The following is a 49,134-nucleotide window of genomic DNA, read 5'->3' as shown; positions in this document are numbered from 1 at the left end:
GCCCGACCCGGCATCGTCGCGCCGGGGCGGGTGGCGCCGCCGGGCGGTGTGGCCGTGCTGCCCCCGGGGCCGGGAGTCCGGGCCGTTCCGGCGCCGGGGACTGAGTCGGAAGACGATGTGCCGGGGCCGGATTGGGCTCCTGCGGCCGGCGCGGAATCGGTGGCGCCACCCGCGGGAGCCGACGTACCGGGCGTCGCGTGGTCCCCCGCGTTCGCCGTACCGTTCGGATTCGTGCCGTCGCCGGTCGTTCCCGCACCGGGGTTCGTTCCGGTGTCTGAGTTCGTGGCGTCATCGGAGTGTGCCGCGCCCGAGTTCGCGGCTCCCGAGCTCCGTGTATCGGAGTTGTCCGTACCCGAGCTCTCGGTACCCGAGTTCTCTGCCCCCGGATTCTGCGTACCACCGGAGTGCGCGGAGTCACCGTGCGGCCCATGCGATTCGGCGCTGGTCGAGCCCGAGCCGTTCGACGGCGTACCGGAATTTCCGGCCGGCTTCGAGTCGGCGTCCGATGTCGCGCCGGAGCCCGCACCGCTGTCGGTGGTGCCGCTCGAGTGTCCCGATCCCGGAGTGGATGCGGTATCGCCGGAATGCGAATCTCCGGACGTCGCACCGGTGGTCGCGGTCGTGTCGCCGATGGGCGCGGGGTTCGCACCGGGCGCGGGCGTGATCGAACCGTCCGCTGTGCCGGCGGGTTTCGGCGCCGGGTTCCCGGGCTTCGACGAGTCTCCGGGTGTCGAGCCGCCGCCGGGTGGGGTGCCCTGGTCACCGGATCCCGGCTGACCGGGGTGTCCCGTGCCGGGCAGGTTACGGGCCGCGGCGCCGGCGGCCAGGAGCGCCGCCGCACCCGAGTTCACGAACGGCATGGGGTTGGTGAAACGCGCCGGGTCGGAATAGGTCCTCGCGCGGGGCGGCACGCAGGGTGTCACGGCACCGTAGTCACGCAGCGCGTTCTCCACCCGATCGGTCATGCTGCGCGAAAAGTCGTGCGCCGCACCGGTGTAGCCGCGCAAATCGGACAGCGAGGTTCCCATCAGGGTGTCGGCGCGGGCCGCCAGCGCCGAGAATCCGGCGCCGAATCCCGGCGGCTGCGGCAGCTCCCCGACCTGCTCCCGCAACGCGTCCGCCGGACCGGCCAGCGCGGGGGCGAATTCCATGATCGGCCCGTCGGTACCGACCGGGCCACCGCCGATCATGGTCGCCGCCGACATCGCGAGTGCGGAGACGACCGCGGCGGACGACACGACCGCGGCACCCCGGGCGTACCGCCCGACAGTGCTGTTGCTCGCGGCGAATCGGGCCGAGGCGATGGCGGCACCGGTCGCGACCGTATGCGCCGGATCCGGCGGAACGATCACCGGGGGGCCCAATTCGGCCAGCACCTCCGCGACCTCGACCGGCCGCGCGGCGCCCCCGACCAGCAACACGCGGTCGATGTCGTCGATGCTCACCCGCGCACTCTTCAGGCAATCGCGCACCACCCGAAGGGAATTGCGCACATGCCACGTACGCAGGCGACGGGTGTCCTCGGCAGGCACCACCTTCGACACCGGGGCCGGCACGTCCGGAGCCAGGGTCCGTGCGTAGCGTGCCAGGACGGCGCCCAGCGGCCGGCCGCCGTAGGCATCGGATCGCAGCGCCGAGCCGAGCACCCCGCGCTGATTCCATTCGACCTCGGTCCGGACCACCGCGACGTCCAGACTGTTGGCGCCCAGATCGTAGACGAGCGTGGAACCGCTTGTGGTGACACCGTATTCGTCGTCGAGCCATTCCACGGCGGCCACCGGTTCGGGCATCAGAATCACATCGAAGGCGCCGCGGCGATGCAGCGCGTACTGCAGCGACGCGATCTGCCGGTCGGTGTAGCAGGCGGGATAGGTAAGGACCGGCCCGGCCTCCGGAGCGCCGGCGTCGATCAGGCAGGTCGCCACCGCCGCGACCAGATCGGCCGAGGATCGGATCCGCCCGCCCAGCGACACGGGCTCGCGCGGCTGGGTGAGATCGGCGAAATCCGTGACGACCGGCGCGAATCGAGGCATTCCCCCGACGCGCACCGCGCCGGATCGGTCGACGGTGACCGCCGTGCGGCGCACGCGGACCGCCGGACGGTCGCGATCACCGGCAGTTGCCGCCCACACGGAATTCACTGTGCCGATGCTCATGCCGAAGCCAACCGTCATTGCCATCCCGTCAACGCACCGAGACCACGGCCCCAGTGGTTCAACCATGTGGTCGCGGTCGTTTACCAAATAGCGAACACAGGTTAGCTGGTCGGTCTCGATCACGGAAACCGAATGGGCGGAAAAGGTTTCACACTCACCGATCGAACACGCAAAAGACCTGCTAGGACACAGCGGAGGACAAGATCGGAAGGCCGAATTCACTTACCGCAGGAGAATAGCTGGCAAAACTGGCCATTTCACAGTTGATCCCACGGAATACCAACCGGTTTTCTATGGAATTGCGACAATGACATTCACGAGACCGAATTCGAGGCGGTCATGCCGAATGACTGGATGGTTGCCGAAACGACAACCGCCCCGATCCGGACGGATCGGGGCGGTCGGTCGAGATATCCGGCTCAGGAGCGAGCGAGCAGCTTGCGCTTCCACCACGGCTGGGCCGTGGCACCGCCGCGCACCGCGTCGGGGCGGCGGCGCTGGACCAGCCGATCGAAATCGGTGGCGTCGGCGGTGGGCCGGCGCAGACGGCCGGCGTTGAAGTCGTCGACCAGCTGCCGCACCGTCTGCTGTGCGCAGGACTTGTTGGTGCCGATGAAGCCCGTCGGGCCGCGCTTGATCCAGCCGGTCACGTAGGTTCCCGGAACCACCGCGCCGTCGGCGGATTCGAGCACCCGGCCGTCGGCGTTCGGGATGACGCCGGCGCGCTCGTCGAACGGCACCCCGGGCACGGCCACGCCGCGGTAACCCACCGAGGCGAGAACCAGTGCGGTATCCAGGGTCTCGGTCTCCTCCGTCGCGACGGCCCGGGTGACACCGGCCTCGTCGGTGACGAGTTCGTTGCGCACCAGCTCGATTCCGGTCACCCGGTCGGTGCCGACCAGCGCCACCGGCGAGGACAGATAGCGGAAGACGATGCGCTTGCGCGCGCCCACCGGGCGGTCGGCCACACTGCGCAGCAACTTCAGCTTCTGCTCGACCTTCTGCGGCATGTCCGGAGTCGGTTCCGGCACATCACCTTCCACGACGATGTCGAGATCGGAGCCGAGCAGCCCCACGAATTCGGGGACGGTGAAGGCGGATTCGGCCGGGCCGCGGCGACCCACGATCACCACTTCCTCGATCTTGCTGTGCCGCAGTGCGTCCAGCGCCGCCGGCGACACCTCGGTGGCATCGAGCAGTTCGGGATCCATGGTGAGAATCCGGGCCACGTCGAGCGCGACATTGCCGTTGCCGACGATCACCGCGCGCCGCTGCGTCAGATCGAAACTGCGCTGCGCGTAGTCGGGATGGCCGTTGTACCAGGCCACAAACTCGGTCGCGGACAGGCTGCCGGGCAACCCCTCGCCGGGAATACCGAGTTTGCGGTCGGAGGAGGCGCCCACGGCGTAGATCACCGCGTCGAAGTGGTCGAGCAGTTCGGCGTGCGAGATATCCTCGCCCACGGCCACATTCAGGTACGACCCGAATCCGGGCTGCGCGGAGATCACATCGAACAGCCGGCTCACCTGCCGGGTCCGGGTGTGGTCGGGTGCGACACCGTGGCGGGCCAGGCCGTAGGGCACCGGCAGCCGGTCGAACACCGTCACCGTCACGTCCGGCTGGGTGAGCAGCTCGTCGGCGGCATACATCGCCGAGGGGCCCGAACCCACGATCGCGACGCGCATCGCGCCCCGATCGGTGTCGACCTCGGCGGCGGGCACCGGCTTGGCCAACAGGGGACGCGGACGCGCCTGACGATAGAAATCGGCGTTGATCTCGATGAACGGCTTCTGCTCCGCGGTGAGCTTCTTCGAGGAGGTGATGGCGTCCACCGGGCAGGCCGTGGCACACGCCCCGCAATCCACGCATGCCGCGGGGTCGACGTACAACATCTCCGCCGTCAGAAAGTCCGGTTCGTCGGGCGTGGGATGAATGCAGTTGACCGGGCATGCGTAGACGCAGGAGGCGTCGCTGCAGCACGACTGGGTGACTACATACGGCACTGTATGGCTACCCTTCAGGCGGCTTTGGTCTTGGCGCGCTGCGGCTCGGAGCGGTACCGGCTGGCCGGACCGTCGATCTTCAGCAGCTTCCAGACGTTCTTCGAGATCGGGTTCATCAGGCCCAGTTCCTTGGCCAGCGCCCGCACGTCGATGAAGTAGTCGGCGAAGGTCTGCTGCGCCTCCGCGGAGCCGTAGAACAGTTCCTTACGGACGTCCTCCGGGATGTCGAACTCCTTGAAGAAGGACTTCGGCGGGGTGGCGATGGACCGGCCGAGGATCCACATCACGATCGGCATGGCCAGCGACAGCACGAACTTCGCGGCCGGATTCGACTCCGGCACATGCTTCTTCAGGAATTCGTGCGCGAAGGAGATGTGGCGCGCCTCCTCGGCGACGTGGATCGCCATGACTCCGCGCATGATCGGATGCACTTCCTCGCCGGAGCGCAGGATCTGCTTCTGGATGTGGTCGATCGGCTCCTCACCGGCGAGGACCGCCATGAAGAACAGGTTCGGGAACCGGGCGGCGACCGGCGCGGCGAAGTAGCGGAGCTTGCGGACCAGCGGGCCCATCCCCGGCACGTCGATGCCGATCCGGTTGACCATCTCCTGGAACATCAGGGTGTGGTTGTGCTCCTCGATCATCTCGTGGGAGCAGTACCGGAACTCGGGCGAGCCGTTGGGCAGGCTGAAGTTGTGCGTGGCCATGCCGCTGATCAGGATCGACTCGAACTGCAGGCCGACCTTGGCGACATTGGCCTGGCGGTACTTGCCGAGGGCGATCTTCTGCTCGTCCGACAGCGCCTTGTACCAGGGGTGACGCCCCAGCGGGTCGGCGGATTCCGGAAGGATCCACCGCTTCTCGCCGGCGGTCGCGGCGAAGTCGGGGTTGTCCCAGTCGATGTCGGTGAACGGATCGAAGTGCTTGTTGACCGACCCCTCGGACAGCAGGAGCAGCTTCTGGGCGTATTCCATGGCCTCGGCGACCACAGGGTCTACTTCCGGCGTCGCGGCAACGGACATCGTCGTCACAGCCTCTCCATCTCGCATGGGTAACTGTTTCCCATAGTTACACCTATAGCGGCGGAGGTCAACACCGGCGACCGGCCCTGCCGGACACGATCGCGCAACCCCGCCGATAATCGGCCGTATTCCCAGCTCAGCGGCAGCCCAAACAGCATTACCGAGCAGTACTGTGCGGGGCGTCACATCGCCTGCGATGCCGCCACAACGCACCACGAGGGCAGACCGGACGTGTCCGCACCCACATGGCAAATCATCCCATGTCCCGACTAAGCTACAACTTGTGTCTAAGACGTATTCAGCCGCTGAGCGCGCCTATCGCGAGATCAAGGAGCGCATTCTGACCGGCGCGCTGCCCGGCGGAGAGCTGATCAGCGAGGGTGAGATCGCGAACGATCTGGGTACCTCCCGCACTCCGGTGCGGGAGGCATTCCTGCGGTTGGAGACCGAGGGCTGGATGCGGCTGTATCCCAAGCGCGGCGCGCTGGTGGTCCCGATTCCCTCGCACGAGGCCGAACACGTCGCGCATGCCCGCTATGTCGTGGAGACCGCGGCGGTGCGCGCCCTCACCGCCGACGACCGCCCGCCACTGCTCGACACACTGCGCGAATCGCTCACCCGCCAGCGCGAACTCGTCGCGAACCTCGATGCCTCCGACGGGCAGACGTTGTCGCGCTTCGCCACCGAGGACACCGACTTTCATCGCGGCTATGTGGTCGCCGCGGGCAACCCGCTGCTCACCGGGTTCTACGACTCGCTGCGCGAACGCCAGCGGCGGATGAACAGCGTCGCCCTGCACCGCGCGCCGATGAATACCGCCCGCATCGTGGAACAGCATGCGCGGCTGACGGATCTGATCGCCGCCGGAGATACCGCGGCCTTCGATACCGCACTCGCCGACCATCTGTCGGGTGTGCACCAGCTCGAACTGAGAGGACTGTGATGACCGCACCGGCCGCCGTCGACCTCCGTCCGGCCCGCGTCGCCACCGCCCCTCGCGTCTGGTGGAGCGTGGCCGCGGCGATCTTCGCGATCGCCTGGGGCGGAAACGAATTCACCCCGCTGCTGGTGATGTACAAGAACGACGGCCTGCCGGTCACCACCGTGAATCTGTTGCTGTTCGAGTACGTCCTGGGCATCGTGCCGGCGCTGCTGATCGGTGGACCGCTGTCGGATCGCTACGGCAGGCGGCGGTTGATGCGGCCCGCACCGCTGATCACCGCGGCGGGATCGACGCTGCTGGCCTTCGGTTCCGGCGTCGTGCCGATGCTGTCGATCGGGCGCGTCCTGTGCGGAGTCGGTCTCGGGCTGGCGATGGCCGTGGGCAGCAGCTGGTTGAAGGAACTCTCGCAACCGCCGTTCGGGCCCGCCTCGGCCCCCGGCACCGGAGCTCGGCGCTCGGCGATGAGTCTCACCGGCGGTTTCGCCATCGGAGCCGGAGTGGCCGGCGTGCTGGCACAGTGGGCGCCCTGGCCCGCGACCCTGGCCTATCTGATCAATGTGGCGCTGTGCCTGATCACTGCCGTCCGGGTGCTGCGCGCACCGGAAACCGTGGCGCCGCAACCGGTTCGCAAGCCACTGCGCGACGATCTGCGGGTTCCGGCGGCCGGCCATCGGCGTTTCCGCCGCATCACACTACCGCTGGCGCTGTGGCTGTTCACCTCCGCCGCGGCCGCGTACGCGATCCTGCCGACGCTGGCGGCCGATCGCATCGCCGGAATGCCGATCGCGTTCTCCGCGCTGATCACGGTGATCACGCTCGGATGCGGTTTCGCGATCCAGTCGGTGGCGCGGCGGATCGACCTGCCGGGTACCGCGTTCATCGCGGCGCTGTCGCTGGCGCTGACCACCGCGGGCATGGCCGCGTCGGTGTACGCGGCCGCGACCCTGCAGTTGTGGGCGGTCATCGCGACCGCGGCCGTACTCGGATTCGGATTCGGCATCGGCATGGTCGCCGGACTGCAGGAGATCGAGCGGATCGCCCGGCCGGACGATCTCGCCGGGCTGACCGCGGTGTTCTACTCGGTGAGCTACCTCGGATTCGGTTCGCCGGCGCTGCTGTCGCTGCTGCACAACGCGCTGCGTATCGGCTATCCGGCGATGTTCGCGGCCGGCGCGGTCATCGCCCTCGGATGTCTCGCGGTGGTGCTCAACAACTATCGCGACCCGGACCGCGCGAGCGCTGTCGAGCAACAGATCAGCCGATAGGCCGGGTCGAGCAGAGCGTTGCCGACCCGGCGAAACCCGGTCTGCGACCGCGCGGGTTCCGCCCGCGCGGCACGCCGTCAGCGCTGCACGTGCACGATCCCGGCGCCCATGGATTGCGCCCCCGCTTCGTCTCCCACCACAGCCGTCGCCGCGAACAGCGCGCCGCCGGCTGCGACCGCGACGGTGACCGCGACCCGGGTCAGGCGGCGGCGCAGCATGCGCGGCGGCTCGGGCCGTTCGGGCGCCCCGGCGACCTCGCTCTCCCGGGCCGATTCGGCGGCGCGGCGCGCGAGAACGGCCGCGCCCTCGGCGATCGTGCGTTCCGGATCCGGGGCGACGATCACCGGCCGCGCCAGCGCCGAGGCCAGGACCGCGGCGACTTCGGGCGGGCGGGCGGCGCCGCCGACGACCAGTACACAGTCGACATCGGCCATCGTCACGCGGGCTCGTCCGAGGCATTCGTAGACCACATCGAGCGACTCGCGGACGTGTGCGGTACGCAGTGCCGTGATCGCGGAGTCGGCCGCCGACGATTCGCCGGCGCGCCAGTTGTCCTGGGTTGCCATCTTCGCGCCGAAGGCGCGGCCACCGAAGGCGTTGGAGCGCAACGGTTCCCCGATCACCGGCCGGGCCGGAGTGCCGGCGCCGATGCGCACCAGGGTCACGGTCAGCCCGGATCCGCCGAGGTCGTAGACCAGCGCCAAGCCCGGCATCAGGGGCCCGTGCGCCGCCGACAACCAGGCCGCGGCCGCCACCGGTTCGGCGACCAGGGCGGCGTGGGACAACCCGATCGCGTCGAGGGCCTCGCGCAGTTCCAGCACCCGGTCCTCGCCGTAACTCACCGGATGTGTCACGGCGACAGCGGTTTCCGGACTGCGAGTGTCGGCGGTGGCCGCCACGTGGGCGGATACGTCCGCGACAACGGTGCGCGCCACGGTCGCCACCAGATCGGCGGCGGACAGCGAACGATGACGCACGCGCGCGGTGCGTCCACGCTCGGTCAGATCGGCGAAATCGGTCACGGCACGGCCGTGGCGCGGGATCCGGCCGACTCGTGCGGCGCCGCTGCTGTCGAAAGTGAGTGTCGTGCGCCAGGTTCCCGGCGCCGTGCGCTGCTGCGGCAGCGCGGATCTCGGGCCGGAGGCCCGTATGCGCCCACCGGACGCGCCGCGCTTGCGGCCGCGCGCGTTCTTGCCGCTCTCAGCAGTATCGATGGCGCACACCGTGTTGACCGTGCCGATACTCACTCCGAGCCCAACCGTCATCACAATTCCCCTCGATCGACGAGCGTACGTTCGCTGACATGTCCCGAGCAGGCATCAGGCAATCACTGTGCTGAGAACTTGCCAAGCACCGGACAATCAGTTGTCCGCTCAACCGCCGCACTTCGCGGTGAACCCCTCGATCCCGCAGATATACCCATTCACCTGCGGTAACAAATCAGGCAATTCATACGCGCAGTGGACATTTCGCGACACCGACCGACCGGTACGGGTTTGCCAGCAAACGTCCGAATACCCTCGGACACCGTATACCGGCGTTCCCGCAACCGTGGGCGCATCCGGCGAAACGCTCACTCCCGCAGCGCCGCACGGACGCGGATGCGCATCGGCGAACCGGGGAGAGCGGCTCCGCTCGACGGCGAGCCGGCGGGCGAGATCAGGCCGCCGGCAGTTCCGGAATGCGGGTGGCGCGGGCGAAGACGGTCTCCCCCTCGGCCAGTCGCAACGCCTCCGCATCACCGCGCGTGACCTGCGCGGTGAACAGATCGCCGGTGGCCGCGTTGCGCAGTTCGAGACGAACCTCGAAACCGAGGCGGACGACCCGCTCGACCGTCGCGCGGGTGACCCCCGCCGATTCCGCGGTGCCCTCGTGTTCGGCCAACGCCATACCCGGGTCGCGGCCGATGCGAATATCGTGCGGGCGCACGAGATGTCCGTTCAGCTTGGCCACCGCGCCGAGGAAGGACATGACGAATTCGTTGGCGGGACGGTCGTATACGTCCTCGGGCGTTCCGACCTGTTCGATGCGACCGGCGTTCATCACCGCGATCCGGTCGGCGACGTCGAGCGCCTCCTCCTGATCGTGGGTGACAAGCACGGTGGTCACGTGCACTTCCTCGTGCAGGCGGCGCAACCACGTGCGCAGATCATGGCGCACCTTGGCGTCGAGGGCGCCGAACGGTTCGTCGAGCAGCAGCACCTGCGGATCGACGGCCAGTGCCCGGGCCAGCGCCATCCGCTGCCGCTGACCACCCGACAGCTGCGCCGGATAGCGATGCTGAAAGCCGTCCAAGCCCACGATGCCGAGCAGTTCGTCGACGCGCTTGCGTATTTCGTTCTTCGGCCGCTTGCGGATCTTCAGCCCGAATGCCACGTTGTCGCGCACGGTCATATGTTTGAACGCCGCGTAGTGCTGGAACACGAAGCCGATATCGCGCTTCTGCGGCGAGACCCGGGTGACGTCGCGGTCGGCGATGGTCACGATGCCCGAATCCAGCGATTCCAGGCCGGCGATCGAGCGCAGCAGCGTCGACTTCCCGGAACCGGAGGGCCCCAGCAGTGCGGTCAGTTCACCGGAGGGGATGTCCAGGCTGACGTTGTCGAGGGCGGCGAACGAACCGTAACGCTTGTTCGCGTCGGTGACGGTAATCATTTGGCAGTGCCCCGCTTGCGTTCGAGAAGAGTCATCAGGATGAGCGTGACGAGCGCCATGGCCATGAGCAGGGTCGCCGCGCAGTAGGCGCCGAAGGTGTTGTGGTCGTTGATGTAGCGACCGTGCACCAGCAGCGTCAGGGTCTGGGAAATGCCGGGCAGTCCGGACGACACCATGATCACCGCGCCGAATTCGCCGAGGGCGCGAGCGACGGTGAGCACGATGCCGTAGGTCAGGCCCCACCGGATGGCCGGCAGGGTGATGCGCCAGAAGGTCTGCCAGCGGTTGGCGCCCAAAGTCGCCGCCGCCTGTTCCTGGTCGTCGCCGATCTCGTGCAGGACCGGGACGACCTCGCTGACCACGAAGGGCAGCGTGACGAAGAGGGTGGCGATCACCATGCCCGGCAGGCCGAAGATCACCCGGAAACCGAAACTGTCGAGGCCGCCGAACCAGCCGCCGACACCCCACAGCATGATCAGCGATACGCCGACCACCACCGGCGACACCGCGAACGGCAGATCGACCACACCCTGAATCAGCGTGCGCCCCCGGAAGTTTCCGCGCACGAGCGCGATGGCGGTGATGACTCCGAAGACCACATTGAGCGGCACCACGATCGCGACGATCAACAGCGAGAGATTGAACGCCGAGATCGCGGCAGGTGTGGTGATGGAATCGAGGAAGGCGCCGATTCCGTGCTCGAAGCTGCGCCAGAGAATGATCACCAGCGGAGCCACCAGCAGCACGATCAGATACGCGAGCGCGATCACGCGCAGCGAAATCCGGGACGGGGCGGACAGTTTCATCGGCTGGCCTGTTCCTTGCGGGCGGTGCGTTCGGAGAAGACGCGCAGGATCAGCAGGGTGGCGAAGGAAATCGCCAGCAGCGCTACCGAAACAGCCGCCGCGTTCACCGGACGGTCCACCTCGATCTGCTGCTGAATGTACTGCGACGCCACCTGAGTACGGCGCGGAATATTGCCGCCGATCAGCACCACCGACCCGTATTCGCCGATGGCGCGCGCGAAGGCGAGGCCACCGCCGGAGATGATGGCCGGCGCGAGCGACGGCAACACCACGCGCCGGAAGATGGTCAGGTTGTTCGCGCCCAGCGAGGCCGCGGCCTGCTCCACTTCCTTGTCCGCTTCGATCAGCACCGGCTGCACCGAGCGCACGACGAACGGCAAGGTCACGAACGCCAGCGCCACCACCAGTCCCGGCTGGGTGGCGTTCAGGTGGATACCGACCGGGCTCTGCGGCCCGTACAGCGACAGCAGCACGATGCTCGCCACGATCGTCGGCAGCGCGAACGGCAGATCGATCAGGGCATTGACGAAGCTCTTACCCGGGAAATCGTCGCGCACCAGCACCCACGCCACCACCGTGCCCATGACGACGTTGATCACGGCGACGACCACCGACACGAGGACGGTCACCCGCAGCGCGTCCAGTGCCGCGGGCGCGGTGACCGCGTCCCAGAAGCCGGACCACCCGTCGTCGAAGGAATGGACCGTCAGTGCGGCCAGCGGCAACAAGACGATGAGGCTCAGCCACAGCACCGTGATCGCGAGGCCGAGCGAGCCGGCCGATCCGGTGAGCCGCGACCGCCAGGCCGGACCGGCGGACCGCTTCTGCTGCTGCCCGGAAACGCCGGGACCAGGGGTCCCGGCGTCGGTACTACTGCCGATCTCGGCCTTCGTACTGCTGTCAGTCACAGTTATCCAGTATTCCGTGCGCTCCGGGCCACCGATTTACTTGGTGGCTTTGTCGTAGAGCACCGCGACACTGCCGGTGTTGGGGGTGAACAGATCCTTGTCGATCTGCTTCCACCCGCCCAGATCGGCGACCGTCCACAGTTTCTGCGGCGCCGGGAAATCCTTGCTGTACTGCGCGGCGACCTTCGGATCGACGGGACGGAAACCGGCCTCCGCCCATGCCTTCTGACCGGCCTGCGAGTACAGGAAGTCCTTGAACGCCACGGCCGTCGTCGGGTTCTTGGCGTTCTTCGTCACGGCCACCGGATTCTCGATCTTGAAGGTGGTCGGCGGGATGACGTGTTCGATCGGATCCCCGCTGCGCTCGGAGAAGATCGCCTCGTTCTCGTAGCTGAGCAGCACGTCACCGGTGCCCTGCAGGAAGGTCTCGGTCGCCTCCCGCCCGGACTTCGGCTGCACCTTGATGTGGTCCTTGGAGATCAGCTTGCCCAGGTAGTCCAGGCCCGCCTGCGGATTCTTACCGCCGTCGCTCTCCGCGGCATAGGGCGCCAGCAGGTTCCACTTGGCCGAGCCGGAGCTGAACGGGTTCGGAGTCACCACCTCGACGCCGGGCTTGAGCAGATCGTTCCAGTCGTGGATGCCCTTGGGATTGCCCTTGCGGACGGCGATCACGACGACCGAACCGAACGGCACGCCCTTGTTGGCGTCGGCATTCCAGTTCGAGTCGACCAGTCCGGCGTCCACCAACCGGGTGATGTCGGGCTCGACCGAGAAGCTGACGACGTCGGCCTGCGCCCCGTCCTTCACCTTGCGGGACTGGTCACCGGAGGCTCCGTAGGACTGCTGGATCTGCGCGCCCTTGCCGGCCTCGGTCTTGTTGAATTCGCCGATCACCTTGTCGTAGCCCGGCTTGGCGACCGAGTAGGCGAACAGCGTCAGCTGCCCGCCACCGCTGCTGGCGTTGCCACCCGCGGTGTCGCTCGAACCACCACTGCAGGCGGCGGTCAGTCCCACGGCCGCCAGCGCGGTGAGCGCGACGGCGATGCGCCCTCGGCGCACCGAGAACCAGGATCTGCTGGACGATCTGCGAGACATGGAAGCGACCTTTCCTGCCGCCCGCCACCGGCGCACACTGCTGCCGGAGCGGATGTAACTGTGATTGAGCGGTAGACCTGCCCCGGTGGATACCGGGCAGTGGCGCGTGCGGCAGAGCCGCGGGAAGCGGAGACGCTGCGGAAGAGATGTGCGCCGGACCGATGGAGAAGGCGCAGCGTGTCCGATCAGCTATCGACGACAGTGAATGTCCGCGACGACGAGACAGCCGACCGCGATCAACGCCAATTCATGGCGGACCTGCGGAACAACGCTCGATGACACGGGCAGACTCTAACAGAGCGCCCGGAACCGCGCGAATCGGTCGAAGAGGAAATCGGCCCGGCCCGGCGAGTCCGCGAAACCCGCCGATGACCGGCGGGAAGTATTCATGTTTCGGATTCCCGGCGGCCACCCGGCGGCCCCGGAAACGAGACCCGGGGCCCGCGCCGACGGTGGTGAAGACCACAGTCACGCGAACCCCGGGGTGGGCACGTCCGGCACGAGCCGATCGGGCCGGCCTATTCCTCGTCGGCGGACTCGGGCGGGCTCTCGTAGAGGTCGAGCACCCACTCCTCGACGGCGATCTCCTCACCATCCTCGTCGGGCTCGTCGGCGCGGAGCCGGTTCTGCAGCCGCACGCCCAGACCGAGCAGTTGCGCGGCGCGCACCATCTCGATCGCCTCGTCGGCGGTGGTGTAGTGGGTCGCGATCAGTCGGGGGCCGTCCTCGATCTCCAGGAGCTGCTCGAGGTCGACGAATTCCTCATCGGTTGGCATGGGCTGCACAGTACCTGCAACCTCCGACAGCGGGGGATTATCGCGTCAGCAACCAGGCGACGACGATCAGCACGAGCAGCGCGATCAGCGCCAGCTGGACCCGTGAGCGTGGCATCAGATCGCTTCCTTCGGCATCGGACCCGGAGCGTGCATCGTGGCGCCGGCCAGCACCGGCTCGGGCGGCGCGAGGGTCGCCGCATCGGGCTCGATCTCGGATGCGGCGCCGACGGCCGCGAGGTCGGTCTCGGCGGCGGCCGACCGGTCCCGGCCGAGCAGTCGCAGCACGATCCGCAGTCCACGATCGAGCAGGTAGGCGATCAGGAAACTGACCGGCACCGCCCCGACCAGAACCACGACGAACTGCGGGAGGAACGGCAATCCGGCCACCCACAACTCGAAGCCGTCCCACCAGCCCGCGACATGATGCACGTCCACCAGCCTAGTAGGTCACGGGTGCGTCGGCCGCGGGGCATGCCGACCGGCCGATATCGAGCGCCGACAGTCCCGGCGAACGCGACCGGAATCCACCATGATGGCTGTATGGCGTCCTACGACGAACCGATCACCGAACAACCCCTCATCGAGACGCTCGACGACATGTCTCCGCCGCGCGATGCCCTGGCCGATGTCTCCGATGCGGAGATAGGGGCGAACTACCTGCCCATCTCGGCGGGTGTCGTGCACAAGTCGTCGTATCCGCCGATCGACGACTACGCCTTCCTCTCCGATTGCGAAACCTGCTGCCTCATCGCACGCAACGGCGCGGTCGAGTGGATGTGCCTGCCGCGCCCGGATTCGCCCAGCGTGTTCGGCGCCATGCTCGATCGCAGCGCCGGGCATTTCCGGCTGGGTCCATACGGTGTGAACGTGCCGACGGCGCGGCGCTACCTGCCCGGCGGCATGATCGTGGAGACGACGTGGCAGACCGACACCGGCTGGATCATCGTGCGCGACGCGCTGGTGCTGGGACCTTGGCACAACAACGACAAGCGCAGCCGCAGCTACCGCCGCACGCCGGAGGACTGGGACGCCGAGCACATCCTGCTGCGCACCGTGAAATGTGTCAGCGGCGTGGTCGAACTGGAGATGAGCTGCGAGCCGGCCTTCGACTATCACCGGGCGCCCGCGAACTGGGAATACACCGGTGAGGTCTACGAGCGCGCCACCGCCACCGCCACCTGCTCCCACGACGAATTGCCCTGCGGGGAACTGGTTCTCACCACGGATATGCGGCTGGGCCTGGAGGGGCGCGAGGCACGCGCCCGCACCCGCATGCACGAGGGCGATCAGTTGTTCGTGGCGCTGTCCTGGTCGCCGCTGCCGGCCCCCCGTACCTTCGCCGAGGCCGCGCAGAAGATGTGGCAGACCACCGAATGCTGGCGGCAGTGGATCACTCTCGGCAAGTTCCCGGATCATCCGTGGCGCGGCTATCTGCAGCGCAGCGCGCTCACACTCAAGGGCCTGATCTACTCCCCGACCGGCGCCCTGATGGCCGCCGCCACCACCTCTCTTCCGGAAACGCCGGGCGGCGAACGCAACTGGGACTACCGCTACAGCTGGGTGCGCGACTCCACCTTCGCGCTGTGGGGCCTCTATACGCTGGGGCTCAACCGGGAGGCCGACGACTTCTTCGCCTTCCTGCACGATGTCGCGACCGCGAAAGACGGTGCGGCGCAACCACTTCAGGTGATGTACGGCATCGGCGGGGAACGCGACCTGGACGAGTCCGAAATCCCGCATCTGCACGGTTACGACGGCGCCAAACCGGTTCGCATCGGCAACGGCGCGTTTCAGCAACAGCAGCACGACATCTGGGGCACCATTCTGGATTCGGTCTACCTGCACGTGAAATCGCGGCAGCAGGTGCCCGAGACGTTGTGGCCGATGCTGAAGCGTCAGGTCGAGGCGGCCATCGAGAACTGGCGCAAACCCGACCGCGGCATCTGGGAGGTGCGCGGCGAACCGCAGCACTTCACCTCCTCGAAGGTGATGTGCTGGGTCGCGCTGGATCGCGGCGCGAAACTCGCCGAACTGCACGGCGAGGCCGACTACGCCGAGAAGTGGGCCGCACTCGCCGAAGAGATCAAGGCCGATGTCCTCACCCATGGTGTGAACGACAACGGCATCTTCACCCAAACCTACGGCGGCGACACCCTCGACGCGTCACTGTTGCTGGTCGTCCTCCTGCGCTTCCTGCCGCCCACCGATCCGCGGGTGCGCGCCACGGTCCTGGCGATCGCCTCCGATCTGACCCAGCACGGTCTGGTGCTGCGCTACCGCACCGACACCACCGACGACGGATTGTCCGGCGCGGAGGGCACCTTCACCATCTGCTCGTTCTGGCTGGTGTCGGCGCTGGTGGAGATCGGCGAGGTGCGCCGGGCGCGGCATCTGCTGGAACGGCTGCTCGGCTACGCCAGCCCGCTCAAGCTCTACGCCGAGGAGATCGACCCCTATACCGGACGGCATCTGGGCAATTTCCCGCAGGCGTTCACCCACCTGGCATTGATCAACGCGGTCATGCACGTGATCCGGGCGGAGCAGGCCACCGGTGCGGGAAAATTCCGCCCGGCCCATCCGGCGGGCTGACGAGTACGGGTGGTCCGGACGGCTCCGGACCACCCGGAAACATCAAGGCACGTCGGCGTTTTCGCGGATCTCCCTCAACCGCACCATCGACCGCTCGATTTCGGTGAGGCGCCGTTCGCGGCTCTCCGGCGAATTGATCGCCGCCGCCTCCTCGGCCGCGCGCAGCGATTCGTCCACCGACCGCAGCGTCTGGTCCGCCAGGTCGGTGAAGTGGTCGCGCAACATGCGCTGCATGGCGCGCAGCCGGTGCCGCGATTCCTTGCCGACCTGGAAGATCACATCGTCCATCAGGCGGGCGACCGCTACCTTGGCCTCGGACTGGCGCCGATCCCGGCGCAGCTTGCGGTCCTCCCACAGCGCGTTGATACCCAGGAGGGCGGCGGCCACACCCGAATACCAGTTCACCAGTGGCATTTTCAGCAAGCTGGTGAGCAGACCGACCATGAGCAGGCCACCATAGGAACCGCGCATCACGTTCAGCAGTGACGAGGTGAAACTCACCTTGGCGGTGTCGAGCGGCTCGAGCGAGGCCACGGGTTCGAGCACGTCGCCCGGATCCTCGAGCCGCAGATCGGGCAGCGGCACATCGCGCGAGTCGGCGGGGAATTTCGCGGTCACCTGCTCGGCCAGTTCCACCGCGCGGTAGTGGGCGACGACGAAATTCTCCTCGACCGCCTCACAGATCCGGGAGTCCAGATCGGCGCCGAATTCGTCCCAGCTGCGGGCCGGATCGCGCTTGGTGATCTCCGATTCGGCGTGACGGACCAGACTGCGCAACCGGTGCCGCAGATCGTGTTCGATATCGGCCATCAGTTCCGAACAGCCGTCGGCGAGGGTGACCTGCCAGTTGGCGCTGCGGTGACGCAGATCGGCGGCCTCGGCGCGCGCGGTGCGCAACTGATCGGTGATCGCGGTGTAGCGCCGCGGATCACGCAGGGTTTCGGCCTCACTGCGCAACGCCAGCCCCAGATGGTCGGTGATGGTGCGGATATCGCGCAGCGCCGCCTCCCGGGCGACCGCGTCGGCGCGGGCGAGGACGTATCCGCGCAGATGGTCGATCAGTTGCGGCACACCGGATTCGATATCGCGGCGATGATCGTTACCGGCACGCAGATGCAGGTCGGCGGAGATCGGGGCGACCGCGAAACCCAGGCCGGCGGCGTCGAGCAGATCGCGGTTGCGCTGTTGCACCTGGCTCCAGTGGCCGTAGCGATCGATCTTGTTGAGCACGCACACCACGGTCGGGCACACCTGCCGGATCCGCTGCAGCAGCGCGATCTGCTCGGCCGTGTATTCCGCGGCCGCGTCGCTGACGTAGAGCACGGCGTCGGCCGCGGCGATCAGCGACCAGGTGGTCGGCGCGTCGGCGGGGGCGCCGGGCGCGTCCATCACCACGAACCCCTCGGCCAGCAGCGGGCTCGGGTCGGTGAACTCGGCCCGGATCACGCCGGCCGCGCTCAGGGCCGGGCCGGGATTCAGCGGGTCGACGGGCTGGCGTTCGGTGCGGCCACCGGGCAACGAGCGCACCAGTGTGGCAGTTGCCTCCGGACCGTATTCGGCGATCACCGGAACGCTGACCTGACTGCCGGTCGCGCTGACCGCGCTGCCCACCAGACCGTTGACCAGCGTGCTCATCCCGTTCTTGGGTTCGCCGACGACCACCAGCCGCACGCGCGGGTCGGCCACCCGGGCCCGTGACATCCCCAGTCGCGCGGTGAGATCGGCCCGGCCCGCGGCACGGGTCAGGTCGAGCAGCTCGTCGAGCTGCGCGAGCAGCGGCGCCATCTCGTCGGGATGTTTGGCACCCGGCGACTCCACCGCCGTCACAGCGGAAGCACGTGGAAATCGACGGGATGGTCCACCGGGTGGTGCGTCTCGGCGAAGGTGGTCTCGTGCAGACCGCCGGACAGTCCGGCGGCGGACACGGTCGCCAGGCCGTGGCCGGAATCGGACCACAGCGACGTGTCGTACGAATCCGTCACGGCCGCAACCGGTTTCACCGGAATGTGCGCATTCGGCGCGGGATCGATGGTGGTCGGTGGTTTGATCACGGTCGGCGGCTCCACGGGTGCGGTGTGCTGCGCGGTCGGCACGGTCGGTTCGTGTGTCGGAATGGTCTGACTCGGCGGCATCGACTGCTGCGTCGGAACCTGCTGCGTCGGAACCGAATCCGGATCATGGGTGGGCAGCTGGGAACCGTGGGTCGGTAGGGTCGAACCGTCGGCGTTGCCGGATGCGGAGGTGTCCGCGCCCGAGGAGGTGCCCGGCGCATGCGTCGCGGTATGTCCCGGCGTCGACGCGTCCGCACCGGCGGAGGTCGACGGCCCGGAATCGCTGCCGGTATCGGACGGCGTCGTACCGGGGGTGCGGGTGGGGTGACCGGAATCGGTGTCGCGGGGCACCGTCACGGTCGGCGTGGGCCGATCGACGGAATCGTGATCGGCCGAATCCCTGCCGGTCGAGGTGCCCGGACGGGTGGTGGTGTGCTCACCGCCGGGCGTGGTCCCGGGCACATGCGACGTGCTCGGCACGGCGGGCGTCTTCGTCGCATCGGTGCCGTGGGTCGTGGTGGTGCCGTGCGACGTGGTGGTCGGCGTGTGGGTGGTGGTCCGCCCGGCGCCGTCCGAGGGATCGTTCGCACCGCCGCCCGGCAGTCCGGCATCGGTATGGCGGGGCCGGTCGTCGAAGAGCGCCGGAACGGCCACCGCGGGGGCGGTCAGCGGAGACGGTCCCGCATGCGTGGTGATCACGTTCGCGATCGGGTGGGTGGCGGCCTCGGGCTGAATCGTGGTCTGCAGCGGCGTCGCCGAGACCGGTTGGACGAATGCCGGCGCCGGAGCGGGCGCGACCGGAGCCGGTGCCGCGACGACCGGTGCGGTCGAAACCGGTTGCGGTGCCGCGACATTCGTCACCGGCGCGGACGCCTGAGCGGTGGAGAACGACGTCGGGCCGGGAGCGGCCGATGCCGCCATCGGTCCGGATTGCGGCGCGAACGCCGGCGAGCCGGATGCCGCGGCGCCGGCAGGGCCCGCCGCGGAAGCGGGATGCGCGGCCCCCGACTGTGCGGCCGATGCGGTCGCCCCGGGTGCGGGGACAGTCATGCCGTCGGCGGAGGTACCCGCCGCGCGGGTGACATCGGCGGCCGGGCCGACGCTCTGCCCTGCCGCAGCCGTGGCGTCGGGTTGCGTGGTGAACCCGGGGAATTGGTGCGCGCTGTTGCCCAGCCAGTTGCCGTAGTCGTCGAGTTGATGTCCGACGTCGCCCACGGCGAAGTCCACCTTCGTCTCGGTCGTGACCCAGATGCCGTCGAAGCCGACGTGGGCGTCCACCTTCATCTCGGTGCCCAGGAAGATCCCCGGACCACCACCGTCCCCGACCCCGTCGAAGGCGCCGTGTCCGTCCTGAAGTCCGTTGTCGGAGCCGAAACCGCCCGCGCCGAGACCGTTCATACCGGGCAGGTGCAGACCGTTGGTACCGGGAAGCCCGAGGCCGTGGCCGAGCAACGGCGTAGTGGGGTGCGGGTCGGCACCCGACAGGTCGGAGTCGTCGCGCTGCTCGTCGGTCGTGCGGGCGGCACCGGGCAGGTCGAGTCCGCTCGAACTCGACGCCGGACCCGGATCCTCGGCGCCGAAGCCGAACGGAGCACTCGAGGTGTGCAAACCGGGCATCGAAAGCCCGTGTCCGCCACCGAATTCCGGTGAATCGAAGACACCGTTGCCGCCGAACCCGTGGTTCGACTCGGGGAACGGGAAATGGGAGTCGGGAGATTCTCCGCCGGTCGTCCCGGGGAACTCGCCGAACGTCAGCGGCGACTGGCTGCCCTGCGGGAACTGCAGGCCGGGAAACGCATCCGTGCCGTGGTGTTCGGGCAGCGCGAGCCCCGGTGCCGGTGCGGCCGGGGTGTGCCGCGGCGCGGAGGTCCCGAGGTCCGGCGGGACGGAGTCCGGCGACGGATCCGGATAAGTCACCACCGGGCTCGGCACATCGGGATGCGGATCGGCGGTGGACCAGCCGGTGATGTGGCTGTTGTGCGATTCGTTCTCCGGCGCGGGCGACCCGTTGGAGGCGATCAGCGCACCGCCGGTGACGTACGCGCCGGCCCGAGCCACCCGCGCGACACCGGTCGCCACGCGATATGCGGCATCGTTCGCATGATCGCCCGCGTCCGCATCATCGTCGAAGGGCAGCTCATGCGTCATACAAACTCCGCTCTCAGCGTTCGGCTGGCGAAACCGAACGGGGTGTTACCGAATCCGGGTCTTTTTACACCTTATTTCCGGAAAACTTGACTGTCACATCCTTCAGGTTTCTTTCAGGTGGACAGATGACAGCTCACAGCGGCATCTTCCGAGCTTGCCACCGGAGGGCGTCTCCGGAAAGCCCCAAGATCAACCGGCCGCCGACTCGGTCAACGGTCCAACTAATCTCGCGGAACCTCGGAGACTACCTCTTCGGCTTGTCCGATGACGAATCGGTCGAGAGCGCGGCCACGAAGGCCTCCTGCGGAACATCGACCCGGCCGATGGTCTTCATCCGCTTCTTGCCTTCCTTCTGCTTCTCGAGCAGCTTGCGCTTGCGCGAAATGTCACCGCCGTAGCACTTGGCCAGCACGTCCTTGCGGATCGCGCGGATGTTCTCGCGCGCGATGACCTTCGAGCCGATCGCCGCCTGGATCGGCACCTCGAACTGCTGCCGCGGAATGAGCTCGCGCAGTTTGGTGGTCATCTTGTGGCCGTAGGCCTGGGCCGCGTCCTTGTGCACGATGGCCGAGAACGCGTCGACAGCCTCGCCCTGCAGCAGGATGTCGACCTTGACCAGCGCGGCCTCCTGCTCGCCCGCCTCCTCGTAATCCAGCGAGGCGTAACCGCGGGTGCGCGACTTCAGCGAGTCGAAGAAGTCGAAGATGATCTCCGCCATCGGCAGCGTGTACCGCATCTCGACGCGGGTCTCGGACAGATAGTCCATGCCGAGCAGTTCACCGCGGCGCGACTGGCACAGCTCCATGATGGTGCCGACGAATTCGCTCGGCGCGATGATCGTGCACTTGGTCACCGGTTCGAAGATCTGGCGCACCTTGCCCTCGGGCCAGAACGACGGGTTGGTGACGACCTGTTCGGTGCCGTCCTCCATGATCACGCGATAGATCACGTTGGGCGCGGTCGAGATCAGGTCGAGGTTGAATTCGCGCTGCAAACGCTCCCTGGTGATCTCCATGTGCAGCAGTCCGAGGAAGCCACAGCGGAAACCGAAGCCCAGCGCGACCGAGGTCTCCGGGACGTAGGTGAGCGCGGCATCGTTGAGCTGCAGTTTGTCCAGCGCGTCCCGCAGATCCGGATAGTCGGAACCGTCGACCGGATACAGGCCGGAGTAGACCATCGGTCGCGGCTCGCGATAGCCGGTCAGCGCCTCGGTGGCGCCGTCGCGGGCGGTGGTGACGGTGTCACCGACCTTCGATTGACGGACGTCCTTCACGCCGGTGATGAGATAACCCACCTCCCCCACGCCGAGGCCCTGGGTGGGCTTGGGCTCGGGCGAGACGATGCCGATCTCCAGCAGTTCGTGGGTGGCGCCGGTGGACATCATCTTGATCTTCTGACGCGGGGTGAGCTTGCCGTCCACCACACGCACGTAGGTGACGACACCGCGATAGGTGTCGTAGACCGAGTCGAAGATCAGCGCGCGGGCCGGGGCGTCGCCCTCGCCGACGGGCGGCGGGACCGTCTCGATCACCTTGTTGAGCAGTTCGGGCACGCCGACGCCGGTCTTGCCGGATACGCGCAGCACGTCCTCGGGCTCGCAGCCGACGATATGGGCGAGTTCGGCGGCATAGCGGTCCGGATCGGCCGCCGGCAGGTCGATCTTGTTCAGCACCGGGATGACCTCGAGATCCTTGTCCAGTGCCAGATACAGATTGGCCAGCGTCTGCGCCTCGATGCCCTGGGCGGCGTCGACCAGCAGGATCGCGCCCTCACACGCCTCGAGCGCCCGCGAGACCTCGTAGGTGAAGTCGACGTGACCAGGCGTGTCGATCAGATGCAGGACGTAGTCCGTGCCGTCGACGTTCCAGGGCAGCCGCACATTCTGGGCCTTGATGGTGATACCGCGCTCGCGCTCGATATCCATCCGGTCCAGATACTGCGCACGCATCTGCCGTTCCTCGACCACCCCGGTCAACTGCAGCATGCGGTCGGCCAGCGTGGACTTGCCGTGGTCGATATGCGCGATGATGCAGAAGTTCCGGATCCGCGAGGGATCGGTGAACGTCGTGTCGGCAAACGTGCTGATGGGACACTCCTACCCGTGAACAAGTCGATAAGTCGCCATGCGGCAGTCTACGTGCGCATACCGCGTGGTCGTGCACGCACCGGCGGGCCGGCATCGGCGGCAACGACGCAGTTCCGGGGGCCGACGGCCCCGGTGTGAGCGGCGGCACACCCGATTCACCGCCCGGCGCAAGCGAATCCGACGCCGGATGAGCCGGGCGCAGTTCGCCGTTAAGCTCTGCCGATATGGCCAGCACATGGAGCTCTCTGGGCAAGCAGTTGGGGACCATTGCCAAGGAGCAGGGGCCCAGGATCGTCAAGAAGCAGGCGCCGAAACTCGTCGACCGGATGCAGCGCTCCTCGATGTGGGATCGCGCTCTCGGCGGCCGCCGCAAGGACACGGTCGCGGTGCGGCCGGCGGCCTCGACTCCGGTGCCGACCCGCGAACGTGCCCGCCAGATCGTCTACTGCCCACAGCTCGACGGCCGCGCCGATCCGGGCGAGATCGTGTGGACCTGGGTGCCGTTCGAGGAGGATCCGGCCAACGGCAAGGATCGCCCGGTGCTGGTCGTGGGCCGCGAGCGCAAGACTCTGCTGGGTCTGATGCTCTCATCGAATCCGGCGCGCGGCGCCGAGCACAACTGGGTCGGAATCGGTTCGGGTCCTTGGGATTACGAGGGACGCGACAGCTGGGTCCGGCTGGATCGCGTTCTCGATGTGCCTGAGGCCGGCATCCGGCGCGAGGGGGCCATTCTCCCGCGCAAGACCTTCGATCTCGTCGCGCACCGACTGTGCGCGGAGTACCACTGGGGCTGAATTCCCACCGCCGAGGACGCCCGGACACTACCGCTAATCCCCGGCGGCGGCGGATCAGTCGGTGAGATGCCGGGTGCGACCGAACAGGGAGCTGTAGATCAGCGCGCCCAGCAGACCGCCGACCAGCGGGAACACCACGAAGACCCAGACCTGCGCGAGGGCGCCGTCCTGATAGGGCGCGACCGCGAGGCTGCGGGCCGGGTTCACGGAGGTGTTGTCGATCGGTATCGAGATCAAGTGGATCACCGCGAGGGTGATACCGATGCCGAGTCCCGACATCGGCACGTGCGAGATCCGGTCGGTCGAGGCCAGGACCACGAAGACCAGCAGCGCGGTGAGAACCACCTCGACAGTGATGGCAGCCGCCAGGCCGTACCCCTCGCGCGTGATCGTCGCCATCGGTCCGCGCATCTGCACGCTCGACGGGCTGTGCGCACCCCAGCCGTTGGCGGCCAGACCGTCGGAGGCGCGGTTGTAGGACGGCAGACCCTTGGCGATGGCAAAGATCACCGCACCGGCGACGAACCCGCCCACCAGTTGCGCGATCCAGTAGCAGCCGGCGGTCAGCCAGCTGATTCTGCCCATCGCCAACTGACCGATGGTCACCGCCGGATTGACATGCGCTCCCGAGATGGGTCCGATCGCGTACACCAGGAACAAAAGACTGAAGCCGAAGGCGAGCGCGATACCCAGGGCCCCTACCCGGCTTCCGGCGAAGACAGCGGTACCGACGCCGCCGAAGACCAAGACGAATGTGCCGATCATCTCGGCCGCCAATTTTCGAGCCAGCGGCACTTTCCGCTGCTCGACCACATCTTCCAGCACTTCCTGAGCAGTCGGAGACATCTGCCACCTTCCCTTTGTCGAGCTGTGCTTCGAGCCTGGTACTACGCGGAGATTCAGGAATAACGCCGAACAACCGGTACGGTCGTCCAGTTCGGACGCTACGGCAGCGGCCGATGGATCACAACGGCACCTCTTCGCATGCCGTCGGCGGTCCGCGCAGACTCGGACCGGCCTCCGGACCACCGGGCGCAGTAGAGCGATTTCACTTCGCGGCACCCCAGCTGGTAACCTCGATCGTCGGCGCGGCGCTACCCGTTTCGGTGTAGTGCGCCCAGAGACTTTTCACGAGCATCTAGTGCATATCAACTGACGAGAAGGAATCAGAGGAACAGGCGTGGCCAACATCAAGTCCCAGATGAAGCGGATCCGCACCAACGAGGCGGCGCGGGTGCGCAACCAGTCGGTGAAGTCCTCGCTGCGCACCTCGATCCGCAAGTTCCGCGAGGCCGCCGCGGCGGGCGAGAAGGACAAGGCGCTCGAGCTGCTGCGTTCGGCGAGCCGCAGCCTGGACAAGGCCGCCTCGAAGGGCGTCATCCACGCCAACCAGGCCGCCAACAAGAAGTCCGCCCTCTCGCTGGCTCTCAACAAGCTGGGCTGATCTCCCGGGTTCCGGCCGGGGCCGGAACCGACGCGGCATGTTCTGCCGCACAACAGCATTCGCAACGCCGCCGTGGCAGAGGATCTGCATCGCAGATGACCACGGCGGCTTTTGTCGTTGATTCACGTCGGCTACCGTTGTCCGGGTGTGGGGTGGGGAGATTCGCCGAAGTACGGGCCTTGTTCTTGCGGTAGCGGCGGTGTCGTGCGCGCTGTCGTCCGGATGCAGGCAGTCGGTCCCGGCCGCGCGACCGGTCGCCGCGGCGCAGTCGGCGCCGGCATCCGCCGCATCCGGCACCGACTCGGCCGGCATACCCAAGGCCGCCGCCGTCGGCGCGATCGATCACCTCGATTCCGCGAGCAATCCGGACTGGATGGGCGCGCTGCCCGACAGCACCCCGCTCGGCGCGATGTCCATCCCCGGCACTCACGACACCCTGTCGATCCACGGTGGTAAGGCAGGGCCGGCCGTGGTCAACCAGGAGAAGTTCGATACCGGTTGCACCGAGCCCACCTGTGCGTCGGAACGCACCGCGAGCACCCAGCTCGAGGCCGGTATCCGGGCGCTCGACATCCGTGTCCGGCGCGACGAGGCCGGCAATCTCGGCGTACAGCACGGCAGCTTCTATCAGCAGGCCGGCCTCGAGGACGTGCTGCGGGTCACCGGACAATTCCTGGACCGGCACCCGCGCGAGACGATCCTGATGCGGGTGAAGGCCGAATGCACGAACGAGGACAAGACGTTCCAGTGCGAGGACGCGGACGGGCTACCGCCGGACCCACCACTGCTGGACCGATACCTGAACGCGCATCCGCGGGTGTGGCGACCGGCGGCGAGCGGCCCCGGCGCGATTCCCCGGCTGGGTGACGTGCGCGGCACCATCGTCGTCATCCGCGCCGACGGGATCGACGACCGGGGCGTGCCGATCGACGCGCAGGATCTGTGGGACAAACCCACTCGCGAGGACAAGTGGGCGGCCGCCGCCACCCACCTCGCGCAGGCACCGGCCATCGGCACCCGGGCATTGTCGATGGACTTCCTGTCGGCCTCCGGCGTGCCCGACCCGGCGAAATTTCCCCACCGCTACGCCGAATACGAGAACCAGCACGCACTCGACTACCTCCGCTCCCGTCCGGGGGCAGCGACCGGCGTCGTGATGGCCGACTTCCCGGGCCCCGCGCTCGTCGGCGAGATCATCGCGCACAACCACCGCTGACTCCGGCCGCAACCTCGGTTTCGGTCGATGCGGCGCGGCGAGCAACCGCCGCGCAGGGCCGGTCGACGACTCGCCCGCTCGGTTCGGTGCCCTGTCGGCCCGTGTCTCAGTGCGCGGCGGCGTGCAGGTCCAGGATGCTGGCCAGGGCGTGTTCGAGCGCGAAATCCGTATCGGCCGCACCGCCTTTGACGTCGGCGTTGAGCGCGGCCACCACCTGCAGGGCGCTGCCGATGGTGGCGGCGGTCCAGCCGCGAGCCTGGGTCTGCGCCTTCTTCACCTTCCAGGGCGGCATACCGAGCTGGGAGGCCAGCGCGAACGGGTCACCGCGACCGGCGGATCCGACCCTCGCGATCGTGTGCACGGAGTCGGCGAGCGCGTCGGCGAGCAGAACGGCCGGGACGCCGCGGTCGGTCGCCCAGCGCAATGCCTCCATGGCCGCGGGCCGGTCACCGGCGACAGCCAGATCGGCGACCTCGAATCCGGTGACCTCGGCGCGACCGGAGTAGTACCGGCGCACCGCGTCGACATCGACCTTGCCGCCGGTATCTGCGGCCAGCTGGGAACAGGCCGCGGCCAGCTCGCGCAGATCGGATCCGATGGCCTCTACCACCGCCTGCACCACATCCCCCGAGACGCGGACGCCGGCTGTGCGGAATTCGTTGCGTACGAATTCGTTTCGCTCGTTCGCCTTGCTGATCTTGGCGCAGGTGTGCACCTCGGCGCCCTGCTTCTGCAGTGCCGGCGCCAGCGCCTTGGCCCGGCCGCCGCCCGAGTGCAGGACCACGAGCACGACTCCCTCGGGCAGATCACCGGCGGCCGCGGTGACCAGCGCCACCGCATCCTTACCGGCCTCCGCGGCGGCCTCGAGGACGATCACCCGATCCTCCGCGAACAGCGAGGGGCTCAGCAGTTCGGCCAGTTCGGCGGAGCTCGCATCGCCCGCCCGCAGCCGATCCACCGGCATCGCGCCGGGATCGTTCGTCGCGGCCCGCGCCTGCGCCACGATCGAGGCGACCGCCCGTTCGATGAGCAGTTCCTCCTCACCGAGTACCAGATGTAAGGCAGCCAGGTGATCGGTCACGGGACGATCCTACGGGTGGCCGGTGACAGGTTCACCGACCCGTCGCCGGGTGCCGGTGGCGGAGCCGGACCCGCGGGCGTGCGGGTGTGGCGCGCGCCCAGGCGCCCGAGCACCGCGACACCACCCCCGATGAGCGCACCGGCCAGTACCGCACCCCGCACTCCGGCGGGCATCGGCAACGAAATGCCCAGTGCCGCCGCGTGTTCGGCGACGAAGAGCAACCACCACATCGGCGGCTCGGCCAGATTCAGCACCCAGATCGCGGCCGGTTGCCAGCAGCAGGACAGGGCGGCCGCGCCGACTCCGAGCAGCGTGATCGGCGCGACGACGGGTTCGACCAGCACATTTGCCACGATCGCCACCCCGCTGACATGTCCGGTGAGTGCGGCGATGATCGGCGTGGTGACCGCGAAGGCGGCCGCCGCGACACCGAACGCCTCGGCCGCGAGTGAGGGCCAGCCGCGCTGTTCGAGCCAGTCCGACCAGCTCGGCGCCAGCAGGATCAGGCCCGCGGTCGCCAGCACCGACAAGGCGAAGCCGATATCGACCGCCAGTTGCGGTGAGAGCGCGATCAGTACGATCACCGCGGCACACAGGGCCGGCAGCGCCTGTTTCCGGCGTCCCGTCACCATCGCCAGCACCGCGATCGCGCCCATCACGGCCGCCCGCAGTACCGACGGCGACGGCCGCGCCAGAACGACGAATCCGATGAGCGCCAGCGCGGCGAGTACCGCACCCCAGCGCGGGTCGAGCGTCAGAGCTCGGGCCGCGAGCAGGACACCGGCGAGCACGATGGAGACGTTCGTCCCGGATACGGCGACCAGATGCGTGAGATCGACCGCCCGGAAGTCCTCGCGGACGTGATCCGGCAGCCCGGAGATATCACCGTCGATCAGCCCCGGTAGCACTCCGGCCGCGTCCGGTGGCAATGCGCGTTCGGCCGCCTCGGACAGATTCCCGCGCACCGACGCGGCCGCCGACTGCCACCACGGCCGCGTCCCGACCCGGATCGGCGGTCCCTGCGCCCGCAGCACGGCGACCGTCAGATCACGTCGCCACGGATGATCGAGCCGAGCCCGGACGGTGACGTGCTGCCCCGGCACCAGATCAGACCAGACCCGCTCCGGCATGATCACCGTCACCGCCGCATCGCCGTGTACGGATGTTGCGCCGTAACGGAATTCGCGAACCGTCGCGCGCATCGTCCATTGCCGCCCACCGAAGGAGTGGGCCGGGAGGGGTTTCGGATCGCCGGCCACCATCTCGGCCGTCACCACGCTGCCCGCCGCCAGCCGCCCGAGGGGATGGGCGCTCACCCGGTAGGCCTGCCACGACGCCGCCACCCCGAACCCCGCCGACGCCAGCAGCGCGGCCAGTACCACCCACCATGCCGCTCGATGCGAAGCACGGAATCGGCTCCGCGCCAGAACGATTCCCGTTCCGGCCACCGAGAGCCCCAGCCCCGCGCACATCCACATCCCGGCTCGCCATCCCAGCGTGATGCCCGCGATGGTCACGCCCCAGCACCCCAGCGCGGCGGGAAGCAGCCGGGCGTCCAACGGAGTCCCACCCGTCCCGACCGTCATGCGTCCGACGCCGCCGCCGGAGTTCGCGACGGGTTCGTGCCGGCGCCGAGCGTGCTTCGATTCGCCGCGGTTCACAGGGTGACCTGGTCGCGGAGGCGGTTGAGCTTGGCGGGGCCGATGCCGGTGACTTCGGCGAGCTGGTCGATGCTGGTGAAGCGGCCGTGCCGGTTGCGCCAGCCGATGATGGCCGCGGCGGTGGTGGGACCTACCCCGGTGAGGGAGTCGAGATCCTGTTCCGTGGCCGTGTTGAGGTTGACCTTGTGCCCCGGTGGGGAGGCGGCGCCCGACGTCGCGGCCGTATGCGAGGCCCCCGCAACGACCATGCTGCCGAGGCGCGGACCGCTCGCGGGACCCCGCTCGCCGACAACGATCTGGTCGCCGTCGGCGAGCCGCTGGGCGAGGTTCAGCGCGGCGAGGTCCGCACCCTCCCGCGCGACGGCCACCGCGACGGCATCGGCGACCCGTGTTCCGGGTGCGAGATGCAGCAGACCCGGATGTTCGACCAAACCGATGACGCTGACCACCAGCTCGCCGCCGGGAGCCGGCGACGGCGTCGCCCGGCCCGGCGAATCGGACCGGACGGCCAGTCCGGGGCCGTCCACCGCCGCGGGGACAGCCGAGGTTTCGGCGGCCTCCGTGCGCACTGCATGTAGCGGCGCCACCGGCGCCGCCACCGGATCGTCTCGGTGCGCGGCGGCCGCCGCCACGATCACCGCCGCCACGCCGGCACCGGCCAGCACCCAGACTCCTTTGCGCCCGGGATCCACGCGAACTCCCCGGAATCGCTCCGGAACGAGCCGCTGCCAGATCGTCACCGATCCCACCGGTTCGCTGAGCCACTGCGGAATTCGCGGACTCTCCGGTGCCTCGGGGAATGTCACCCCCGCGCCGTTCGCCGCGGGACCTTCGTCGCCGCCCCGACCGTCACCGTCGCGCCGATCGAGGCCTCCCGCACTCGAAGGATGCGACGCGGCATCGTCGCGCCGCTGCCGGATACGGCTCGGCGAATACGGCCGCCTCGGCCACGTCCCGCCGTGGTCGCCGGTCCGCACACCGGCGGCTTCGTCCAGGCCGGCGTCCACAGCAGGTCGCGTTGCGACCATGGTTCGGCCGCCGTCGGAGCCGCTCACCGGTTCGGCGGGCGGCCCCGATTCGCTACCGCGCATCCGGAAATCACGGCTTCCGGCGGGGCTGCCCGAGGGGTTGCGCCTCTGCTCGGCCGAGTCCGCGGGTGATCGGGCGAGGTCCCACAGCCCGTCATGCGTCGGGTCACCCGGGCCGGGGGCCAGGGTGCCGAGCGTTGTCGTTCCGGGTGATACGTCGTGCAGTCGCTGCCGCAGTAGGGTCCGATCCTCGTGTCGCGCCATGACGGTGACCGTAAGTGCGCGGCGGGGCGTGACTCGGTGCGCGAACTGGGGTTTCGGAATGTCTGGGGACAGCGGCTGAGCTGTGGACAACCTCCGGCGCGGCGACGGAGTTCGTCGGCCGGCGATGGTAGACGCTCAGCCGCAGCCGCCGGGGACCACCAGAACGCCGACCGCCCCGGTGCCCACGTGCACGCCGAGCGTGGGACCGAATTCGGCGGTGACGAGTTCCCGCATGCCGGGGATGAGTTCGCCGAGCTGTCCGGCGATGGTCGCCGCCGCGGAGGCGGCACCGAGATGCTGCACGGCCACCGCCGCCCCGTCGTCACCGGCCGCATCGACCGCTGCCGCAACGAGTTTCGCGTATGCCTTGGACCGGGTGCGGGCCTTCTCCCGCAGCTCCAGTTTGCCGTCGACGATCTGGAGTATCGGCTTGGTCACCAGTTCGGTGCCGAAGAACATGGCCGCGGTGCTGAGCCGTCCGCCGCGACGCAACTGCTCGGTCCGATTGACGACGATGAACGTGCGCGATCGCCCGGCGGCGGCGACCGCGGTGTCGTAGACGACGTCCAGCGCCGCACCCGACCGCGCGCGGCGGGCGGCGGCGAGTACGGGCAGCCCGGTGCCCAGGCCCGCGCTCAGCGAATCCACCAGGCGCACCCGGTCGGCGGCATCCATATCCTGCACGGCCTGGCGACCGGCTTCCCAGGTCGCCGACAGCTGTCGCGAAATATGCACGGCCACAACACCGTCGCCCGCGCTGAGCTCCAGAGCGCGCTCGTAGGCGGCGCGCAATTCACCCGGAGAGGCGGACGAGGTCGTCACCGTGGACGCGCCGTAGTCGATCGCGCAGTCGTCGACGCCCTCGGCGATCGCCCGATCGTCGACCAGCACATGCAGCGGCACCACCACGATGCCCAATTCCGATACCAGTGCGGCGGGTACGCTCGCCGCCGAATCCGTGACCACCACGACGGTCATCGGCTATCCGAACCGATTCATGCACCGGCCTCGACCGAACGCACCTCCGACAGCACCTTCACCATGGCTCGCGCCACCGCCGCATGCCCCTCCCAGCCCCAGTGGATCCCGTCCGGATTCGCCTCGCCCGAGAAGATGTCGTCGCGCACGGCCTCACCCAGATCCACCAGCGGCACACCGGTTTTCGCCGACCACTCCTGCAGCGCACGCACCGCGGGGGCACGCCCCGAGTGCACCTTGCCGTAGGCCTCGCAGTCGTGGACGGAGGGCAGCACCGAGACCACCGGCAGCTCCGGCCGCAACTGGGCCAGCGCATGCCGTGACTGTTCCAGGTAGTCGATGCTCACGTGCGGCGGAAGTGCCACGGGGCGACCGAGTTTCGACAGCCGCGGTTGCAGCCACTGGTATCCGGTGCGCACCTGCCGGCGCAGCACCGGCGGGCGCAGATACCGGATCATTTCGCGCAGCGCCGTGGGCAGCGGCGAGGGCAGCGTGTCCATGCCGCCCGTGGCCAGGACCACCGCTCCCGCGCGCGGCACCGCGGCCCATACGCGCGGATCGCCGATGAGCGCCCAATAGGCGTCGCGACAGGTCCAGCCGATCCGCGCCACCAATTCGACATCCCAATCGAGTTCCGCGGCAACCAGATTCGGCCAGATGCGCGGATGGTCGGCGGGCAGGCCGCCCTTGGGGCCGAAGTACGACAGCGAATCCGCGATCACGACCAGAACCGGTCGCGCCGAAGCCTCGGGTGCGCCGGCCGTGTCGCCGATGCTCGGCTGCGCATCCGCGGAGACCGCGTCGTCGATTCCCGACACGGCGTCGACGGCCGCGCTGGACACGGTCCGTTCGCCGGGAGTTGCCGCGCCGGAACCGGTGTCGGACTTCCGGTGCGCATCGGGCGCCGCGGCGGCGTCATCGGCTACCGCCGCATCGCCGGATACGGAGGCGTGCGTAGCGGTGGACGGTGTCGTCTCGGAACCGCTGGGCACGCTGTCTTCCCGTGCGCCCGCGGCCGGTTCCGCATTTTCCGCTGTCTCGGTGGGCGCATCCGCGAGAACGGCCGGCGGACCGGTCGAGCCCCCGTCGTCGTCCGCATCACCCGACTCGGAGGCGGCGTCGGATTCCCCGGCGGGGTCGACCGGCGTGACCGGACCGCCGAACAGCGCGTCCGGCAGCCGCCGGACGGGCCCTTCGGATGCCTTGCGCAACAGTTCGTCGGATACCTGCCGGACCGGTTCGTCCCGGTCGTCGGAGGAGCGTTCAGAGGACATCAGGTGCTACCTTCGCCGCCGCATTCCACACATCCAGCCGCCAACCCGGCTGCTCGATGCCCGGACCGTGGCTGCTCAGCTGCACCCAGCTGGTATTGGCCAATCCGCCCAGGATCGGCCATTTGTGCTCGGGCAGTTCCAGCAGCGCGGCGGTCAGGGCTGCGATCAGCCCGCCGTGCGCGACCAGGATGATGGTACGGCCGGGCCAGTCCGCACGCTCGGCGAACAGCTCGCGAACCACCGGCAGCGCCCGCGCGCCGACCTCGAGTTTGCTCTCTCCGCCCGGCGGCGTGACCGTGGGATCCAGCCGCCACGCCTTGCGCGCGCCCGGATACCGCGCGTCCACCTCGAGGTGGTCGAGACCTTCCCAGTCGCCGAGGCTGGTCTCCCGCAGCCGCGCATCCCGCACGACCTCGAGTCCGCTGTGTTCGGCCAGTGCGAGCGCGGTGTCGTAGGCGCGGCGCAGATCCGAGGAGACGATCGCGACGGCGTCCTGGGAAACCAGCTCGCGCGCAGCGTCTTTCGCCTGGCTCCGGCCCAATTCGCTGAGCTCGGTGTCGATCTGGCCCTGCATGCGGTCGGCGGCATTCCATTCCGTCTGCCCGTGTCGCAGCAGGATCAGCCGGCGCACACCGGGATATTTCGACGCCCGCGAACCCGCTACCGGCGCAACACCTTCGGGCGCGTCGCTCACATCGGAGTCGACAGCGCGTTCCCCGGTCACCTCGGGATCACGCGCGGTCCCCCCTTCGGGTCCGCGGTTCACTCGGGGTCCCCGCTACCACTCGCCTGGGCCTGCGCGGGAGCCTCGAGACCCGGCACCTCGACCTGCGGGCAGTCCTTCCACAACCGTTCCAGCGCATAGAAATTGCGTTCGTCGCTGTGCTGGATGTGCACCACGACGTCGACGTAGTCCAGCAGCACCCACCGACCTTCGCGAGTGCCCTCGCGGCGGACCGGCTTGTGCCCGGCGAGACGCAACTTCTCCTCGACGTTGTCGACGATCGCGCTGACCTGACGCTCGTTCGGCGCGGAGGCGATGACGAAGCAGTCGGTGATCACCAGCTGATCGGAGACGTCGAGGACGACGACGTCGGTCGCCAGCTTCTCGTCGGCGGCCCGCGCGGCGACCTGCGCCATCTCCACCGCCTGTGCCGATGCCGTCATTGACTCACCCTTCCGTTCCCTCCCGGCACGTACAGGTGCCGTTTCGATATGTACTGCACGACGCCGTCGGGAACGAGGTACCACACCGGGCGCCCCTCGGCGGCACGGCGACGGCATTCGCTCGACGAGATCGCCAGGGCCGGGATCTCGATGACGGTGACCGCATCGGCCGGCTGATTTCGCAGATGTCCCTCGAGGTGGTCGACATTCAATTCGTACCCCGGACGGCTCACCCCGACGAACTTCGCCAGCTCGAACAGTTCCGCCCAATCCTGCCATGTCAGGATGCTGGCCAGCGCGTCCGCACCCGTGATGAAGTACAGATCCGCGTCCGGATGCTGATTCTGCAGGTCACGAAGGGTATCGACGGTGTAGGTGGCCTTTTCCCGGTCGATGTCGGCCCGGCTGACCGAGAACCGCGGATTGGACGCGGTGGCGATGACCGTCATCAGATAGCGGTCCTCCGCCGGTGAAACCTGCCGCGAGGACTTCTGCCACGGCTGCCCGGTGGGAACGAAGATCACTTCATCGAGGTCGAAGCGGTTGGCGACCTCACTGGCGGCAACCAGGTGCCCGTGATGGATCGGATCGAACGTACCGCCCATCACGCCCAGTTTGCGCCGGCCTGTGTTTTGCACGAATGCCGAGCTTACTGGGCGGGCCGGCGCGGGGGCGGATCTCGTCGGCCGATCCGGCTCCGAGGTGCTCGGGAGATGCCGATTCCGGACCGGTTCACCTGCGCCGAGAGGAGGCCCGTCGCCGCGCCGAAAGATACGCCCGGACCATCGCCGCCGGATTGCGCGCCGAGTGCCGGGAACGGGACGCTGCGTCGACCAGGTCGCCGTGCAGTTCCTCCCACCGGGGTCTACCGGCGACGGCGGCCGCACCCGCCTCGTAGGCCCGTGCCGCGGCGCGGTGGCGGTGGCACTGTCCCAAGCACCGCCCGAGCTGCTCGTACAGCACCGCGACCTCTTCCGGCGGATAGGGCAGCGCATCGCAGCCGAGGGCAGCGGCGAACAGGGTGGCCGCGAGGCGATGGTGACCGCTGCGATAGTGGACGCGGGCGGCGAGCAGGGTGTGATGGGCCGCGTCGGCGGCGGAGATGCCGGTCCAGCTCTCGGCCGCAGCGACCGCCGCGGCCGCCAGGTCGTGCTCCCGGCCCGGCTGATTGGCGACCGCCGTCACCACCAGCGAAGACAGCCGCGCGCGCTGCTCACCGGACAGCACACCGCTGCCACAGTCCAAGGCCTGCAGCAACATTCGTTCGGCGGCGGCTGGGCTGGTAGCGAGCAGGGCGGTCGCGGCCTCCGCCAGTTCCCGCGCTCGCAGCCGCATATCGCCCCGCCTCGGCTCGTCCGTCGCCCGCGTCGGTGCCGGACATTCGAAGGCGGCCGGTTCGTAGCCGGAGCGCTCCGAGTCGTGCGGCGGCTCGGAGTCGCAGGGCTCGGGGTCGGGAGGCTCGGCGTCCACATGGCGGGAAATTCGTCGCGCCGCAGGGGCGCTCGGCTGGTCGGCGGGGATTTCGTCGGCGAACTCCCCCGATGGGCACGGCACGCGCGAATGATCGACGGCCCTGCTTGGAAAGCGCTTAACAGCCGCTGATGATGCCGGGCAAACGGCGTGCTATCCCGTCGGCCGCTTGGATTTCGGCAGTTTCGCGACGACCTCGGCGTAGGACTGATCGATCAGTTCGCGCACTTCCGCATCCGACACCGAGCCACCCAGCCGGACGGTATTCCAGCCGTATCGCCCGATATAGGCGGAGGCGGTGACGTCGTCGGGATGGATATGCACCAGTTCGTCGGCTTCGAGGCGGTTGCGCCCACATTTGAGCGTCACCGTCTCCGGGCTGACGAAGGCGAAGATCTTGTCGCCGACCTTCGCGACGACGTCGCCCTCCCAGGGTTCGTCGCGCCACGCTCCCGGCTTGCGGAGGCAGTACCGCAGGAGATCGCTCATCGCCGTCCTCGATGCCTAGACCGGAAGCAGTCTGCTCACCACACCGGTCAGCTGGCGCGCCGACCGGCATTCGTGCATCTCGACGACCTCGGCGTAGCGGTTGGCCGCCGAATCACCGGTGCCCCACATCTTTTCGGCCTCCGGATTCAACCAGTGCGCGTGCTTGGCCACCTGGACGAGTTCGCCCAGCGTATTCAGCGCCGGATCCCGATAGTTGGTGCGGGCGTCGCCGAGAATCAGCAGGGAGGTGCGGCTGGTCACCACGTCGGGCCAATCCTGCGCGAAACCGCGCAGTGCCGCACCGTAATCCGAGTGCCCCTCGAATCCGACCACCTTGGTCTCGGTGAAGATGCGCCGAGTCACCTGGTCCAGCGGCGTGACCTGGTCGAAGATGTGGGTCACCTCGTCCACCTGGTCGACGAACGCGAAGATCCGCACCCGCGAGAATTGCTCACGCAGCGAATCCACCAGCAGCATGGTGAAACTGGAGAATCCGGCCACCGATCCCGAGATATCGCACAGCAGTACCAGATCCGGGCGGCCGGGCCGCGGTTTGCGGGTTTGCAGCGTGATCGGCACCCCGCCGGTCGACATGGACTTGCGCAGCGTCTTGCGCAGATCGATTTCGCCGCGCCGGGAACGGCGCCGGCGAGCGGCCAAGCGGGACGCCAGGACGCGTGCCAGCCGTTGCGAACCGCGCCGCAGTTCGGCCAGTTCGTTCTCCGAGATGCGCAGGAAGTCGGCGTCCTCGGCTTGGCGCTGGACACCGTAGGTCGCGACTCGCTCGCGGCCCAGCCGCTCGGCCACCCGCCGCCGGGTCTCGGCCTCGACGGTGCCGCGAAAGGCCTTGACCCGTTCGCGGGCGGCGCGGCGGGCGACTTCGGTCTCGAACTCCGAATTGTTCTGCCCGGCGGCCAATCCCGCGAGGATCCTGCTGATCAGCACCTCGGGCTGCACATCCTTCAGCGTTTGATACGCCGAGAACGACGGCCCGTTCGCCGACTGGTACTGCCCCATCTGCTCGACCATCTGCGCGGCCAGATTCTGCAACTGCCGGGTCTGGTCACCCGTAGGCTCGGCGGCCAGCATCTCGGCCAGCATCCGCCGCAATTCGAACAGGTCGATCTCTCCGTCGTCGCGCCGCGGCAGTTCGATATCGTCGGCGCCCGCGCGCTCCCCCAGCGCGGCCGGGAACCACAGCTCGAACAATCCGTCGAAGGTGGCGCGCTGCGTGGGCCGGCGTAGCAGCGCACAGGCCAGGCCCTCGCGCAGCATCTCGCGATCCATCAGATCGACCACGGTGAGCACACGGCCGGCATCCACCGTTTCCGACGGACCGACCGGAATTCCCCTGGCGCGCAAGGCCTCCACGAAGCCGACCACATGTCCGGAGAGTCCGTGCGGCGCAGTCTGCCCGGGTTGCGGCGCACCCTGCGCCGCGGACGCGGACCCGCCACGCAACGCCGCGGAGACCAGCGCGCGGGGGGTGGTGCGCTTACCGGACACGGCTCAGGCCAATTTCAGCTCGGCCAGGGCGCGCTGATGGTCGCTCTGGTGTTTGAGCACCACACCGAGCGTCGCACGCACGGTCTTGTCGTCGAGATCCTTCAGGCCCAGCGCCAGCAGCGTCCGGGCCCAGTCGATGGATTCGGCGACCGACGGCAACTTCTTCAGCTGCATCCCGCGCAGCACGTGCACCACGCGGACCAGTTGGGCGGCCACGGCCGGTTTCAGCTCCGGCACCCGGCTGGCGAGGATGCGGCGCTCGAGTTCCTCGTCCGGGAAATCGATGTGCAGGTAGAGGCAGCGGCGCTTCAACGCCTCCGACAGTTCGCGGGTCGCGTTCGAGGTGAGTACCACGAACGGGCGGCGGGTAGCGGTGATCGTGCCGAGTTCCGGGACGGTGACGGCGAAGTCGCTCAGCACCTCCAACATCAGGCCCTCGATCTCGACGTCCGCCTTGTCCGCCTCGTCGATCAGCAGCACGGTCGGGTCGGTGCGCCGGATCGCGGTCAGCAGCGGGCGCTGCAGCAGGAATTCCTCGCTGAACACATCGGCTTTGGTGTCGGCCCAGGCGTTACCCGAATCCGATCCGCCGGAAGTCGCAGACTGGATGCGCAGAATCTGCTTGGCGTGATTCCACTCGTACAGCGCACGCGCCTCGTCGATCCCCTCGTAGCACTGCAGGCGAACCAATTCGGCATCGGCGACCTGGGCGACCGCGCGCGACAATTCGGTCTTGCCGACGCCGGCGGGTCCCTCGATCAGCAACGGCTTGCCGAGCCGGTCGGCCAGGAACACCGAGGTGGCGGTGGCCTTGTCGGCCAGATAGCCGGTGGTGGCCAGACGGTCGATCACATCGTCGACCGAGGCGAAAATCGGCTCGTGCACGGTCGTCTGCACAGTTGGGCCCTCCTTCGGGAACAGCGCAGCCCACTGCAGGTATGCACCGTAAAGAACAGCTGATCACGACGGTACACACCCGCGGGCCGGGTTCGATACTCCGGTGTCGGCGAGACCACAGGCCGGGCCGGGTAGCGAGGGCCGGCCCGGACGGATCAGCTCGGCCGAATCTGGCCGTCGCCCCAGACGATCCACTTGGTGGAGGTCAGCTCCGGCAGCGCCATCGGACCGCGGGCGTGCAACTTCTGGGTGGAGATGCCGATCTCCGCGCCGAATCCGAACTGCTCGCCGTCGGTGAACGCGGTGGAGGCGTTCACCATCACCGCGGCCGCGTCCACCCGGGCGGTGAATTCGCGGGCGGCCTTCAGATCGGCGGTCACGATGGCCTCGGTGTGGCCGGTGCCCCACTCGTTGATGTGGTCGACCGCGGCATCGAGATCGTCGACGACCTTGAGCGCGATATCCAGCGACAGATATTCGTCGGCCCAATCCTCGTCGGTCGCGGGAACCAGGCCGGGCAGATCGCCGTGAATGGTGACCTGCGCCTGTTCCAGCGCGCCGATCAGGCGCGGGACCGCGGTCTCGGCGATCGCGCGATCGATGAGCACCGTCTCGGCGGTATTGCACACGCTGGGACGGCGGGTCTTGGAGTTCAGCAGAATCGATTCCGCCATCTCGAGATCGGCGGCGGCGTGCACATAGACGTGGCAGTTGCCGGTGCCGGTTTCGATGGTCGGGACCTGCGCGTCGCGCACCACAGCGTTGATCAGTCCGGCGCCACCGCGCGGGATGACCACGTCCACCAGGCCGCGGGCCTGGATCAGATGGGTGACGCTGGAGCGATCCTCACTCGGCAGCAGTTGCACCGCGTCGGCCGGAAGGCCCTGGGCCACAAGGGCTTCCCGCATGACCTCGACCAGGGCCGCATTCGACCGCGCCGCCGAGGACGACCCACGCAGCAGGGCCGCGTTACCGGACTTCAACGCCAGGCCGAAGGCGTCGACGGTGACGTTCGGACGGGCCTCGTAGACCATGCCGACCACGCCCAGCGGCACGCGCACCTGCCGGATCTCGAGTCCGTTGGCCAGCGTCGAACCGCGCAGTACCTCTCCGACCGGATCCGGCAGACCGGCGACCTGACGCAATCCTGAGGCGATGCCGTCGATGCGCGGCTCGGTCAGCCGCAGGCGATCCAGCAGCGAGGCCGCGGTTCCGCCCGCCTCCGCGGTCGCGATGTCTTCGGCGTTGGCGGCCAGGACGGCATCCTTGTGCGCGAGCAGCGCATCGGCCGCGGCGTGCAGGGCCGCATCCTTCTGCGCGGTCGTCAGCTGTGCCAGCGTCCGCGACGCCACCCGAGCCCGCCGCGCCGCCTCGTGCACCGCTTCGCGCACGGTATCCACTTCGCCGACAGTTCCAGCAGTCATGGTGAACAGCCTACTGACCGGGCCGCGGACGCCGACGGCGGATAACCGCCGAACGCGCGCTTGCGTCGGTGCCCACCGCTACCGTGTCCTCATGGTCGCCACCATCCGGTTGTCCTCGGGTTCGGGTCGTTGGGTGCTGCTGGCCACGGTGCTGGGCTCGGGAATGGCGATGCTGGACGCGACCGTGGTCAATGTGGCGCTCCCCCGCATCGGTGCGGAATTCGGCGCCTCGATGGCGGGTCTGCAGTGGACGGTGAACGCGTACACGCTCACGCTGGCCGGGCTGATTCTGCTCGGCGGATCGCTGGGTGACCGGTTCGGGCGGCGGCGGATCTTCGTCGTCGGCGTGGTGTGGTTCGCGTTGGCCTCGGCGCTGTGCGGTGCGGCACAAGGCATTCCGATGCTCATCGCGGCCCGCGCGTTGCAGGGCGTGGGCGGTGCGCTGCTCACACCCGGTTCGCTGGCGATCATCCAGGCCTCCTTCGCGAAATCGGATCGCGCCCGCGCGGTCGGCGCGTGGTCCGGGCTCGGCGGGGTGGCCGGCGCGATCGGCCCCTTCCTGGGCGGATGGCTGGTCGGCGCGGCCGGGTGGCGCTGGGTGTTCCTGCTGAACATTCCGCTGGCCGCGGTGGTCGTGCTGGTCGCGGTGCGGCACGTGCCGGAGACCTACGGTTCCGGCGCGGCCGACGGCTCGGCGTCCACCCGCCCGCCTGCCGAATCCGGCGGCCCGGCACACGAGGGGTTCGACGTGCTGGGGGCGTTCCTCGCGGCACTGTGCCTGGCGGGCATCACCTATGCGCTGACCATGGCCCCCGAACACGGAAGCAGCCGGACGGCCGTGGTGGCGACGGCGGCGATCGGCGTGCTCGCCGGGGTGGCCTTCGTCGTCGTCGAGCGGCGGCGGTCGGCACGGTACGAGGCGCCCGGGCACCACGGCGGGCCGCCGCCGATGCTGCCGGTCGAGATCTTCGCCTCGCGGCAGTTCAGCGCGATCAACGCCGTCACCTTCGTGATGTACGGCGCGATGGGCGTGGTGTTCTTCCTGCTGGTGCTGACCCTGCAGGTGGTGGCCGGTTTCAGTCCGATGGCGGCCGGCACCGCGATGCTGCCCTCGACCGTGCTGATGCTGCTGTTCTCCGCGCGCTCGGGCGATCTGGCGCAGCGCATCGGACCGCGCATCCCGATCACCGCGGGTGTCCTGCTGGCGGCCGCCGGGATGCTGCTGATGATGCGAATCGGCCCCGACGCCTCCTATGTCGCCGATGTGCTGCCCGCCGCGCTCGTCTTCGGCCTGGGTCTCACCCTGGCCGTCGCACCGCTGACCGCGACCGTGCTGGCGACGGCCGACGAACGGCACGCGGGGGTGGCCAGCGGCGTCAACAACGCCGTCGCCCGAGCGGCCGGACTGCTCGCGGTGGCGGCGATCCCACCGCTCACCGGCCTCACCGGCGCCGCCTACACCGACCCCGCCGCCTTCGAACAAGGATTCCGCGAGGCGATGCTCATCTGCGCGATCGTCATGGCAGCGGCCGCGGCGCTGACCGTGGTCACCGTCCGCGACGACGCGCTGCGGGACGCGAGTCCCGAGGCCACGCCGCAGTGCAAGATCAACTGCCCGGTGACCGGCCCGCCCTTGGAGCCCCGGCACGCCGAAGCGACGTCCGGCCCGGTCGGCGACCAGGAATAGGATGCGCACACCGAAAGGGCTGTGTGCGAACGATAGTCGTGGCCGCGTTGTCGACGCTGCCGGCGAATGATTCGATGGTCGCATGGCAGATATCGACAGGGTGGTGTCGGCGGAGCGCGAAGTCGCCGCGCCGGCCGGGCCCATCTTCGAATTGATCGCCGATCCGGCGCAGCAGCCGCGATGGGACGGGAACGACAATCTCGACCGGGCGGAGACCGGGCAGCGCGTGCGGAGTGTGGGTGAGGTCTTCGCGATGACACTCACCAACGGGAGCGTGCGCGAGAACCACGTGGTGGAGTTCGAGGAGGGGCGCCGGATCGCCTGGCTGCCCGCGGAATCCGGGCAGCGCCCGCCGGGACATCTGTGGCGCTGGGAACTGGAACCCGTCGACGAGAGCCGGACGCTCGTGCGGCACACCTACGACTGGACCCGGCTGACCGACGAGGTCCGGCTGCCCCGAGCCCGCGCGACGACGTCCGACAAACTGATCGGGTCCATCGACCGGCTGGCCGCGCTGGCATCGGCGGCCGACCGCGCCTGATCACGGCGACGTTCGGTCCGTCCGCACCGCGGCGGGTTACGGTGCGTGCATGGCACGGATCGCAGTGGTCGGCAGCATCAACATGGATCTGGTGACGCGCACGCCGCGGCGGCCGCAGGCCGGGGAGACCGTCCTCGGCACCACGTTCGCCACGGTGCCCGGCGGAAAGGGCGCGAACCAGGCGATCGCCGCCCGGCGCGCGGGCGCGGCGGTCGATTTCGTCGGCGCGATCGGCACCGACGTCTTCGGCGCCGAACTGCGGAAAGTGCTCGAGGACAACCAGGTCGGGACCGCGGGACTGCGCACCGTCGAGGGGGCCAGCGGAACTGCCACCATCGTGGTCGACGAGACCGGCGAGAATACGATCATCGTGGTCGGCGGAGCCAATGCGGAATTCTCGGATCTCACCGACGGGGACCGCGCCCTCATCGCCGAGGCGGATATCACGCTGTGCCAGTTGGAGATTCCGGTCGACACCGTACTCGCCGCCGCCCGCTGCGCCCGCGACCACGGCACTCTCGTACTGCTCAATCCGTCGCCCGCGCGATCACTGCCACCGGAGCTGTGGGAAGCGGTCGACATCGCGGTGGTCAACGAGGGCGAAGCGGCGCAACTGGATGCGGAACTCCGGACTGTTACCCACGTGCTGACCACCCGCGGCGGCGCAGGCGCGAGTTATCGCGGACCCGAGGGCGAGCTCGCCCATCCGGGGGTGCGGGTCGAGGTGGTCGATACGACCGGCGCCGGGGACACGTTCACCGGCGCACTGGCCGCACACTGGCACGAGGGCCCGGCCACCGCTCTGGCCTGGGCGTGCACCGCCGGCGCCCTGGCCACCACCGTCGTGGGCGCCTCTGCGTCCATTCCCACCGCCGGGGCGATCGAGCGGGCACTGGCCGAATAACGCGCGCGGGCGGCAGAGCTGGAGCGAGTCCGAGGCCGGCGCCGGTCCGGCCTGCCCGCGCCGCATATCCGGGTCACGACGTCGCAACCACCGCTGTCCAGGTGCGCAGCCGGTCCACGCTCCGGTACCCGCGTCGGCCTACTTCGCGGTGTGGCGAGCGATGAGTTCCGACATCTGGGCGCCCACCCGTTCCAGCGGCGCCATCGAACGGGTCGCCAGGGACAGGATCACCGCCCCCTCGAGCGCCGCGACCACCGTGGTGGCCAGCGATATCGCGAGATCCGGTGCGACGTCCTCGGTTTCGAGGCGTTCGGCGAGAATGGTCTCCCATTCGGTGAAGGTCGCCCCGGCGGCGTCGGCCGCCTCGGGCGCCTCCGAGCGGCCCAGCGCGGCCGCGACGATCGGACATCCGGCAGTGAAGTCGCTGGTCGCGAGTTTCTCGCGCCAGAGGGCCGGGAAGGCACCGACACACGAGGCCACGTCGGCCCCGGCGGTGATCGTGCGCAGCAGTGTGCTGTAGGCGGCGCCGGCCGCGCGGGTCGCCTCGGCGATCAGTTCCGATTTGCCGCCGGGAAAGTTGAGATACACCGAGCGGCGCGAGATGCCGCTGTGGTCGAGCAGCTGCGCGATACCGGTGCCGGCCACACCGTTGCTGCGCATCAGATCCACGGCGCTGTCGATGAGCCGGTCGCGGGCTCCCATGATGCGACCCCTTTCCTCACGCACCTTGTCCGGTCCAGCCTACCGTTGCCCTAGACCGATCGGTGTACTACTCTGCCGACTATACCGATCGGTATACCTCATTTCCGATCCGCGCCCTGGAGGATAGGCATGACCGGACTGCACGACCCCCTTCCCCTGCCCTGTGGCCAGGTGCTTCCCAACCGGATCATGAAGTCGGCGCTCAGCGAGGGGCTCGGCACCGCGGCGCACGCTCCCGACGAGCGGCTGGTCCGGCTGTATCGCCGCTGGGGAGCGGGCGGCTTCGGCCTGATCGTCACCGGCAACGTGATGATCGATCGCACCCAGCTCGGCGAGCCGGGCAATGTCGTCGTCGACGACGATCGCGATCTCGCGGCGCTGACGCGGTGGGCGAAGGCCGCCAAGGACGGCGGCACCCCGATCTGGATGCAGCTGAATCATCCCGGACGCCAAGCCAATCCGCTGGCCACCCGGCAGCGGCCGGTGGCGCCCTCGGCGATCGCGTCGGGAGTGCCGGGACTGCCCACGCCGCGCGCGCTCACCGAGGCCGACATCCACGACCTGATCCGGCGCTTCGCCGACGCGGCGCGAATCGCGGAATCGGCCGGTTTCGACGGAGTCCAGATCCACGGCGCCCACGGCTACCTGGTGTCGCAGTTCCTGTCGCCGCTGGCCAATCAGCGCACCGACGACTGGGGCGGTGACGCGCCACGCCGGGCGCGCTTCCTGCTCGAGGTGGTCGACGCCATCCGCGCGGCGGTCCAGCCGGGCTTCGCGGTGGCCGTCAAACTGAATTCGGCGGATTTCCAGCGCGGCGGTTTCACCGAGGACGAATCGCGGGCGGTGGTCCGGCAATTGGCCGGGCGACCGCTGGATCTGATCGAAATCAGCGGCGGCAGTTACGAATCCCCGGCGATGATGGGCCGGGCCCGCGAGGCGGCGGCGAGCACCCGGGCACGCGAGGCCTACTTCCTCGAGTACGCGGAGACGGTGCGCCGGCTCGCGGCCGCGGTGCCGATGGCGGTCACCGGCGGCTTCCGCAGCCGGGCGGCGATGGCCGGTGCGGTCGATTCCGGCGCCTGCGATGTGGCCGGACTGGGCCGCCCCACCACGGTGTATCCCACCGCGGCCGCCGATCTGCTCACCGGCGAGTCGGAAGAGCTTCGGCCGCCGTCGATTTCGCTCGGCCTTCGCGGCCGCATCGCCACCAGCGGCACCCTGCGCGCCGTCGACGGCGCCCTGGATCTGCAATGGCATACCGATCAGCTGCATCGCCTCGGCGCCGGGCTCGATCCGGATCCGGCTCGCTCACCGTGGTCGACGGCGCTGACCATGCTGCGCCGCAACGGGTTCGATGCGTTCCGGTCGCGGCGCGGAACGGCCGGTGGCGACCGGAAGTCGGCGAAGTTCCGGATCGAGCGCGCGGTCGGCCGCTACCTGGTCAATCCCGGATTCGCCGCACTGGACCGGATCGGTGTGCGGTCCACCTTCGCGACCGAACTGGAGACCGTGGGCCGCAAATCCGGTCAGCCACGGCGGGTTCCGGTCTCGGTGCTGTTCGACGACGACGGCGCCTGGATCATCTGCCAGCACGGCATGCGGTCGGGCTGGGGCAACAATGTCCGCGCCAATCCCTCGGTGCGATTGCGGCACAACGGAACCTGGCGTGCGGCCACGGCCGAGCTGCGCCCGGACGACGATGTGGTCGCCCGGGCCCGCGCCTTCGCCCCGCATCCGGCGCTCGCACCGCTGACCGCCGCCGGATTCGCCGCCCTGCAGACCGATCCGATCTCCGTGCGGGTCACCTTCACCGACGCGTAGGAACCCCGCGACGGCCGGTTCGCGTCACCACGCGCCGGCCGCCGGACGGTGGTGACGGCCGCTCAGCCGCGCGCCCATTCGTGGCCCCAGTAGCTGTCGGCCGTCATCTCCTCCGCGACATAGTCCTCGCCCACGAGCATTCCCTCGCAACCGAATTCGAGGTCCCAGCCGCCCGGGGTGCGGACGTAGAAGGAGATCATCTTGTCGTTGGTGTGGCGGCCGAGTGTCGAGGACAGGTGGTAGCCCGCCTTGGTCACCCGGTCGAGCGCCCGGCCGACATCGTCGAGCGCGTCGACCTCCACCATCACGTGCACGATGCCCGGACCGTCGCCGCGGCCGCCGGGAATCAGCGCGAGGCTGTGGTGGCGGGGATTGACACCCATGAACCGGATCCAGATCGGATGTTCGGGCGGACCGACCCGGAACGAACCGCGCGAGGCGAAGTCCAGCACCTCGGTGTAGAACTGCCGCGCCGCCTCGATATCGGGCACCGGCAGCACGACGTGGCCGAGCCCCAGATCGCCGGAGACGAAACGGTGTCCGTACTTGCCGACCACCGGGCTGTGGTCGAGCAGGGGGCCGTGGAAGACCTCGATGGTGAATCCGGCGGGATCGGTGAAGCTGATCGCCTCCTCGACGTGTCGTGCGGCGGATTCGGCGAGGGTCAGCTCGGTGACCTCGATCCCGGCCGCGGCGAGGGTTTCGCGCACCAGCGTCAGCGAGCGCCGGTCGGCGACCTGCCAGCCGACGGCGATCACCTCGTCGCGATCGCCCGGAACCAATTCGAGGCGGTAGGTGTGCTCGTCCGTCCGCAGGTAGATCGATTCCGGGTTGGGGCCCGACCCTTCGGCGAATCCGATGGTGTCGAAAGCGAATTCACGCCACGCGGCGACATCGGCGATCTGCGCCCGGACATAACCGAGCGAGCTGACGGCGGCCATTTGCACTCCTTGCAAGGGGTCGGGTGGTTCAGGAATAACTGATCGAAACGTCGTCGGTGACCGGTACCGCCTGGCAGGCCAGCACATAGCCCTCGGCGAGATCCTCCTCTTCGAGGACCTCGTTGCGGCGCATGGACACTTCGCCGGACACCACCCGGCACACGCAGGCGCTGCATGCGCCCTCGCGGCAGGAGTACGGCGCCTCGAGGCCCGCGGCCAGCAAGGTGTCCAGCAGGACCTGGCGTCGCGGCCAGGCCATGCGGTAATTCTCGCCGTCCAGTTCGACCTCGACGTGCGCCGAGTCGGCGTGATCTGCGGGGTCGGCGGGGTCGCTCGCGGGAGCCGCCGCCTCGAACGGATTGCCGGTCAGGGAGACGAACTTCTCCATGTGCACGCGCCGGCGGTCGGCGCCGTGCGCGGCCATGGCCGCGCCGACGGCATCCATGAACGGCCCCGGACCGCAGACGAACGTCTCGCGGTCGGCCCAGTGCCGCACCAGCGCGGACAGTTGCGGCACGCTCGGCAGGCCCTGCACCGATTCCAGCCAGTGCAGCACCTGCAGCCGGTCCGGATGCGCCGCAGCGAGTTCGGCGAGTTCCGCGGCGAAGATCACCGACGATTCGTCGCGATTGGCGTAGACGAGCGTGCAGTGCCCGCCACCCTGCGCCAGCGCCGATTTCAGGATCGACAACACCGGGGTGATGCCGCTACCGCCGGCGAACAGCAACAGATCCGTGTCCAGCGACGCCGGGGTGAACAGTCCGGCGGGCGGCAGCACCTGCAAACTCTCCCCGGCGACGGCGTTGTCGCACAACCAGTTCGACGCGTAACCCTGCGCCGTTCGTTTGACGGTGACCTTCAGCGGTCCGTCCTCGTGCGGTGCGCTCGACAGCGAGTAGCACCGGCTCACCGAACCGGTGCGATCGCTGGGGATGCGCAGGGTGAGGAACTGTCCGGGCCGGTAACCGAACCGCTGCGCGTGTTCGGGCCGCGGAGCCAGCTCCAGCGACACCGCGTCCGCGGTCTCGCGCACCACGCGGACGATCTCGACGACGACCGGATCGGGCGCCGCGTCGCGCGGGCCGGCATGCTCGGGCGCCTCGCCCGGCTCACGCACGTCGAGTTCGATCGCCGTATCCATCGAGCACCACCACATCCGTTTCTCTGCCGTTCATTCAGCTTCCTGCTCCGCCGTCAGGCCACGGTCCGGCCGCGGGTGCGCACATCGACATCACGGGTACTCACGCTCACCTGCCCGGACTCCACCGCCGCGTCGATGCTGTCGCGCAGGGCGGCACAGGTGTGCGCACCCGGCGCCGACAGTTCGGTGCACGCGCGCATCGCCGACCGGCTCCACTGCACGCTCGTATGCTGCGGGCTGAACTTCTCCACCAGCACCCACGTTCCGCAGGATCGGCACGAAACCTCGTCCATCGCGATGACTCTCAGCCCGCCACGGCCTGCTCGGCCCGCTTGGCGAGGTTCTCCGCGACCTCGGCCTCCCAGGCGGTGACCGCGCGGGTGGTGTCGACCTCGAATTCGAAGCGCGCAGTCATCTCGTCGGAGATGTCGGCGACGTCGGTGTAGAACTGCTCGTACCAGCGCCGCAGCTGATAGACCGGCCCGTCCTCCTCGCACAACAGCGGATTGTTGATGCGCGACTTGCGTTTCCAGATCGCCGCATCCTGTTCGAACCCCTTGCCGAGACCGCCGACGAAGGCCGCCGCGATCTGCTCGGCCCGCTCCGGCGACACGCCCTCCGGCTTCTTCGCGATGGCGCCGTACTGCAGGACGAACCGGTTCTCGGTGATCGGATAGTGGCAGTTGATCAGGTAGCCCTCGACCGTGAGTCCGGCACTCTCGCTGCGCAGATAGTCGATCATGTAGGAGGGGCCGTAGTACGACGCCTCCGAATGCAGAGTGTTCTTGCCGCCCAATGCCTTCGCGGTCGCGCCCATCATGTCCTCGCGTGAGATCGAGGTCATGTACTGGCTGGCGATATGACCCTCGAACACGTTCTTGAAGAAGGTCGGGAAGCCGTAGTGCACGTAGAAGAAGTGCGCCATGTCCACGACGTTGTCGACCACCTCGCGGCAGTTGGCCTCGACGATCATCGAGTTCCAGGTCCAGTCGGTCCAGCCGTCGTCGAAGGCGGCGTCGACGCGCGGGATGGTGACGTCGGCCGGCGGCTGCTTGCCCTCGGGATCGTTCCAGACGAACAGCTGCTTGTTCTGCTCGAGCGTCGGCCACGCCTTGGTGCGGGCCAGCGGAGGCACCCGGCGCGCGTACGGAATTCCGGTGCACTTGCCCTTGCCGTTCCACCGCCAGTCGTGGAAGGGGCAGGCCAGCGAATCGCCCTTGACGGTGCCGTCGGCGAGATTGCCGCCCATGTGGGGGCAGTAGGCGTTGAGGACGTTGAGCGTGCCGTCCTCACCGGCGAAGACGACCAGTTCGGTGCCGAAGGCCGCGACGGTGTGCGGCTTGCCGTCGCGGAAGGAGTCCGCCAGGCCCAGGCAGTGCCAGCCGCGGGCGAACCGGGTGGGCGGTGCGCCGGCGTCGATGACCCGCACTTCGCTGTCGCTGTTCATGATTCCTCCGTCTCGATTGCGTTCGGCCTCGATCGCGATCGGCCTCGACTACCCGCCGGCCCAACCCGCCCCGGGTGATGACTCGATGCTCGCCATCGGAAGGGGGGCCCGGCATGCGAAGTCCCACTGGCCGGGAGATCCGCTCCGCCTATCGGCAGCGACGGGACGCCTCGGCGGGTGGGCGGGTACGCACCGCCCGCACGCGCGCAGACGCTCGCGTCAGTGCCCCCCGCAGACGCTCGCGTCAGTGACCGTGCAGACGCTCGAACGAGGAGCGGTAGAACAGCAGCGGCGCCTGGTCGGAGTGTTCGGCCAGCGCGGTGACCCGGGCGATCACGATGGTGTGGTCGCCGCCGTCCACCTCGCGATCCAGCTCGCAGTCGATACTGGCCAGCGCGCCGCTCAGCCGCGGCGACCCGTTTCCGGACAACTCCCAGTCCACACCCGCGAATTTGTCGGTGCCGCGGCGAGCCAGCGCGCGGCAGATCTCGTCCTGGTCGTGGGCCAGGATGTTCACGCAGAATCGCCCCACCTCACGGATGCGGGGCCACGACGTCGAGGTCCGCGCGGGGAAGAAGCAGACCCGGGGCGGGTCGAGCGACAACGACGAGAAGGACTGGCAGCTGAATCCGACCGGCTCGTCGCCGGACAGGGCGGTGATCACCGTGACCCCGGAGCAGAACCTGCTCAGCACGGATTTGAAGGTCGCCTCCGAGATCTCGTCCACCTGTACTACCGGCTCCACGGCCACTCC

General features: G+C 68.8%; 44 protein-coding genes. 10 read left to right on the top strand and 34 right to left on the bottom strand.

The features are described 5' to 3' along the window. The 3 genes from C8258_RS26610 to C8258_RS26600 form a co-directional block, all read right to left on the bottom strand. The coding region (locus tag C8258_RS26610) for an Hsp70 family protein (RefSeq protein ID WP_146161341.1) at window positions 1–2,279 on the bottom strand (2,279 nt) is incomplete at its 3' end. A gap of 296 nt (window positions 2,280–2,575) precedes the next feature. Then, entirely contained in the window at window positions 2,576–4,159 is a 1,584-nt protein-coding gene (locus tag C8258_RS26605; protein ID WP_106957499.1) for an FAD-dependent oxidoreductase, read from the bottom strand. Between the two features lie 14 nt (window positions 4,160–4,173). After that, on the bottom strand, window positions 4,174–5,181 hold the full coding sequence (locus C8258_RS26600) for a diiron oxygenase (protein WP_106957498.1): 1,008 nt from the start codon (window positions 5,179–5,181) through the stop codon (window positions 4,174–4,176). A gap of 283 nt (window positions 5,182–5,464) precedes the next feature. On the opposite strand from C8258_RS26600, the gene C8258_RS26595 reads away from it, so the two are divergent. Continuing rightward, window positions 5,465–6,124 carry a GntR family transcriptional regulator gene (locus C8258_RS26595; RefSeq protein ID WP_233225358.1) on the top strand — a complete coding sequence of 220 codons (660 nt, stop codon included), beginning with the start codon at window positions 5,465–5,467 and terminating at the stop codon, window positions 6,122–6,124. Then, entirely contained in the window at window positions 6,124–7,389 is a 1,266-nt protein-coding gene (locus C8258_RS26590) for an MFS transporter (protein WP_106957496.1), read from the top strand. Before C8258_RS26595 ends, C8258_RS26590 begins: the two co-directional genes overlap by 1 nt. 77 nt (window positions 7,390–7,466) lie before the next feature. Here the strand turns inward: C8258_RS26590 and C8258_RS26585 are convergent, their stop codons facing one another. The 8 genes from C8258_RS26585 to C8258_RS26555 form a co-directional block, all read right to left on the bottom strand. After that, complete coding sequence (locus C8258_RS26585; protein ID WP_106957495.1) at window positions 7,467–8,654, bottom strand: Hsp70 family protein; 1,188 nt, start codon at window positions 8,652–8,654, stop codon at window positions 7,467–7,469. Between the two features lie 394 nt (window positions 8,655–9,048). Next, window positions 9,049–10,044: a sulfate/molybdate ABC transporter ATP-binding protein gene (locus C8258_RS26580; RefSeq protein ID WP_030512833.1), complete on the bottom strand. Its 996-nt coding sequence runs from the start codon at window positions 10,042–10,044 to the stop codon at window positions 9,049–9,051. Further along, window positions 10,041–10,850: a sulfate ABC transporter permease subunit CysW gene (gene cysW, locus C8258_RS26575; RefSeq protein WP_036499655.1), complete on the bottom strand. Its 810-nt coding sequence runs from the start codon at window positions 10,848–10,850 to the stop codon at window positions 10,041–10,043. The genes C8258_RS26580 and cysW overlap by 4 nt, the downstream gene beginning before the upstream one ends. Beyond that, window positions 10,847–11,758, bottom strand: coding sequence for a sulfate ABC transporter permease subunit CysT (gene cysT, locus C8258_RS26570; protein ID WP_255420462.1), 912 nt, complete (start codon window positions 11,756–11,758; stop codon window positions 10,847–10,849). Before cysT ends, cysW begins: the two co-directional genes overlap by 4 nt. 36 nt (window positions 11,759–11,794) lie before the next feature. Beyond that, window positions 11,795–12,853 carry a sulfate ABC transporter substrate-binding protein gene (locus C8258_RS26565; RefSeq protein WP_106957494.1) on the bottom strand — a complete coding sequence of 353 codons (1,059 nt, stop codon included), beginning with the start codon at window positions 12,851–12,853 and terminating at the stop codon, window positions 11,795–11,797. A gap of 189 nt (window positions 12,854–13,042) precedes the next feature. Further along, complete coding sequence (locus tag C8258_RS33720; RefSeq protein ID WP_310400397.1) at window positions 13,043–13,135, bottom strand: Ms4533A family Cys-rich leader peptide; 93 nt, start codon at window positions 13,133–13,135, stop codon at window positions 13,043–13,045. 236 nt (window positions 13,136–13,371) lie between these two features. Beyond that, complete coding sequence (locus C8258_RS26560) at window positions 13,372–13,629, bottom strand: hypothetical protein (RefSeq protein ID WP_051024444.1); 258 nt, start codon at window positions 13,627–13,629, stop codon at window positions 13,372–13,374. A 114-nt stretch (window positions 13,630–13,743) separates the two neighbouring features. Further along, entirely contained in the window at window positions 13,744–14,064 is a 321-nt protein-coding gene (locus C8258_RS26555) for a hypothetical protein (RefSeq protein ID WP_106957493.1), read from the bottom strand. A 105-nt stretch (window positions 14,065–14,169) separates the two neighbouring features. Between C8258_RS26555 and C8258_RS26550 the strand changes: the two genes are divergently transcribed. After that, complete coding sequence (locus C8258_RS26550) at window positions 14,170–16,218, top strand: glycoside hydrolase family 15 protein (protein ID WP_199195868.1); 2,049 nt, start codon at window positions 14,170–14,172, stop codon at window positions 16,216–16,218. Between the two features lie 42 nt (window positions 16,219–16,260). On the opposite strand, the gene C8258_RS26545 is transcribed toward C8258_RS26550, so the two are convergent. The 3 genes from C8258_RS26545 to lepA form a co-directional block, all read right to left on the bottom strand. Then, on the bottom strand, window positions 16,261–18,045 hold the full coding sequence (locus tag C8258_RS26545; protein ID WP_233225357.1) for a hypothetical protein: 1,785 nt from the start codon (window positions 18,043–18,045) through the stop codon (window positions 16,261–16,263). Further along, window positions 18,042–20,417 (bottom strand): hypothetical protein, encoded by a 2,376-nt coding sequence (locus tag C8258_RS26540; protein ID WP_106957492.1) that lies wholly within the window; start codon window positions 20,415–20,417, stop codon window positions 18,042–18,044. Before C8258_RS26540 ends, C8258_RS26545 begins: the two co-directional genes overlap by 4 nt. Before the next feature lie 244 nt (window positions 20,418–20,661). Beyond that, window positions 20,662–22,503: a translation elongation factor 4 gene (gene lepA, locus C8258_RS26535; RefSeq protein ID WP_083870661.1), complete on the bottom strand. Its 1,842-nt coding sequence runs from the start codon at window positions 22,501–22,503 to the stop codon at window positions 20,662–20,664. Between the two features lie 224 nt (window positions 22,504–22,727). Between lepA and C8258_RS26530 the strand changes: the two genes are divergently transcribed. Beyond that, on the top strand, window positions 22,728–23,297 hold the full coding sequence (locus tag C8258_RS26530) for a type II toxin-antitoxin system PemK/MazF family toxin (RefSeq protein ID WP_106957491.1): 570 nt from the start codon (window positions 22,728–22,730) through the stop codon (window positions 23,295–23,297). A gap of 54 nt (window positions 23,298–23,351) precedes the next feature. Here C8258_RS26530 and C8258_RS26525 read toward each other — a convergent pair whose 3' ends face one another. Then, on the bottom strand, window positions 23,352–24,143 hold the full coding sequence (locus C8258_RS26525) for an aquaporin (RefSeq protein WP_106957490.1): 792 nt from the start codon (window positions 24,141–24,143) through the stop codon (window positions 23,352–23,354). A gap of 334 nt (window positions 24,144–24,477) precedes the next feature. Between C8258_RS26525 and rpsT the strand changes: the two genes are divergently transcribed. Then, a complete protein-coding gene (gene rpsT, locus C8258_RS26520; RefSeq protein WP_036499626.1) occupies window positions 24,478–24,741 on the top strand; it encodes a 30S ribosomal protein S20 in 264 nt (87 codons plus the stop codon). Window positions 24,742–24,940: 199 nt separating this feature from the next. Then, window positions 24,941–25,957, top strand: a complete 1,017-nt coding sequence (locus tag C8258_RS26515) for a phosphatidylinositol-specific phospholipase C domain-containing protein (RefSeq protein WP_106957489.1) — start codon at window positions 24,941–24,943, stop codon at window positions 25,955–25,957. 106 nt (window positions 25,958–26,063) lie between these two features. Here C8258_RS26515 and holA read toward each other — a convergent pair whose 3' ends face one another. The 13 genes from holA to C8258_RS26450 all read right to left on the bottom strand — a co-directional run bounded on the left by holA (window position 26,064) and on the right by C8258_RS26450 (window position 39,196). After that, window positions 26,064–27,038: a DNA polymerase III subunit delta gene (holA, locus tag C8258_RS26510; protein WP_104393747.1), complete on the bottom strand. Its 975-nt coding sequence runs from the start codon at window positions 27,036–27,038 to the stop codon at window positions 26,064–26,066. After that, window positions 27,035–28,624 carry a ComEC/Rec2 family competence protein gene (locus C8258_RS26505; protein WP_106957510.1) on the bottom strand — a complete coding sequence of 530 codons (1,590 nt, stop codon included), beginning with the start codon at window positions 28,622–28,624 and terminating at the stop codon, window positions 27,035–27,037. Before C8258_RS26505 ends, holA begins: the two co-directional genes overlap by 4 nt. A gap of 71 nt (window positions 28,625–28,695) precedes the next feature. Beyond that, complete coding sequence (locus tag C8258_RS26500) at window positions 28,696–29,991, bottom strand: ComEA family DNA-binding protein (protein WP_233225356.1); 1,296 nt, start codon at window positions 29,989–29,991, stop codon at window positions 28,696–28,698. A 135-nt stretch (window positions 29,992–30,126) separates the two neighbouring features. After that, window positions 30,127–30,969, bottom strand: a complete 843-nt coding sequence (locus C8258_RS26495) for a DegV family protein (protein ID WP_106957488.1) — start codon at window positions 30,967–30,969, stop codon at window positions 30,127–30,129. A gap of 17 nt (window positions 30,970–30,986) precedes the next feature. Next, a complete protein-coding gene (gene octT / locus C8258_RS33715; protein ID WP_106957508.1) occupies window positions 30,987–31,742 on the bottom strand; it encodes a diglucosylglycerate octanoyltransferase in 756 nt (251 codons plus the stop codon). A gap of 490 nt (window positions 31,743–32,232) precedes the next feature. Then, complete coding sequence (locus C8258_RS26485; RefSeq protein WP_036499638.1) at window positions 32,233–32,874, bottom strand: histidine phosphatase family protein; 642 nt, start codon at window positions 32,872–32,874, stop codon at window positions 32,233–32,235. Between the two features lie 131 nt (window positions 32,875–33,005). Continuing rightward, window positions 33,006–33,410, bottom strand: coding sequence for a ribosome silencing factor (gene rsfS, locus C8258_RS26480; protein ID WP_106957487.1), 405 nt, complete (start codon window positions 33,408–33,410; stop codon window positions 33,006–33,008). Further along, window positions 33,407–34,048: a nicotinate-nucleotide adenylyltransferase gene (gene nadD, locus C8258_RS26475; RefSeq protein ID WP_083870660.1), complete on the bottom strand. Its 642-nt coding sequence runs from the start codon at window positions 34,046–34,048 to the stop codon at window positions 33,407–33,409. Before nadD ends, rsfS begins: the two co-directional genes overlap by 4 nt. A 94-nt stretch (window positions 34,049–34,142) precedes the next feature. Beyond that, entirely contained in the window at window positions 34,143–34,964 is an 822-nt protein-coding gene (locus C8258_RS26470; RefSeq protein WP_146161340.1) for a hypothetical protein, read from the bottom strand. Between the two features lie 69 nt (window positions 34,965–35,033). Beyond that, the gene (locus C8258_RS26465) at window positions 35,034–35,369 is read right to left on the bottom strand and encodes an MmcQ/YjbR family DNA-binding protein (protein ID WP_106957485.1); all 336 of its coding nucleotides are present in this window, start codon (window positions 35,367–35,369) and stop codon (window positions 35,034–35,036) included. Window positions 35,370–35,384: 15 nt separating this feature from the next. Then, on the bottom strand, window positions 35,385–36,830 hold the full coding sequence (locus tag C8258_RS26460; RefSeq protein WP_106957507.1) for a VWA domain-containing protein: 1,446 nt from the start codon (window positions 36,828–36,830) through the stop codon (window positions 35,385–35,387). Window positions 36,831–36,878: 48 nt separating this feature from the next. After that, the gene (locus C8258_RS26455; RefSeq protein WP_036499607.1) at window positions 36,879–37,772 is read right to left on the bottom strand and encodes a MoxR family ATPase; all 894 of its coding nucleotides are present in this window, start codon (window positions 37,770–37,772) and stop codon (window positions 36,879–36,881) included. Between the two features lie 155 nt (window positions 37,773–37,927). Further along, window positions 37,928–39,196 (bottom strand): glutamate-5-semialdehyde dehydrogenase, encoded by a 1,269-nt coding sequence (locus tag C8258_RS26450; RefSeq protein WP_106957484.1) that lies wholly within the window; start codon window positions 39,194–39,196, stop codon window positions 37,928–37,930. Between the two features lie 91 nt (window positions 39,197–39,287). On the opposite strand from C8258_RS26450, the gene C8258_RS26445 reads away from it, so the two are divergent. The 3 genes from C8258_RS26445 to C8258_RS26435 all read left to right on the top strand — a co-directional run bounded on the left by C8258_RS26445 (window position 39,288) and on the right by C8258_RS26435 (window position 42,328). Then, window positions 39,288–40,883 (top strand): MFS transporter, encoded by a 1,596-nt coding sequence (locus C8258_RS26445; protein WP_106957483.1) that lies wholly within the window; start codon window positions 39,288–39,290, stop codon window positions 40,881–40,883. An 82-nt stretch (window positions 40,884–40,965) separates the two neighbouring features. Next, window positions 40,966–41,424 carry an SRPBCC family protein gene (locus C8258_RS26440; RefSeq protein ID WP_106957482.1) on the top strand — a complete coding sequence of 153 codons (459 nt, stop codon included), beginning with the start codon at window positions 40,966–40,968 and terminating at the stop codon, window positions 41,422–41,424. A gap of 49 nt (window positions 41,425–41,473) precedes the next feature. Then, a complete protein-coding gene (locus tag C8258_RS26435; RefSeq protein WP_106957481.1) occupies window positions 41,474–42,328 on the top strand; it encodes a ribokinase in 855 nt (284 codons plus the stop codon). Window positions 42,329–42,466: 138 nt separating this feature from the next. Here the strand turns inward: C8258_RS26435 and C8258_RS26430 are convergent, their stop codons facing one another. After that, window positions 42,467–43,030, bottom strand: a complete 564-nt coding sequence (locus C8258_RS26430) for a TetR/AcrR family transcriptional regulator (RefSeq protein WP_106957480.1) — start codon at window positions 43,028–43,030, stop codon at window positions 42,467–42,469. Between the two features lie 129 nt (window positions 43,031–43,159). Here C8258_RS26430 and C8258_RS26425 point away from each other — a divergent pair, with 129 nt between their 5' ends. Next, on the top strand, window positions 43,160–44,851 hold the full coding sequence (locus tag C8258_RS26425) for a nitroreductase family deazaflavin-dependent oxidoreductase (protein WP_106957479.1): 1,692 nt from the start codon (window positions 43,160–43,162) through the stop codon (window positions 44,849–44,851). A gap of 62 nt (window positions 44,852–44,913) precedes the next feature. Here C8258_RS26425 and C8258_RS26420 read toward each other — a convergent pair whose 3' ends face one another. The 5 genes from C8258_RS26420 to C8258_RS26400 all read right to left on the bottom strand — a co-directional run bounded on the left by C8258_RS26420 (window position 44,914) and on the right by C8258_RS26400 (window position 49,125). After that, entirely contained in the window at window positions 44,914–45,792 is an 879-nt protein-coding gene (locus C8258_RS26420; RefSeq protein ID WP_106957478.1) for a VOC family protein, read from the bottom strand. A gap of 28 nt (window positions 45,793–45,820) precedes the next feature. Next, complete coding sequence (locus C8258_RS26415; protein WP_106957477.1) at window positions 45,821–46,933, bottom strand: ferredoxin--NADP reductase; 1,113 nt, start codon at window positions 46,931–46,933, stop codon at window positions 45,821–45,823. Between the two features lie 53 nt (window positions 46,934–46,986). After that, window positions 46,987–47,226 (bottom strand): hypothetical protein, encoded by a 240-nt coding sequence (locus C8258_RS26410; protein WP_106957476.1) that lies wholly within the window; start codon window positions 47,224–47,226, stop codon window positions 46,987–46,989. Between the two features lie 11 nt (window positions 47,227–47,237). Then, complete coding sequence (locus C8258_RS26405; protein ID WP_106957475.1) at window positions 47,238–48,380, bottom strand: Rieske 2Fe-2S domain-containing protein; 1,143 nt, start codon at window positions 48,378–48,380, stop codon at window positions 47,238–47,240. Window positions 48,381–48,624: 244 nt separating this feature from the next. Next, window positions 48,625–49,125, bottom strand: coding sequence for a flavin reductase family protein (locus tag C8258_RS26400; protein WP_106957506.1), 501 nt, complete (start codon window positions 49,123–49,125; stop codon window positions 48,625–48,627). Window positions 49,126–49,134 lie beyond the last annotated feature (9 nt).

The sequence above is a fragment of the Nocardia sp. MDA0666 genome (assembly GCF_003023875.1).
Taxonomy (GTDB): domain Bacteria; phylum Actinomycetota; class Actinomycetes; order Mycobacteriales; family Mycobacteriaceae; genus Nocardia; species Nocardia aobensis.
The sequence above is the reverse complement of the archived record's forward strand: the minus strand, read 5'-3'. Positions and strand labels throughout refer to the sequence as shown.

What these genes read in the sequence shown, in the direction of transcription:
- C8258_RS26600 (WP_106957498.1), bottom strand. Translation starts at nt 5,181, where the DNA reads ATGTCCGTTGCCGCGACGCCGGAAGTAGACCCTGTGGTCGCCGAGGCC.
- C8258_RS26590 (WP_106957496.1), top strand. Translation starts at nt 6,124, where the DNA reads ATGACCGCACCGGCCGCCGTCGACCTCCGTCCGGCCCGCGTCGCCACC.
- C8258_RS26585 (WP_106957495.1), bottom strand. Translation starts at nt 8,654, where the DNA reads ATGACGGTTGGGCTCGGAGTGAGTATCGGCACGGTCAACACGGTGTGC.
- C8258_RS26580 (WP_030512833.1), bottom strand. Translation starts at nt 10,044, where the DNA reads ATGATTACCGTCACCGACGCGAACAAGCGTTACGGTTCGTTCGCCGCC.
- cysW (WP_036499655.1), bottom strand. Translation starts at nt 10,850, where the DNA reads ATGAAACTGTCCGCCCCGTCCCGGATTTCGCTGCGCGTGATCGCGCTC.
- C8258_RS26565 (WP_106957494.1), bottom strand. Translation starts at nt 12,853, where the DNA reads ATGTCTCGCAGATCGTCCAGCAGATCCTGGTTCTCGGTGCGCCGAGGG.
- C8258_RS26560 (WP_051024444.1), bottom strand. Translation starts at nt 13,629, where the DNA reads ATGCCAACCGATGAGGAATTCGTCGACCTCGAGCAGCTCCTGGAGATC.
- C8258_RS26550 (WP_199195868.1), top strand. Translation starts at nt 14,170, where the DNA reads ATGGCGTCCTACGACGAACCGATCACCGAACAACCCCTCATCGAGACG.
- C8258_RS26540 (WP_106957492.1), bottom strand. Translation starts at nt 20,417, where the DNA reads ATGACGCATGAGCTGCCCTTCGACGATGATGCGGACGCGGGCGATCAT.
- C8258_RS26530 (WP_106957491.1), top strand. Translation starts at nt 22,728, where the DNA reads ATGGCCAGCACATGGAGCTCTCTGGGCAAGCAGTTGGGGACCATTGCC.
- C8258_RS26525 (WP_106957490.1), bottom strand. Translation starts at nt 24,143, where the DNA reads ATGTCTCCGACTGCTCAGGAAGTGCTGGAAGATGTGGTCGAGCAGCGG.
- C8258_RS26505 (WP_106957510.1), bottom strand. Translation starts at nt 28,624, where the DNA reads ATGACGGTCGGGACGGGTGGGACTCCGTTGGACGCCCGGCTGCTTCCC.
- C8258_RS26500 (WP_233225356.1), bottom strand. Translation starts at nt 29,991, where the DNA reads ATGGCGCGACACGAGGATCGGACCCTACTGCGGCAGCGACTGCACGAC.
- C8258_RS26495 (WP_106957488.1), bottom strand. Translation starts at nt 30,969, where the DNA reads ATGACCGTCGTGGTGGTCACGGATTCGGCGGCGAGCGTACCCGCCGCA.
- rsfS (WP_106957487.1), bottom strand. Translation starts at nt 33,410, where the DNA reads ATGACGGCATCGGCACAGGCGGTGGAGATGGCGCAGGTCGCCGCGCGG.
- C8258_RS26465 (WP_106957485.1), bottom strand. Translation starts at nt 35,369, where the DNA reads ATGAGCGATCTCCTGCGGTACTGCCTCCGCAAGCCGGGAGCGTGGCGC.
- C8258_RS26450 (WP_106957484.1), bottom strand. Translation starts at nt 39,196, where the DNA reads ATGACTGCTGGAACTGTCGGCGAAGTGGATACCGTGCGCGAAGCGGTG.
- C8258_RS26445 (WP_106957483.1), top strand. Translation starts at nt 39,288, where the DNA reads ATGGTCGCCACCATCCGGTTGTCCTCGGGTTCGGGTCGTTGGGTGCTG.
- C8258_RS26440 (WP_106957482.1), top strand. Translation starts at nt 40,966, where the DNA reads ATGGCAGATATCGACAGGGTGGTGTCGGCGGAGCGCGAAGTCGCCGCG.
- C8258_RS26435 (WP_106957481.1), top strand. Translation starts at nt 41,474, where the DNA reads ATGGCACGGATCGCAGTGGTCGGCAGCATCAACATGGATCTGGTGACG.
- C8258_RS26430 (WP_106957480.1), bottom strand. Translation starts at nt 43,030, where the DNA reads ATGGGAGCCCGCGACCGGCTCATCGACAGCGCCGTGGATCTGATGCGC.
- C8258_RS26425 (WP_106957479.1), top strand. Translation starts at nt 43,160, where the DNA reads ATGACCGGACTGCACGACCCCCTTCCCCTGCCCTGTGGCCAGGTGCTT.
- C8258_RS26420 (WP_106957478.1), bottom strand. Translation starts at nt 45,792, where the DNA reads ATGGCCGCCGTCAGCTCGCTCGGTTATGTCCGGGCGCAGATCGCCGAT.
- C8258_RS26415 (WP_106957477.1), bottom strand. Translation starts at nt 46,933, where the DNA reads ATGGATACGGCGATCGAACTCGACGTGCGTGAGCCGGGCGAGGCGCCC.
- C8258_RS26410 (WP_106957476.1), bottom strand. Translation starts at nt 47,226, where the DNA reads ATGGACGAGGTTTCGTGCCGATCCTGCGGAACGTGGGTGCTGGTGGAG.
- C8258_RS26405 (WP_106957475.1), bottom strand. Translation starts at nt 48,380, where the DNA reads ATGAACAGCGACAGCGAAGTGCGGGTCATCGACGCCGGCGCACCGCCC.